Here is a 57,671-nt window from a genome sequence, read left to right on the forward strand (position 1 = left end):
ATAGGCTTAGCGCGGTCCGGGCCGGCAGCGCGGGAAAAGTTCTGTAAAAAAATCACATCGCGCGGCGATTATCTGCCGCCGCGAATCAACCCGCCCATGCCGCGTCGCTCCATAAACGCCGCCACCAAATGGCGCACTTCCGTGGTCATTTGGGTGTTCAACACTCGGTGCGCCAACACTTCGGCGTCGGCAAGATCGATATGCCGCAGCAGGTATTTGATGCGCGCCACGCTGCGTCCGTTCATGCTCAGATTGCGATAGCCCATGCCTACCAGCAACAGCGCGCCCATCGGATCGCCGGCCAGTTCACCGCACAGGCTAAGCTGCAGCCCGGCCGCTTTCCCCTGTTCGGCGATCAGCTTCAGCACCTGCAGCATCGCGGGATGCAGGCTGTCGTACAGCGAGGCTACCCGCGTGTTGTTGCGATCCACCGCCAGCAGGTACTGGGTCAAATCGTTGGTGCCTACCGAGATGAAGTCGACGCGCCCGGCCAAATGCGGGATCAGGAAAATCATCGACGGCACTTCCAGCATCACGCCGATTTTCGGTTTCGGGATCGCGTAGCCAAGCACCTCTTCCACCTCGCGCCCGGCGCGGTCAATCAAGCGCTTGGCCTCATCGACCTCTTCCAGGCTGGTGACCATCGGCAGCAAAATGCCCAGGTTGCCGGTGCCGGCATTGGCGCGCAGCATGGCGCGCACCTGTATCAAAAAAATCTCCGGCTGGTCCAGAGTGATGCGAATGCCGCGCCAGCCCAGGCAGGGATTTTCTTCGCTGATCGGCATGTAGGGCAGTTGCTTGTCGGCGCCGATGTCCAGCGTGCGCAGCGTGACCGGTTTGTTGGGGTAAAGCTGCAGCATGCCTTGATACTGCGCGACCTGTTCTTCTTCAGAAGGGAAACCGCTTTGCAACATGAACGGAATTTCAGTGCGGTACAACCCCACGCCGTCCACCCGGCCGCCCAACAGCTGTTCATGTTCCGGGCTGAGGCCAGCGTTCAACATCACCTGAACGCGTTCGCCGCTTTTCAACTGCGCCGGCTGTTCGACGTCGTCTTCCGCCAGCTTGCTCAGTTCCTGTTCTTCGCTGATCAGCCGTTGGTATTCCTGCACCAGCACCGGCTCAGGATCGACCAGCAGTTCGCCGCGATACCCATCAACGATCAGCAGCCGCTGGCTGAGCAGAGAAGGCTGGATGTCGGCGCCCATCACCGTCGGCACCCCCATCGCCCGCACCAAAATCGCCGCATGCGAATTGGCGGCGCCGTCGCGCACGACCACGCCAACCAGGCGATCCTGCGGCACTTCGGCCAGCAATGTCGCGGTCAGTTCATCCGCCACCAGCACAAAACGCGCCGGCCACTGGGTGGCGCCCTGAGTGGTGTCGTCGAGGTGGAACAGCAGGCGCTGACCCAGCGCGCGCAGGTCGCTGCCGCGCTCGCGCATATAGGTGTCCTGCAGTTTGGCGAACTGTTCGGCAAAGGCTTCTATCACCTGCTTCACCGCCCATTCCGCCACCGAGCCGTTGTCAATTTCGGCGAACAATTCGCGCTTGAGGCGGGCGTCGTTTAGCAGGTGAGAATAAAGATCGAAGATCGCCGCGCTCTCTTTTTGCGAGCTGGCGGCAAAACGCTTGCTGAAGCGGCGAAATTCCGCGCCGGCCTCTTCCAACGCCAACGTCAGGCGCTCGCGCTCGCTGGCGGTGTCCAGCGTCGACGCGCGGTAAACCTGATCGAGCGAAGGCTGGCTGCTGTCCTGCCACCCTTCCGCCACCGCTACGCCGGGCGAGGCCGCCAGCGCGCGCACGCGCGTTTGGCGATACTGGCCGAAAATGGCATTAAGCTGCGACTGTGAAAGGATCCCGGCCATCTGCGTGGCCAGGGTGACCATGAACGACTCTTCGCTTTCGTCGAACTGGCGCAGCTCGCGCTGCTGCACCACCAACACCCCCAACAGCTGGCGCCGGTGAATGATCGGTACCCCGAGGAAGGATCGGAAACGATCCTCTTTGACCTGCGGAACGTACTTGAAGCTGGGATGGCTTTGGGCATCGGCCAGGTTGATGGGTTCGGCCCGGCGGCCGACCAACCCGACGACACCTTCGTCAAACGCCAATGCGATAGTGCGCCCGCGCGGCTTTTTCAGCCCGCGCGTGGCCATCAGGTAGTAACAGCGGCGATCGTTGTCCGCCAGGTAAATGGAGCACACTTCGGTGTCCATCGCCAGACAGGTTTCATTGACCAGCAGATCCAGCGCATCCGTCAGACTGGCCGCCGCGGCCACCTTCTCTACAATTTCTCGCAAGCGCGTGAGCATAGTCGGCTTAACTTAACCTCTCTTTCGGCGATAAGCGGGGGCCTGCCGCGGCGCCGCCTGCTCTTGCATCGGCATCACGGTCACGGCGAATTCTTTCATCACCCGGCGGTAGACGTCGCGTTTAAACGACACCACCTGGCGCACCGGATACCAGAAGCTCACCCAGCGCCAACCGTCGAACTCCGGTGTGCTGCTGCGCTGCATGTTGATATCAGCGTCATTGCACAGTAGCTGCAACAAAAACCATTTTTGCTTTTGGCCGATACAAACCGGCTTTGTGTCCCAACGCACCAAACGTTTCGGCAATTTATAGCGCAACCAGTTGCGGGTCGAAGCCAGGATGCGCACATCCTTTTTACTCAGCCCCACTTCTTCGAACAGCTCACGGTACATCGCCTGCTCCGCAGTTTCGCCAGGGTTAATCCCACCTTGGGGAAACTGCCAGGAGTGCTGACCGTAACGGCGGGCCCATAAGACCTGCCCCTGACGATTACAGATTACGATACCAACATTCGGGCGGTAGCCATCATCATCGATCACCGGACTACCTCGATAAGCTTAAATTCGCATAGATGTCCTGATTGTTTCACACAAGCTACAGGCGGTAAACCACTGCTTTACGGCGCTGCGGGCCGGATAACATTGGGATAACTCACAGATATAGGCAAAGTTATAAACATGCATCGGCATTTCAGACCGGTTTTATTCACTTTTTCTGTGGATAGGTGTGTGTAGAACTCGAGGGATAAGCCGGTAAAACTCTCGTCCCCGAAAATCCCTCCTCACACCGAAAAAACAATATTACTCATAAAAACATATAATTAACCAATATCCCACAGTTATGTACAGGGCAAAAATGTGATCTATGCACGGTAAGGATCTTACCCTGGCGAAAGATCCACCAACGCCGTTTTTATCCACAGATTATCCGGGCAAGTTACGCACAAAACGGACAAATTCGTAAAAAACCGCCCGAGTCAAGGCTGTAAATTGAACCAGTGATCGGTAAAAATTTGGGTTATCCCATAAATCTGTGGATAAATAGGTGTAAGATCCTGTTTATTGTCGGTGGCTTCAGGTGAACAAGCCTCGCGGGAGCATTGTCGCCCGCGCAAGGAAAGAAAAAAAGTCATGTAAAATCATGCTACTATTATTCTTTTCCCCAGGCGACTGGGGTTACCGTTTCCCGTGTATCTTTGCAGTACGTTTTTCAACCAAATTCGACAGGCTTGATTTATGGCGTTTTTATCCCCTCTGCCACCCCCGCCGGAAAATGAACGGCAGCTGTTCGAGCGCGCTCAGGCGCTGGCCGGCTTCAGTTTTGGCGAACTGGCCGCCCGCGCGCAGTTGCCGATCCCCAAGGATCTGAAACGCGATAAAGGCTGGGTGGGCATGCTGCTGGAGCTGTACCTCGGTGCCATGGCCGGCAGCAAACCGGAACAGGATTTTCCCGAGCTGGGCATTGAGCTGAAAACCATTCCTGTCGACGCCGCCGGCAAACCGCTGGAGACCACTTTCGTCTGCGTGGCCCCACTCACCGGCAACAGCGGCGTCACCTGGGCCAGCAGCCACGTTCGCCACAAGCTGGCGCGCGTGTTGTGGATACCGGTAGAGGGCGAACGGCAAATCCCGCTGGCGCAGCGCCGCGTCGGTTCGCCGCTGCTGTGGAGCCCGAGCGCTGCAGAAGAAGAGATGCTGCGCCGCGATTGGGAAGAGCTGATGGATCTGATTGTGCTCGGTCACGTAGAACGCATCACCGCACGCCACGGCGAAGTGCTGCAACTGCGCCCCAAAGCGGCCAACAACAAGGCGCTCACCGAAGCCATCGGCGAACAGGGGCAACCTATCATGACGCTGCCGCGCGGTTTCTATCTGAAAAAGGGTTTTACCGGCGCGCTGCTGGCAAGACATTTCTCAATCTAAGCGATTTCGTTTAACTCTGGTTTAGCTAACCCTGTCAGCGCCACGATAAACGCGTATAATTCACGCTTTGCATTTATTAAGTATTAAGGTGTGTCGGGCAATGTTCGAATGGATTATGGATCCCAATGCCTGGTTAGCGTTAGGTACGCTAACCATTCTTGAGATCGTACTGGGTATTGATAACATCATTTTTCTGTCGCTGGTGGTGGCCAAGCTGCCCAAAGCGCAACAGAACAAAGCTCGCCGGCTCGGGCTGGCCGCCGCCATGCTGATGCGTCTGGCGCTGCTGGCCTCCATCGCCTGGGTGATCCGCTTGACGCACCCGCTGTTCACCGTGCTGGATCACGCCATTTCCGCCCGCGATCTGATCCTGCTGCTCGGTGGATTGTTCCTGATCTGGAAAGCCAGCAAAGAGATCCACGAAACCATCGAAGGCACGGAAGAAGAGCACCACACCAAGGTGCACAGCTTCTTCGGCGCGATCGTACAGATCATGCTGTTGGATATCATCTTCAGTCTGGATTCGGTGATTACCGCCGTAGGCCTTTCCGATCACCTGTTCATCATGATGGCGGCGGTGGTGATTGCCGTCGGCGTGATGATGTTCGCCGCACGGCCGATCGGCGAGTTCGTCAATCGCCATCCGTCGGTGAAAATGCTGGCGCTGGCGTTCCTGATCCTGGTGGGCTTCACGCTGATGCTGGAAAGTTTCCAGGTGCACGTGCCGAAAGGCTACATCTACTTCGCCATGTTCTTCTCCATGTCGGTAGAAGCGCTCAATCTGATGCGCAGCAAGAAAAACCGTTCGCCGGAATAACCCTACGCGGAGGCCGCCATCGGCGGCTTCCGCCGTTTCGTTGCCCCCCTCATTTCAGTTTTTCTTATCAGATAAAGACTTATCTGAGACGCTCTCTGCCAAGAGTTTGCTAATCTTGAAAGAACATTGTTTTCTGCATAATCGAGGATCCGCAGGATGAAAAAGTGGGTAATGGCAGTGTCTGCGCTGGTTATGGCCGCCGGTTTGGCGGGATGTTCCAGCGACTACGTCATGGCGACCAAAGACGGCAACATGATCCTGACGCAAGGCAAACCGGAGATCGACACAGACACCGGGCTCATCAGTTATAAAGATGAGAAAGGCAATCACCGCCAGATCAACGGCGATCAGGTTTCCCAGGTTATCGAACGCTAATCACCGCACGCCGGCTATCGCCCGCTCGAGCGCGGTAGCCCTCATTCGTGTCCGCACGGAATCCGCTTCCCCCATCTTCACCGCTTGGTTATAGTCAGGAAAGGCGACATCGCCGCCCGACGGACTTTGCGCCGTCTTCTGAATTGGGCTCCTGTTTCACCGGGCCGCACGGCCCGTCAGCGCTAACAAGAAAGGAAGGCCGTTAATGCAATACCACCGTATTCCCCACAGTTCTTTAGAAGTGAGCGTGCTGGGACTGGGCACCATGACCTTTGGCGAACAGAACAGCGAAGCCGACGCCCATGCGCAACTGGACTATGCATTGGCCGCAGGCGTGAACCTGATAGATACCGCCGAACTGTACCCGGTGCCGCCCCGCCCGGAAACCCAGGGCCTGACCGAAAGCTATATCGGCAGTTGGATCAAAGCGCGCGGCAATCGCGAAAAAATCGTCCTGGCCAGCAAAGTCTCGGGCCCGGTGCGCGGCACTGACAGCAGCATCCGCCCGCAGCAGGCGCTCGATCGCAAAAACATCCGCGCCGCTCTGGACGCCAGCCTCAAGCGGCTGAACACCGATTATCTCGATCTTTACCAATTGCACTGGCCGCAGCGCGCCACCAACTGCTTTGGCAAACTCAACTATCAATATACCGATGACAAAGCCACGGTCACGCTGCTGGAAACCCTGGAGGCGCTGACCGAGCAGGTGCGCGCCGGTAAAATTCGCTATATCGGGGTCTCCAACGAAACGCCCTGGGGCGTGATGCGCTATCTGCAACTGGCGGAGAAACACGAGCTGCCGCGCATCGTGTCGATTCAAAACCCGTACAGCCTGCTGAACCGCAGCTTTGAGATTGGCCTGGCCGAAATCAGCCAGCACGAAGGGGTAGAACTGCTGGCCTATTCCAGCCTGGCGTTCGGCACGCTGAGCGGTAAATACCTCAACGGCGCTAAACCGGCCGGTGCGCGCAATACGCTGTTCACCCGCTTCAACCGTTATTCAGGGCAGCAAACCCAACGGGCGATCGCCGAATACGTGGCGCTGGCCAAAAAACACGGGCTGGATCCTTCGCAGATGGCGTTGGCCTTCGTGCGTCAGCAGCCGTTCGTCGCCAGCACCCTGCTGGGCGCCACCTCGGTGGAGCAGTTGAAAATCAACCTCGACAGCCTCGACGTGATTCTGGATGAGGACGTGCTACAGGCGCTCGAAGAAATCCACACCCGGTTTACCATTCCGGCGCCTTGATAGCCTGAGGGCGCAGCCTGGCTGCGCCCCGTTTCACCGCCGCTGCGACCACCACAACGCGCTAATCGCCAGCGCAAACACCACGCCAAACCCTACGCCGACGCCCACCACCGGCACGCCCAGCTTCACGACCAAAGAATACAGGCCCAGCATCAGTAACATCGCGGCGTTTTCACCCAGGTTTTGCACTGCGATCGCATTGCCGGCGCCGACCGAATGTTTGCCCCGCTCCTGCAGCAACGCATTGAGCGGCACGACGAAGAAGCCCCCCAGCATGCCGATGAGCGCCAGCAAGACGTAGGCATTGAGCATGGTCGTTTGCAGCGCAAACACCGCGACCGCGACGCCGATCAGGATCCCGGCCGGCATACAGCGTTTCACCGTTTTAAGCGTGACGAAGCGCGCGGCGGCACCCGCGCCCACCACGATGCCGACGGCCACCATGGCGTTCAGCAGCGTTGGCGTGGCGTTATCGGCGATGCCGAGCGCCACCGGTACCCACAGCACCAGCAGAAAACGCAGCGTCACGCCGGCCCCCCAAAACAGGCTGGTGCCAATCAATGAGAAACGCGTCTGTCCATCGCGCCACAGCGTAACGCAGGCAGCAAAGAAGCTGTGCGTCATGGCCTGCGGACGCCACGAAGCGCCAGGACGCGCCGCCGCCAAACGCGGAATATACAGGTTGGCGACCACCGCTCCCGCGTAAACCAACGCGCAGGCCGCCAGCGCCGCCGCCACGTGCCAGTCCGCCAGAATACCGCCGGCCACCGAACCGGTCAGAATGGCCGCAATGGTCGAAGCCTCGATCAGGCCGTTAGCCTTGACCAGTTTCTCACCGCTGGTGATCTCGCCCAGAATGCCGTATTTGGCCGGTGAATACGCGGCGGCTCCCACACCGACCAGGCTGTAACCCAGAAACGGATTACCCCCAAAACAGATCACCAATGCCCCCGCCAATTTCAGGGCGTTGGCGAACATCATCACCCGCCCTTTGGCAAAGCTGTCGGCGATCTGGCCGACGAACGGAGCCAGAATGATATAGGTGGCGACAAAGGCCATCTGCAGGATCGGCTGGCTCCAGTCCGGATACAGCTGCTGCTTGATCAACGCCAGCGTGGCGAACAGCAACGCATTGTCGCCGAACGCCGAAAGGAACTGCGCGCTGATCACCGCGATCATGCCGCGTGACAACAAAGGGGATTCGGTCGAAGGATTCATCAGGCACTCTCCGGCTGTTCGGCCATATGACGCAGGGTGACGAAATCAGGTTTGCCGCTGCCGAGCACCGGCAGCGTTTTCAACAGGCGAATATCGCGCGGCACCGCCAGCTCCGGGCTACCCAGTTCGCGCGCCACCCGCAGCAATGCCTCGCGGGTAATGGCGGGATCGGTGGTGAACAGCACCAACGCCTCGCCTTTGCTGCTGTCGCTTTTGACCGTGGCGGCATGCAGTTTATCCGGCGACAGCCGTTGCGCCAGCAATTCGACGCTTTCCAGCGACACCATCTCGCCCGCCAGCTTGGCGAAGCGCTTCACGCGCCCGCGAATGGTGCAGTAACCCTGCTCATCCAGGCTGACGATATCGCCGGTGTCATACCAGCCCGGCTGCAGCACGCCGTTCGCATCTTCCGCCGCCGGCGGCTCCAGTTCGCCGGGGCGTTCAACCCGCAGATAGCCTTTCATGATATTCGGCCCCTTCAGCTGCAGACGGCCGCCGTTATCAATACCCGGCACCGCGATCAGACGCGCCTCCATCTGCGGCATGATACGGCCGACGGTGCCCACCTTGGTCGCCAGCGGCACGTTGATCGAGACCACCGGCGCGCACTCGGTCACGCCATAGCCTTCCAAAATGCGGATGCCGTATTTGTCCTGGTAGATCTGTTTGGTGCTGTCCGCCAGTTTCTCCGCGCCGGCCACGACATAGCGCAGGCGGGCAAAATCATACGGATGCGCGAAACGCGCATAGTTGTTAAGGAAGGTCGCCGTGCCGAACAGCACCGTGCAGTTACGGTCATATACCAGCTCCGGCACCACGCGATAGTGCAGCGGGCTGGGGTAGAGGAAAATGCGGCTGCCGGTGATCAGCGGCGTAAGCAGCCCCACCGTCAGGCCGAACGAGTGGAACAGCGGCAGCGACGACATGAAGCGGTCGCGCGGCGTGAAATCGGCGATGGTGCGGATTTGTTCTACGTTGGCCAGCAGGCTGGCGTGCGAATGCACCACGCCCTTGGGATGGCCTTCGGATCCGGACGTGAACAGGATCAGCGCCGGATCCTCCGGACGTTGCGGCAACGCCGCGCGCTGCGGCTGCAGCAAGTGACGCAGGATCCACAGCTTATCCGCCAGCGTGACCGTCTCTTTCAGATCTTCCAGATACACCCAGTTAGCCTGCGGCACCTGTTCCGGCAGGTGGGTCAGCTTGCCTTTCTCCAGAAACTGGCGCGAGGTGACGATGGTCTTGATGCCGGCGGCCGTCATCGCGCTGTTCAGGCCGTTGGCGCCTGCGGTGTAGTTGAGCATCGCCGGGATGCGATTGCGCAGCGAAGCGCCGAAGATCGCCGCCGCGGTAATGGTGGCGTTGGGCAACAGCAGCCCAACGTGCTCCCCCTCGGCGGTAAAGCGCTGCAGAATGCGGCTGACGCCCAGCGATTTCTTGACTAGCGTCTGGTAACTGTCTTCTTTGAAAGCGATGTCTTCGATACACGGCTTGCGGCGCCCATAGCGGTGCTGCGCCGCCAGCAAGGCATGGAACAGCGTTTGCGGCTCGCGCGTCTCCATGCGCGCCCGCATCATGATCTGCATCAGCCGATCGCCCGCCAGCGCCCGGCGTTCACGCGCGCGCGGCGCTTCCGGCATCGGCAGCGTGGTCGGCGGCAAGATGCGGATGCTGATTTGCGGGAACCAGCGGATCTTGAACACCCCGGCCATGCGGCCAAACGGGCTGAACTCCGGGCCATCGATCCGCACCGGCACCACGGTCGCGCCCGATTTGGCGGCGATAAACGCCGCTCCGTCGTAAATTTTCATCAGCGCGCCGGTCACGGTGATGCGCCCTTCAGGGAACACCACGATCGGCCGTCCCTGCTCGACCATGCGCACCAGTTGCTTGACGGCCATCGGTTTGGTGGGATCTAGCGAGACAAAATCGATGTAAGGCCGCAGCCAGCGCATAAACCAGCTCTCGCCGATGCTGGCATAGACCGCAAACACCGGTTTTATCGGCAGGAACAGCGCCAGCAGTACGCCGTCGAGGAAAGAGACGTGGTTCGGCGTAATCAGTAATTTTTGCCGTTCGAAGTGCTGGACGTCCCCTTCGACCCGTACCCGAAACAACAGGCGAAACAGCGCGCGCAGCAGTGAAAAGATCATGCCCTTCTCCCTTGGCCATGGAGGCGTAAATCGTTGTAGGGAAAAGAATACTATATGGCAGGCAAAAAAAAACCTACGCATCCGCGTAGGTTGGTGCAATTGAAAATGGCTTCAGCATGCAAGGCACGCTGATTTCTCACCAATCAATACCTCTGGGATCACCTACTCTAGAGAGATGGCGTGCAGGAAACTACCACCGAATCGCAAGAGTTCTGCTCCAAATGCAACCAGCTGTAAATTTCCCGCGATCTGCTGTAATAACTCAATGAAACTTAAATAATCGCCGCAGCGGAAAGATCAATAATGATGCGTCATCCGCAGGAAGCGAGTGGGGGGAGAAAAAAAGCCATGCGCATATGCTGGTAAGTGCAGCACATGAGGGTTCGGCCTAATCAAGACTGAAGCAGATCCTTTAATCCCTCTTGTCTCCTCAACGCTAAAGCAATCAATTAACGAAAACTATTCTCAAACGCAAGAGCCAAGTTAGACGTGATATCCAACGTGTCATTTTCATCAACTTATGCAATTCGTTTTCTTGCTTTTCAAGCACGGCAACAATAAAAAGACAAAGTCAAAAAGCGCCAACTAACAACAGAGCCGCCTCCAGACCTTGCTGTTATCGTGATCTCACGGCAAAAGTGCACGCCGAGGATAATTAATTATTAATAATTAAAAAAACCGCAAGCAATAAAACCTATGCATTAATAACCAAACAGAGTTAACAATTAAAAAAGAATAACAAAAACCAAAAAACCAGAATATAAATCTATTTTTACATAAATTTTTAGCACAATATTGCAAGAAATGAGATTGAAAAATAAAATAGCCATGCATTGAATCGCTAGTAAAACGTTGCGAAACCCTTGCTTTATATTTTCAAGCAATACGATTTTTATTTATTTAGTGGCATATTCTCAGAAGGAAATCTGAATAATGAAGAAATATTTATTTTTAGCCCTACTACCTCTGTCGTGCACGAGCGTACTGGCCGCAAAAACAGCCAGTACGTCTGTAGATTTCTCCGGAGAAATTTATAATAACACCAGCTGCAGTATTGCTGCCAACACCAATAGCATTGATCTTGGCCGCCATTCCAGCGAAGCTTTTGATAAAGTAAATCCTGTCCAGTTGGAAGGCAACGGCATGGGCAGCATCCCGTTCACCGTAAATTGCACGGCACCGACCAACATGGGTATTGAAGTTACCAGCGCCAGCGGCGATGCCGATTATCAATATATGGACAGAAACTTCACCGCATCGCTGGCAAAAGACGCCAGTAATAAAGATATCGCCGTGCTGGGCCTTGCACTGTCAGATATCGCTATGGATGGTGAAACCGTGCGTGCGGCGCTGATTCCTGAAGGCGATGATATTTTCGATTTAACCAATGTAACTAACGGTGCAGATCACGAACAGGCGATGTTCTCTGTTGCCTCAGGTAATCGCTTTGCGGTCACATCAGATGCTAATTACGACAATATGGCGATCGGCCAGAACCTGAGCGGCACATTCAACTACCGTTCATTCCTTACCCCGCTTAGCTACATTGATGATAAAAGCATCCAAATGCAAGACAGCATTGCATTGCAAGCTTCTGTGAATCTTTCGGTTCACTACCTGTAATCACCAGGTGGGGACACTTCGCTGTTCCCACTTATTTCAGCCTCTTTGTTTGGCAAAATATCTTAACGTCCTTTGACTAGAGTTCGTTATTCTCCGCTATTCAGGAAATAAAATGAAAGGTCTCATCCATTATCTTACCGCAATATTTATATTGCTTACTCCATTTCATGGCCAAGCAACCATTAAACTGGAAAAAATAAGCCTCTTGGTCAATCAAGAGAAAGGAGAGACAACGGTAAGAGTCGATAATATCGGTAATTATCCTGTGTTGCTATTCTCATCCGTTGTTAAAAATGCATTAAGCAAGCAAGGAGAAGATCCCTTATTCATTCTTTCTCCGCCAGCCGCGCGTATTGATCCGGGTAAATCTCAGCTGGTACGCGTCATGCTTGCCGATCCCTCGGGACTTGATAAAACCCGTCAGCAAATGCGCCATATCTATTTCCAGGAAATTCCCGATATGGGAGAAAAAAGCAACCAGCTTAAGGTGAATACTCGGCATCGGGTCGTCGCTATCGCCACGCCCTCCGCGCTAGTGGAAAACAAATCTCCCTGGCAAACCTTGCATTGGCAACAAAATGGGCATTCTATACAAGTCAAAAATCTCAGCCCTTACGTTGTCAGGTTAGCCCCTACCATCACCGTACAACCCAGTAACCAGCAGTTTGTTTTAGAACAACCTTATTTGCTGCCTGGGCAAACGATCGGTACACGTAAGAGCGATAGGCTTACCATCCCCCCCTCCCGTTTGCACTTCACGCCAATCAGTAACACGGGGCGCGCCATACCCGATATCACGGTCAACCTTGCCCCAATCCAGTGAGGCAGCCTTTGAAATTGCATATACCGCTACGTCTACTGGCGTTTTGTCTGCCTATTGGCTATGCCTCGACCAGTCTGGCCGATTACGATATTGAAATGATGCGGGCACTTGGACTACCCAGTGAGATTGCTGATTACTTTTCCTCTGGCGCGAAATTTCCCGCAGGAAAACAAGCGCTATTCATCAACGTCAACGGACAAAATCATGGACGGCATGAAGTCAACATAGACAAACAAGGCGAATGGCAATACGACGCTGAACTCGTAGAAAGCCTGGGATTACACCCCTGCAAGCTCAACACTCAGGCAGAAATGCTGATGAGCCAATGTTATCAAGGCAGCCGCATCGACAATGAAACCGGTAATAATCAATTGATTTTGCTGTTGCCCGAGCGCTATATCCGTCGACAACCGGCGGACTATGAATTTGGCGGCCATGCCCTGATGCTGAATTATACCGCGAGCCGATTCGACAGCCAAAATCACAGCAGTGATTACGCGGCGTTGGAAACCGGCTTCAACAGCAACAATTGGCTGTTTCGCCATAATGGCACCTATAACAAGTCAGAACGACATCAGGGGTACACGCCTTATAATAGTTATCTGCAGCGGACATTGACGGATCACGACGCCATGATGCGTTTGGGACGAGCGACGTTATCAGATTCGCTTTACAGCGGCATTACCTTAGATGGCCTGCAATGGCTGCCTGACTCGTCGCTGTCATTGAGTCAACGCAGTGATGTGCCGGTAGTCGAAGGTATCGCCGAGAGCCAAGCCAAGGTTGAGATTTTTCAGAATGGCAGATTAGTTTACGCCACGCAGGTGCAACCGGGCACTTTCCGCCTGACCGATATCCCTGCGCAGTTCGACGCAGTCGATTTGTCCGTCACCGTCACGGAAAGCAACGGTAGCCGCAAACAATTCATCGTCCCTTATCTGACGAGCTCAGGACACTCTACTCCCCGCCAGGGCAGTTACTCCCTTGCTCTCGGGCGCACTCACAGCCTGGCAAAAAGCACAGAAATGCCTTTCATCACTGGCTCATTCTCTTTGCCATGGCTCAACCAGCACCAGGTGAGAGGGGGAAGTTTCCTCAGCCGCGATTATCGCGGCATCGCCGCCGGTTATAGCGTTGCCAATAGCGATTATCGTTTTACAGCCTTGAGCCACGTGGCGCAGTCGTCAAGCGGAAAGGGCACCAAGCTACAGCTGAATAGCGCATTACCCCTGATAAAAAACCTTAAGCTGAACGCCGGTTACAGCATCCAGTCAGAGCGATACCGCTCGCCTACACAGCTCCGTTCTCCGCGTAAAGATGACGGCGAAGGAACTTATTGGCCTGTATCGCACGGTGCATCATCTTCACACCAACGTCAAAGCTACAGCCTGGGCCTAGGCTGGCACCATAAATACATCGGAAATCTTTCTTTAGGCGTTACACGCGCTGAAGGCGGAGATAAGCAACAAAATCAACGAGTCTACGCCTTCTGGAACCGTCAATTTGGCGCAGCCACCGTTGGCGTTAGCCTGGAAAAAGAGCGCAGCCGCGAGGTTCGCGATAACGATACCAGGGTGTTCGCCACCCTTTCATTACCGCTGGGAAAAAACCGACGTTATAGCGCCAATATGATAAGCAACGGAAGAAATCGTAGCATCAGCAATTCGCTTTCCGGCCAAGCGTTGAATGGCGATCTGGCTTATGGATTCAATGCAACACAGGGCACCCAATCCAACAACGGCACCTACTCAGGCAATGTGAACTATTTGAGTCCGTTCACAACGCTTTCCGGCAGCTATAGCCATCTGTCAGAAAATCAGCAGGCATTTTACTACAGTGCCTCTGGCTCCCTGGTGGCAGACAGCAGCGGGCTAACGCTCTCACCACAGAAAATCGGCGATACCTTCGGCGTCTTGTCGATACCGGGCCTCGCCGGAGTCAGCGTGTCTACGCCAGGCGGCAAGGTGAAAACCTATGGCAAGCAAGGTAAGGCGATCATCCCAAGGCTGCGTGAGTATCAACCAAGCCTGATTAACGTAGACACAAGCACCTTACCTCCCGGTGCCGATATCGATAACGGCGTGCGCAAGATCAATCTGGCACGTGGCAGCGTTAAACATATCAATATCGATGCCATTAATACATTGCGGGCCATTGTCCAGATTAGCTATGCAGACGGCACCAAACCCGCTATCGGCAGCATGATTTTGGATGAACAACAACAAGTGGTCGCTTTTACCAATGATCAGGGCGCAGCCTTCATTGAACATCAGAAAGCGCACCGCGCGACGAACGATGCGTCTTCACAACGCTTCAGCATGAAAAACTCTTCGGGACAGGCATGTTATTTCGCAATTGCTGCAGACACCTCTTCCCGCAATCGTGCCGGCATCAGCCACTCCGAAGCAGTGTGTCGCTAAACGTTCATCGATATCAGGAGAACACATGAAAGTGATTTATTATGGGTTGGCAGCCATAGCCATCAGTTTTGGGGCTAACGCTAACTGCACGCTAACGACCACACAAAACAGCATTTATCTGGGGGAGCACAATATTGGGACACTGTCTCAGCAATCCACTCTGCTGCACAGCGCCCCATTGCAGTATCGGTTGACTTGCGATGAACCAGTGCAGTTGCAGGGGTTCACTCTGCGGGAGAATAGAAACCTGGCAGAAGGAAGCGGCGCAACCGATGCTTCTAGCTATCTCAGCCTCACGGTTGATGAATTACGCAACGGTGATGGTGAGCCCCTTTCCTTTTCACTTGCCCCCGGGCAACCACGCCAAAGACATCTACCCAACTATCGTCTATCCGTCGATCGGGAAGCATTACACATCCTTGTACCGGATAACGAGGTTGGGCAACACTTCACACTGTCATTAACAGTCTCCAGTTTCGCCGCGTCCGCGACACAACTGCGTCAACAGCAACGCGATAACATCCCGCTGTCGACCCAATTGCTGGTCAGCGCTAACTATCTTGATCCCGACGTTCGGTGAATGCGCTGACCTCGACCAGGCAGCTCATGGCGTTCGGCCCCTGCGTCAGCGGCGAGGTGCCGATATCCAGCGTCAGCACGTTCGGGTTGCCCGCCTGCTCGACCGGCCGGCGCTGCGCGTCGAAACCCGGCTCGAACCAGGCACCGGTCGCCATCAGCACCACGCCGCGCGTCACGCCATCGGTGAGCGATACCCCCGCCAGACAGCTGCCGCGCGCGTTGCTGACCAGCACTTCGGCGCCGTCCGCCACACCGCGCGGCGCCGCATCGTCCGGATGCATGTACAAGGTTTCTCGCCCGGCGGTCTTGTTGCCCTGCGCCAGCGGCGCCGGATCCATCTGGCTATGCAGGCGATCGCTCGGCTGAATGGAGATCAGGTGCAGCGGCCAGTTTTTGGCCTGCGGCGCGCCCAGCCACTCCACCGGCGGCCGCCACTGCGGATGCGGAGCGAAATCTTCGTAGCGATAGCCGGCGATCCGCTCGCTGAACAGCTCTATCTTGCCGCTGGGCGTTTGCAGCGGGTTAGCCTGCGGATCGGCGCGGAATGCGTCAAAAAATACGAACTCTTTAGCCGGCGCGGGCAGCTCGACATAGCCCCGTTGCCAGAAGGCCTCAAACTCGGGCCAGGCGACGCCGGCGCGCTGCTGCGCTGCGCCGCATTGCCGGTAGATAGCTTCGATCCAGGCCCGCTCGTCGCGATTCTCGGTAAAGCGCTCACGATAGCCGAGACGCTCCGCCAGATCGGCGAAGATATCGAAATCGTTGCGCGCCTGATGCTGCGGCGCAATGGCCTGATGCATCGCCAACACGTAGCGATCGCGCGACGAGCCGCCGATATCGTTACGCTCCAGCGAACTGGTGACCGGCAGCACGATGTCTGCCATTTTGGCCGCCGCCGTCCACCAGATATCTTGAACGATCACCGTGTCCGGCTTCTGCCAGCCCTCCACCAGCCGATTCAACTGCTGATGATGATGGAACGGGTTGCCGCCAGCCCAGTGCACCAAATGGATATCCGGATAATGCCGCGTCTCGCCGCAAAATTGATAGGCCTCACCGGGGTGCAACAGCATGTCGCAGATGCGCGCCACCGGGATCGCCAGCCCGGCCGGATTTTCGCCTACCGGCATGGTCGGCGCAGGCGTGTCCACGCGTGGATTGCCGACGCCGTTCATCGAGCCGTGGCCGAACGAGAAACCGCCGCCCGGCAGCCCCACCTGGCCCAGCATCGCCGACAGCGCGATCATCATCCAATACGGTTGCTCCCCCCGATGCGCGCGTTGCACGGAGTAGGAACAGGTGATGAAACTGCGCACTCCGATCAGTTGCCGCGCCAGCAGCGCAATGCGCGCCGCCGGAATGCCGGTAATAGCGCTAGCCCAAACGGGGGTTTTCGCCACGCCGTCACCGGCGCCGTTCAGGTAATCCGCCAGCTGTTGATAGCCCACGCAGTGGCTGTGCAGGAAGGCTTCATCCTGCGCACCCAGCCGCTGGATTTCGTAAGCCAGCGCCAGCATCAGCGCCACGTCGGTATTCGGCCGGATCGGGATCCATTCCGCGTTGACGAACTCGGGACAATCATCGCGCATCGGGCTGATGTTGACAACCGGCGTGCCCTTGCGCGCCAGCTTTTGCAGCCAGGGCTTGAGCGCATGTTCCGCCGCGCCGCCGGAAGAGACCTGAGCGTTTTTCAGCGCCAACCCGCCAAACGCCACAAACAGCTCGCAATGCTCCACCACGCTCGGCCAACTGGTGACGCGCCCGGTCAAGGGCGAGAAAGTGCCGATCACATACGGCAGAAAGAACTGCGCCGCGCCCCAGCTGTAGTTGCCCTGCTGATCGACTCCGCCGCCGCCGCTGAAGTAGAACCGCCGCACCAGCGAGCGGGCATGGTGCAGCCGCCCGGCCGACGACCAGCCATAAGAGCCGGTAAACAGCCCGGAGGCGCCGTAACGCTCGCGCACCCGGCGATTCTCCTGCGCCACCAAATCGAGCGCTAACTCCCAATCCACCTCGACGAAATCTTCCCTGCCGCGCAGCGTCCGGTCGCTGCCCTCGCGCTTTTGCAGCCACGAGCGGCGCACCGCCGGCTTGCGGATGCGTTTGTCGGAGTAGACCATCGGGACGATGGAATCGAGCAGCGGCGAAGGATCAGGATCGTCGACGAAGGGTTCACAACGGATAAGCCGGCCGTCTTCAACCACGGCGGTATAAGCGCCCCAATGGGCGAGCTGCGGATAGCGTTTAATGGACATGGCGTTCTCGGCGCAAATCGGAATGCACAGACGTTACCTCAGCCCGCCGCCAGTGCCAACGTACAAATTGCGCTATCGTTCGGTAGCAGTCGGTTATGCGTACAGACGCGAAGAGATTCTGCAACCGCCACCACAAGTTGCGCACGAGACCGCTTGCAGCCCCGGTTTTTTTCCGCAAAACTGGGGGATGTAAGCGATTACCCAGGATGTGTTGACTGATATGGCTACGATAAAGGATGTTGCCAGGCTGGCGGGTGTTTCCGTGGCCACGGTATCCCGCGTGATAAACAATTCCCCCAAGGCCAGCGAAGGGTCGCGCACTGCGGTGCAGGCCGCCATGGAACAGCTGCAGTATCACCCTAACGCCAACGCACGAGCGCTGGCGCAGCAATCCACCGAGACGCTGGGGCTGATCGTCTCCGACGTTTCCGATCCCTTCTTCGGCGCGATGGTCAAGGCGGTCGAGCAGGTGGCCTACGCCACCCACAATTTTCTGCTGATTGGCAACGGTTACCACGACGCCGAAAAAGAGCGTCAGGCGATTGAACAGCTGGTGCGGCACCGCTGCGAAGCGCTGGTGGTGCACGCCAAAAGGCTGAGCGATCAGGAACTTTGCGGCTGGATGCAACAGATCCCGGGCATGGTGCTCATCAATCGCACGCTGCCGGGGTTTGAAACGCGCTGCGTGGCGCTCGACGATCGCTACGGCGCCTGGCTGGCGACCCGACATCTGATCCAGCAAGGGCACCAGCGCATCGCTATCATCTGCTCCACCCACCAGATTTCCGACGCCACCGATCGTCTGCAAGGCTATCTCGACGCGCTGCAGGAACACGGCATTGCGGTGGATGAAAAGCTGATCGCCTACGGCGAACCGGACGAGATCGGCGGCGAACAGGCGATGACCGAATTGCTCGGCCGCGGCCGTTCGTTCTCCGCCATTACCTGCTACAACGATCCGATGGCCGCCGGCGCGCTGTCGGTGCTGAGCGATAACAGCGTCGACGTACCGGGAGAAATTTCGCTGATCGGTTTCGACGACGTGTTGATTTCGCGCTACCTGCGCCCACGCCTGACCACCATTCGCTACCCTATCGTGGCGATGGCCACCCAGGCGGCGGAGCTGGCGCTGGCGCTGGCCAACCGGCAACCGCTGCCGGAAATCACCAACATGTTCAGCCCAACGCTGGTGCGCCGCCACTCGGTCGCCACCCTCAACAACGCGCACGAACAGCCGTAATCATGCCGCCGCATGGGTGAGCCGTCACCCATGCGCTCAGATTGCGCAGCCCGCCGCATTTCTCGCTTTTGGATTTTTTCCGCTCCCTGCGTTCGTGCAGATTGTTGGCACAATAACCTTTACACTATATAGCATAAACGCTATATTCTGAGCGCATCATGTGGCAAGTGGTGACCGTCGAACGATTCGACGACTGGTTTTTGGCGCTGAACAACGCCCAGCAAACAAGCATCCTGGCGGCGATCTTCAAATTACAGACGTTCGGCCCGCAGTTGGCGCGGCCGCACGCCGATACGCTGCATTTTTCCGACGCGGCCCGGCAGTTGAGGGAGTTGCGCGTTCAACATCGCGGGCGCCCTTTCAGGGTGTTTTTCGCCTTTGACCCACAGCGGCAAGCAGTATTGCTGTGCGGTGGCGATAAAACCGGCGACAAACGCTTTTACCAGCGCATGTTGCCCATCGCTGCCATGGAATTTTCACATTATCTGGCAACCCGGAGGTAGTGCAGATGGCCAAACCGTTATCCCAACTGATCGACAAGCTCGATCCCGCCGTCGTTGCCACAGCCAGGCAAAAAGCGGACAAGGAAATTTTCGAACTGCGGCTGGCGATGTTGAGGGAAGAGCTGGCGGTCTCTCAGGTTGAATTGGCGAAGCGGCTCGGCATCAGCCAACCCTCCGTCGCCAATTTGGAAAAGCGCGGCAGCGAAATAAAGCTGTCGTCGCTCAAACGCTATATCGAGGCGATGGGCGGCACGCTGTCGCTGGATGTGCAATTGCCCAATGGCCAGCACCGCCGCATGACGCTGTGAAGCGGGCGCAAGGCGCCCGCCCGCTTATCAGATAAGTTCCAGCGCGATCAGTTCTTCGATGGTTTGGCGGCGGCGGATCAAACGCGGCTCGCCGTTTTCGAACAGCACTTCAGGCAACAGCGGACGGCTGTTGTAGTTGGAGGACATCGATGCGCCGTAGGCGCCGGTATCGTGAAACACCAGATAATCGCCGATCTGCACCGGCGGCAGCTCGCGGGTTTCCACGCCGCCGCCCGCCTGCTGGGTGAAGACGTCGCCGGATTCGCACAGCGGCCCGGCGATCACCGTGTCGCGCAGCGGTTGTTCCGAGGTGTCGCGCCCATCGGCCGGCAACAGCGAAATATGGTGATAGCTGCCGTACATCGCCGGGCGCATCAGATCGTTAAAACCGGCATCCACCAGCACAAAGTGGCGGCTGCCCATGTCTTTTACCGCCCGCACCTCGGCCACCAATACGCCCGCCTCCGCCATCAGGAAACGTCCGGGTTCAATCTCCAACTGCACCGGGTGCCCCAGATGCGCGGCGATGCGCTCACGCGCCCGGTTCCACAAACCGAAATAGTGTTCGGTATCGATCGCCTCTTCGCCGTACTGATACGGGATAGACAGACCGCCGCCGGCGGAAATGGCGCTGATGTCATGACCGAGATCGATCACCTGCTGCACCATCGCATCGCAGACGCGCTCCAGATGCTGGTAATCGACGCCGGAGCCGATATGCATATGCACGCCGATCAGCTTCAGGCCGTAGCGGCGGATCTTCTCCACCGCCTGCGGCAGGTCGGCATACCAAATGCCGTGCTTGCTGTTCTCGCCGCCGGTGTTGGTTTTCTGGCTATGGCCATGGCCAAACCCCGGATTAATGCGCAGCCACACCGGATGCCCCGCGGAAGCCTGGCCGAGCTGATCCAGCATATCGATGGAACCGGCGTTGACCGGGATCTTCAATGCGCTGACGCGCGCCAGCGTCGCGTGATCCAATACGTCCGCGGTAAACACGATATCGCTCGGCTCGCCGCCCGGCTGAAAACCGGCCTGCAGCGCCCGCTCGATTTCGCCGAGCGACACCGAATCCACCTTCACGCCCTGCTCGCGCATCAGGCGCAAAATATGAATGTTCGAACAGGCTTTCTGCGCGAAACGGATAGTGTCGAAGTGGCGCAGCTGAGCGATGCGCTGGCTGATGATGTCGGCATCATAAGCCCAGACCGGGCAACCGAAGCGCTGCGGCAAGGCCAGCAGGTTAGCGGCGTTCAACGCGGTGGAGGTGTCGTGCAATGGGCGTGGCATGGCTATATTCCCAATTCGAAAGTAACGGCAGATAAGCCCATAGTGCCGCACGCTGAATCGGGTGGAAAATATCTATTTAGCCGTAGTCTATTCATTTATGATATAGCTTTCTCTACAGTCGAGCAGCCTCGTCATGCACAGCATCTCTTTGCGGCAGATAGAAATCTTTCGGGCGGTGATGACCACCGGCAACCTGACCGAGGCGGCAGCCCTGCTGCAAACCTCGCAACCCACCGTCAGCCGTGAGCTGGCGCGCTTTGAGAAGCTGATTCGGCTGCAGCTGTTCGATCGGGTTCGCGGGCGCTTGTCCCCCACGGTGCAGGGCCTACGGCTGTTCGAAGAGGTGCAACGCTCCTATTATGGCCTCGATCGCATCGTCAACGCCGCCGCCGGCATTCGCCAGTTTCAGCAGGCGCAGCTGTCGATCGTGTGCCTGCCGGTATTTTCCCAATCGCTGCTGCCGGCGGTGTGCCGGCCCTTTATCGAACGTTACCCGGAAGTCAGCTTCAGCGTGATCCCGCAAGAATCGCCGCTGCTGGAAGAGTGGCTGTCGGCCCAGCGCCACGATCTGGGGCTGACGGAAACCACCCTGACGCCGGCGGGCACCGAGCGGGTAACGCTGATGACGTTGAATGAGGTCTGCGTGCTGCCGGCGGGCCATCCTTTGCTGGCGAAAGGCCAACTGACGCCGCAGGATTTCGCCGGGCAAAACTTTATCAGCCTGTCGAGCACCGACAGCTATCGCCACTTGCTCGATGCGCTGTTCGCCGAGCAGGGCGTCGAGCGCCGCATGGTGATGGAAACGCACAGCGCGGCGTCAGTGTGCGCCATGGTGAGAGCCGGCGTGGGGGTCTCGATCGTCAACCCGCTGACGGCGCTCGACTATGCCGGCAGCGGCGTGCACGTGCGGCCATTCAGCATCGACGTGCCGTTCACCGTCAGCCTGATACGGCCGCTGCACCGCCCTTCATCGGCGCTGGTGACGGCCTTTATCGACCATCTGCATCAACAGGCGGCACTGTTCTCCGCCCGCCTGGCCGCCGCCGTCAAACGGTGAAAACGGCGTGGGAATGTTGCCGCGGCCTTAGCGCAGCGTCGCCTGCCACTGCGGATCGCTGGCGAACCATTCCACCAGAAAGTCCAGCATGGTGCGCAAGGTGGCGGGCATTTGTCGGCGTGAGGTGTAGATGCCGTAGATACCCATCGATTGCGGCCGGTAACCCGGCAGCAGCTCCACCAGTTCGCCGCTGGCCAACAGCGGCGCCGCCGAATAGTAGGGCTGCAGGGAAATGCCCGCCCCCTGCACCGTACCGGCCATCAGCACCACCGATTCGTTGGCGCTCAGGTTGCCGCTGACCGCCACCGCCGATTTCACCCCCTGAGCGTCGAAATGCCACAGGCTTTTGCCGAAATAGGAATAAGTCAGGCAGTTGTGTAACGCCAGATCCTGCGGCTGGCGCGGCGTGCCGTGCGCCGCCAGATACGCCGGCGCGGCGCACACCACCGACGCGCAGGTGGACAGCGGCCGGGCGATCAGGTTGGGATCCAGCTCATTGGTGATGCGCAGCGCCAGATCGATGCGCTCTTCCACCAGGTTCACCGCCCGGTTGTTCATCTGCAGATCGACCGCCACCTGAGGGTGACGCTTCAGATACTGGGCGACGGCCCCCACCAGCGCCGTTTGTCCGAGCGATTGCGAACAGGTGATGCGCAGCAGGCCGCGCAGTTCGTCGCTCTGCCCTTCCTCCACCAGATCGATTTCCCCCGCCAGCGCCAACATTTGTCGGCAGCGCTCCAAAGTACGCTCACCGGCGTCGGTCAGACTAAGCTTACGGGTAGTGCGGTGCAGTAAACGCGCCCCGGCCCATTGCTCCATCTGGGCCAGGTAGCGAGTGACCATCGCGCGCGACATCTCCAGCGTTTCCGCAGCGGCGATCATGCTGCCGCGATCGACGATGGTGACAAAAACCTCAGCGGCGGTAATGCGATCCATGATTAGTCCGATTTATGCAACGAATAATTGCTTATTATCCGGTTTTTCTATCGCTTTATGCAACCTAACATCATTACAACATTAACCGATACCTAAGGACCTCTGCCCATGTTTAAGAAATCACTGTTAACTCTGGCCTTCACCGGCGTCGCCACCCTGAGCACCTACGCCACTGCTGCCGATACCCTGACCATGGAAGTGTATAACCCGGGCGAGAAAAGCGTGTTCCCGGTGTCTTCCGAAATCGTCAGCGGCAAACACGAAGTGGCGCTGATCGACGCACAGTTCCAGCGCAACGATGCCGAAGAGCTGGTGAAAAAGATCAAGGCGACCGGCAAGAAACTGACCACCGTCTACATCAGCCACTCAGATCCGGATTTCTATTTCGGTCTGGACGTGATTAAGGCCGCTTTCCCGGAGGCGAAAATCATCGCTTCGCCTGGCACCATCAAGGACATTAACGCCACCAAAGACGGCAAAATCGCCTACTGGGGCCCAATCCTGAAAGACAACGCGCCGAAAACCGTGATCGTGCCGCAGCCGCTGCAGGGCGACAGCTTCACCATCGACGGCCAGAAAGTGGAAGTGAAAGGCCTGAACGGCCCGACCCCGGATCGCACCTTCGTGTGGATCCCGGCGCTGAAAGCGGTCGTGGGCGGCGTGGCGGTCGCCGGTGACAATATCCATCCGTGGATCGCCGATAACCAGAGCGTAGAATCGCGCCAGCACTGGCAGCAGACGCTGAAAAACATCGAAGCGCTGAAGCCGCAGGTCGTCGTGCCGGGCCACTTCCTGCCGGGTGCCGCACAGACACTGGCATCGGTGCACTTTACCCAAAAATACCTGACCACGCTGGAAGCCGAACTGCCGAAAGCCAAGGATTCCGCCGCGCTGATTGAAGCGATGAAAAAGCACTACCCGACGCTGAAAGACGAATCGAGCCTGGAACTGAGCGCGAAAGTGCTGAAAGGCGAGATGAAGTGGCCGCAATAAGCGCCCGTGCGTGATTGAACCAGCCCTGGCGCCGCGGCGGCTTGCCGCGCGCCAAGCGAGGAGTAAAAATGACCGAAACCACTCTGCATTACATTTTCGATCCGCTGTGCGGTTGGTGCTACGGCGCCGCACCGCTGGTGAAAGCGGCTCAGAGCCTCCCCGGGCTGAAGGTCGTGCCGCACGCCGGCGGCATGATGACCGGCAACAACCGCCGTCAGATCACCGACGAATGGCGCAACTACGTCATTCCGCACGACAAGCGCATCGCCGAGATGACGGGCCAGCCTTTCGGCGAAGCCTATTTCAACGGCCTGCTGCGCGACACCACGGCGGTGATGGATTCCGAGCCGCCGATCACGGCTATCCTGGCGGCGGAAAAACTGGCGGGACGCGGGCTGGACATGCTGCACCGCATTCAGCAGGCGCACTATCAGGAAGGGCGACGCATCGCCGACACGCCGGTGCTGGAAGCGTTGGCGAAAGAGCTGGGGTTGCCTTCGGCGGCGTTTATCGCCGAAATGCGCTTCAACAGCGGTGCGCCGACCGCGCAACACATCGCGGAAAGCCGGGCGCTGCTGGCCAAAGTGCAGGGCCAAGGCTTCCCGACCTTTGCGCTGCAGGATAGCGAGGGCCAGCTGCATCTGCTGCCGGCCGGCAATTATCTGGGCAATGTGGAAGCCTGGAAGAATCTGTTGGGCGCCGCCGCGCTGGCGTAACCCTTCTCGCCCCGGCCACCGGGGCGGGTCATTCGACCCGCACGAACCGCCCTTCCGCCCGCACATTGTGGCCGAACCCGCAATCCCCCCGCGTATGCATCTCCAGCGCTTGCTCGCCAAACGCCATCGTCACGTCGCAGACCTGCGCGCTTTCCGAGTCATGTTGATGGTAGACGGCCTTGCCGTGCTCAATGGGCAGCTCGGCGGTGAAGTCGCCCATGTTCGGGCCGTAATACAGCCCCATCTGCGGCATGGCGTAGCCGGAAAAATCGATCAGCCAGCGCTCGCCCTGCGGCTTCACCACCACTTCGCTCCACACCCCGCGCCCGGCGTATTGCCAGTACACGCCGCCCGGCCCCTGCGGCTGCGGCCGCTGCGCCAGGCGTTGGCGCAACAGACTCATGTTGTGCTGCGATTTGTCATCGTGCGGCGCCAGCGCCAGATAGGCCTGCGCCTTGAGCAATTCGCCGGCGTGCATCAGCGACAGCGCCACGTTGTTGTAAGCCGTGGCGACAGCCTGCTCGCTCAGACCGCAAAACTCGCTCCAGGCCGCCTGATCGCGAAAAATGTCGGCGGCTTTGGCGTAATCCTGGCGCTGATAGGCCTTTTTTCCCAGTTCGGCGTAGCTCGCCACCTTTTGGCAGTCGGCGGCGATGTCCGGCTCGTCAATGTGCGCCCAGGCCCGGGCGCTGGCGAAGACACCGCAGGTCAGCAACAGGGGAAACCAAGCCTTCATCGTTTATCCTTTCTGCAAAAATTCGGCGCCAGTATAACCGCCCGGCGCCGGAGTGTATGCCGCAATTGCGCTCACCTGCGCGCCGCCGGCGATTCAGCCGCCTTATTTCAAACGGTTAGCGGAGTCAAAACTGCTTACAGTCGCGGTTTGTTTGTTACCGGCCCGCAGCCCATGCTGAACAAAATACCGCAATTAACGAGCCGTTATGAACGCAACCCCCTTGCAGAGACACGCCATTTGGCAGTTGATCAAACCCTTTTGGGTGTCGGAGGAACGATGGCGCGCCTGGATGATGCTGATCGCCATCGTCGTCCTGTCGCTCGGCCTGGTCTATATCAGCGTGCAGATCAACCAGTGGAACCAGGTGTTCTACGACGCGCTGCAGAACAAAAACTACCCGGTATTCAAGGCGCAGCTGTGGCGCTTTACCTATCTGGCGCTGATCTTCATCGTGCTGGCGGTCTACAAGATCTACCTGACTCAGGGGCTGCAGATGCGCTGGCGGCGCTGGATGACGGAAAGGTTCATGGGAAAATGGCTGGCGCACCAGGCGTATTACCACACCGAGCAGCAGCAGATCGTCGATAACCCCGATCAGCGTATCGCTGAAGATCTCAACGTGCTGACCCAATATACCCTGTCGCTGTCGCTCGGGCTGCTCTCCAGCCTGGTGACGCTGTTTTCCTTTATCGACATTTTATGGCATGTCAGCGGGCCGATGACCTTCGCGCTCGGGCAACACGCCATCACCTTGCCCGGCTATATGGTGTGGTTCGCGCTGCTGTATGCGGTGTTGGGATCGCTGCTGATCTGGTGGGTCGGCAAACCGCTGGTCATGCTGGGCTTTAACCAGGAGCGGTATGAGGCGAACTTCCGTTTCGGCCTGATCCGCATCCGCGAAAACAACGACGCCATTGCGCTGTACCACGGCGAACCGCGCGAGGCGCAGCAGTTGGGTGACCGTTTCGACACCATTCGCAGCAACTGGTGGGCGATCATGCGCATCACCCGGCGGCTCAACATCGCCACCAACTTCTACGGCCAGTTCGCCATCGTGTTTCCCCTGCTGGTGGCGGCGCCGCGCTACTTCTCCGGCGCCATCCAGATGGGCGGCCTGATGCAGATCGCCTCGGCCTTCGGCCAGGTGCAGGGCGCGCTGTCGTGGTTTATCGACGCGTTTAACGATTTGGCGACCTGGAAAGCCTGCGTTAACCGTCTGGCCGGCTTCAACGCCGCCGTCGATCAGGTTCACCATCAGCCGCGCGGCATTCAACTGCGGGAGGAGACCGCCCATCCGTTAACGCTGGACAACCTCAGCCTGCACTTGCCCGACGGCCAGCCGCTGCTGACCGGCGCCGAGATGACGCTGCAACGCGGCGATCGCCTGCTGATCGTCGGGCCTTCCGGCTGCGGCAAGTCAACGCTGCTGCGCGCCATCGCCGGTATCTGGCCTTACGGCGCGGGCGCCATCGGGGTAGCGGGCAACGCCAACATGCTGTTCCTGCCGCAGCGCAGCTACATTCCGATCGGCACGCTGCGCGAAGCGCTGAGCTACCCGAGCCTGGCGTCGGAATACAGCGACGCGCAGCTGATGCGGGTGCTGGAAAACTGCCGCCTGAAGCACCTGCAGCGTTGGCTGGACACCTCCGCCAACTGGAGCCATCGCCTGTCGCCGGGCGAGCAACAGCGGCTAGCCTTCGCCCGCGCCCTGTTGATTCGCCCGAGCATCCTGTTCCTCGACGAGGCCACCAGCGCGCTGGACGACGAAACCGAGCAACTGATGTACTGCCTGCTGGTGGATGAACTGCCGGACGTGACGCTGGTCAGCGTGGCGCACCGCAACAGCGTGGCGAAATACCACCAGACCTGCTGGCGCTTCAGCCGCGGCGAAGACCAACCGGCGCGTCTGGCGCTGAGCCCGTTGCCGGCCTAACTCACGGAGCCGGGCGCGCCCGCGCCCGGTTTTCGTTCAGATGCCGTCGGCCTGCGCGTCTTCGCACTTCACTCGGCGGCGTTCATGCCACAGGCTGGTCAGGCCGCGTTTACCGCACGCCAGCGCCACCTCGCGAAATTCATCCAGGCTCAGTCCGTCACGCTCCAGCATCATTTCCGCCGCCAGCTGCATGTTGACGCCGGTCAGCACTTCGCAATCACCCCGCGCATCCGCCAGTTCACAGGCGCTGCGAAAAGGCGAACCGCCGAGCATGTCGGTCAGGAACACCACGCCGTCCGGCTGCGCCACCGCGACCAGCGCCGAGCGTAAGGCATCCCTGAGCTGCGCGGTGCTCATCTGTTCGGGGAAATCGACCGCCGCGCAATGTCGCTGCGGCCCCACCACCTGTTCCACCGCCTGCAGCAGCCCGGAGGCAAAGCCGCCGTGGCCGGTAATCACAATGCCTGGCATATCCCGCTCCTCATAAAATGCCGATAAATTTGCCCGCCACGCCGATCGCTACCGTGACGCCAATCAGCTTCACCGGCGAGAATCCGCGCTTCATCAGGAAGAAAATGAGCAGCGTGAAGCACAGCGGCAGCAAGTTGGGCATCAACTTGTCCAGCACGTCGGTCTGCAGTGCCACGCTGGCCTTGCCGGCATGCATCACCAGCGGCGTGGACAGGTGCACGTACGAGGCCACCAGCGCGCCGATCACCGTCATGCCGACAATGGAAGCGGCGTGAGAAATGCGCCGCGTATGGGTCTTCAGCAGCGCCAGCGCGCTGGTGCCGGCCTGATAGCCGTAGTGCGCCAGCCCAAAACGCAGGCCGAAGTGGAACAGGTTGAACAGCAGCAGGAAGACGATCGGCCCGAACAGGCTGCCCTCCAATGCCAGCGAAGCGCCTATGCCGGCGCAGATTGGCAACAGCGTCAGCCAAAACAGCGCGTCGCCGATACCGCCGAGCGGCCCCATCAGCGCCACTTTCACCGCGCGAATGGTGGAGATCTTTTCCTTGTTCTGCTCCATCGCCAGCACCAGTCCGGACAGGAAGGTGACGTCGAACGGGTGCACGTTGATAAATTCCATGTGCATCTTCATCGAGTTGGCCAGATCCTGCGGGTTGCGGTGGATCTTGCGCAGCGCGGGGATCAGCTGATACAGCCAGCCGCCCGCCTGCATGCGCTCGTAGTTGAACGACGCCTGCAGCAGCAGCGAACGCCAGGCCATGCGGTTGATGTCGCCGCGCGTCAGCGCTTCGGCGGGCCGGCTGTCCAGATAGTCGTCCTGCTCCACCTGGCTGGTGGCCAGCGCCTGCGCCATACGCTGCTCGGCCTTTTGCGCCAGCAGATCGTCGGAATCGTTAAATGCCATCTTCGGCGTCCTCCTGCGGAGCGGGCCGGGCCGTCGCCTCTGCCGCGCCGCGTTGCGTGTTGAAGAAATCAATCAAAGCGATCGCCAGGGCGCCCAGCGCCACCGCCAGGATCGGCAGCTTGAGAAACGTGACCGAGATGAAACCGAGGATAAAATAGGCTACGTAGGTTTTTTTCATCATCACCTTCATCAGCAGCGAGAAACCGATCGCCGGCATCATGCCGCCCGCCACCGCCAGCCCGTCCAGCAGCCAGCCCGGCGCTTTCTGCACCATGGCGCTGGCTGCATCGGCGCCGAAGTAAATCGGCAGGAATGCCACCACGAAATAGAAGATGAACAGAATGCCGATGCCGAGATAGTTCACCCGTTCAATGCCGCGCCAGTTCAGCGCTTTCACCATGCGATCGCAGCGGTGCATCATCGGTGAGAACAACGTAAACAGCAGCGTGATGCAGCCCTGCACCGCGATCGAGAACGGCACCGCCACGCCGATCGCCACTTTAGGATCGGCTTTGGTCAGAATGGCGAATGCGGTGCCGATCACCCCGCCGATCACCACGTTAGGCGGTTGGGCTCCCGCCAACGGCACCATCCCCATCCACACCAGCTCCAGCGTGCCACCCACCAGCAACCCGGTATAGACATCGCCCAAAATCAGCCCCACCAGCGGCCCCATCACTACCGGCCGGTGGAAGTGGGTCAGACCGTCGAACAGGTCAACCCCCGCCAGCCCGGCCAACAGCGCAATCAATAACGCATCCGTCAACATGCTTTCCCCCTGGCTCAAAAGAGCAGTTTGCCGATCGCCTCACCCGCTTCATCCGGCACCCGTCGCACTTCGCACTCCACGCCCAGTTCCGCCAGCGCGCGGAACGCGGCCACGTCGCCGTCGTCCAGCGACACCGTTTTGTGCACCTGCCGCTTCCCCTCGGCGAAGTGCATATTGCCGACGTTGACGAAACGGATCGGCACCCCGCCGCGCACCAGCGTCAACACGTCCTGCGGCGTTTTGCACACCAGAAAGATCTTCTGCCGATCCGCCGCCTTGTGGATCACGTCAATGGTTTTCTGCAGCGTGAAATAACGGGTCTGCACCCCTTCCGCCACCACCATGTCCATCAGGTTCTGCTGCACCGGATCGGCGGCGGCCTCGTCGTTGGCCACCACCACCAGGTTGGCGCCGAGGGTATTGGTCCAGGTCACGCCCACCTGGCCGTGCACCAGGCGATTGTCGATGCGGGTCATTAAAATGTTCGGCATGCTAGCGGCCCTCCGGGTAACAGGCGGCGTGGTAATCGTCGAGTACCTGCGTCACTTTATGCAGCACCCACTCCTGCGGATCGGCGCTCAATTCGCCGGCGTTCAGCGCCCGCGCCTGATCCGGCAGGTACTGGCTGAGCAGCGCCAACGGCGCCGGGCTGCGGCGCAGGTTGTCCAGCAAACCGTCGACCGCCTGCTGCACCTGCGGCTGCGGCCAGTAGTAACGCACCCGATCGCTCAGGCTGTAGTGGCGATCGAGATACTGCTGGTGCGGCGTACCGTGGTAGTAGCGGCTCCACTGCTGCGGCTGCTCGCGCATCACCTGCTCCAGCGTGGCGCGCAGCTGCGACGACTGGCTTTCCCCCAGCCATTCACGCTCGATGCGATCGAGAGCGAACAGCGCTTCTCGCAGCGCAAAGGTCAGCGCCGGCCCCACCTTTAGGATGGCGAAGTGATCGCGCACCAACTGGCGATAGGCCTGCGGCGGTTGGTAATCCGTAGAGTGCGCTTCATAGATCATGCCCGGCTGCCGTTCGATGAAATGGCTCAATGCGTCGGCGCGCTGCGGCTGATAACGTTCGACGCTGTGGTGATCGAACTCGACGCCCGGCTGCACCACCAGCGCAATGGTTCGCTGCCAGGCATCGTTCAGCTCGGCTTTTTGCCAGGCGATACGGTGCATTTCCAGCGTTTGCGCCACCGCCTGCGGCGTGGTGACCTGCAGGCCCGCCAATGCCTCCTGCGCGCCGCCCGGCACCGGCACCTCGGTGCCGATCACATAGACCGGCGCTTCGCCGCCGCTCTGCGCCCAGGCGCGTTCCGCCACCGCGCACAGGCGTGCCGCACGCTCGGCGACCGCCGCATCCCCCAGGGGCGAGGGATCGCCGGCGCACGACATGGAACAATCGAGATGAATTTTGCGAAATCCGGCGCGAACGTAATCGTCGATCAACGTTTCCGCCAGCGCCATCGCTTCCTGAGCCGGGCGATCCTGCCAGGCGTTCGGCCCCAGATGATCGCCGCCCAGCCACACGCGCTCGCGCGCCAGGCCAACCTCATCCGCCAGACGCCAAAGCGCATCGCGGAACTGGGCCGCCGTTTGGCCGGTATAGCCGCCGAACTGATTGACCTGGTTGGAGGTCGCTTCCACCAACACCGGCGTGCCGCGGCTTTTAGCCTGCCGCAGCGCGGCCTCCAGAACCCAGGGATGGGCGGAACAGACGGAAAAAATCCCGACCGGCATACCGGCCTTGTGCTGCTCGACAAGCTGTAACAACTGCTGCATGAAGCCCCCATGCAGGCGCCGTGCTACCGATCGGCGATGATGACCTCCACGCCCAGCTCGGTTAACGCCCGCTCGTAATCGTCCGGAAGACGGCTGTCAGTGATCAGCCGATGGATTTGTCCGGCTTCGCGAATCATGCAAAAGCTCTTGCGACCGAATTTGCTGGCATCCGCCACCGCGATAATCTCGCGCGCCACCTCGCACATCACGCGATTGAGGTGCGCTTCACCGGGGTGAGGCGTGGTGATGCCGGCGCTCAGATCGAACCCGTCGACGCCCAAAAACAGCTTGTCGAAGCGGTACTGACGCAATTGCTGCTCGGCAGCCGGACCGTAGAGCGAGTAAGAGTTGCGGCGCACGCTGCCCCCCAGCACCATGACTTCCACCCCGTCGTTTCCCGAAAGCTCATAGGCAATGTTCAGCGCGTTGGTCATCACCACCAGATCGCGCCGCCCCTTCAGGAACGGCACAATCTGCGCGGTGGTTGAACCGGAATCGAGGATCAGCGCCTCGCCGTCGCGCACATAGCCGGCCGCCGCGTTGGCGATCAGCGTTTTGACATCGCGATTCAACCGCCCTTTGTCCCGCAGCGGCCGATCGAAAGCGAATTGCTGATTGAGCATTGCGCCGCCGTAAGCGCGCAGCGCACACCCTTTTCGTTCCAGAAAGCGCAGATCGTTGCGGATCGTCACCGTGGATACTGCAAACTGTTTGCTGAGCTGTTCCACACGCACGCTGCCGTGCTCGCATAACAGATCGATGATGTGTTCACGTCGCTTTGCGGTATTCACTGGCATGAGCTGCGGTCCTCAGGTTTCCGGTATCGCCGGGGAGAAGATGGCTTTCGCTCTACTGCGCTGGCATTACAGCAAAGCGAAAGCAATGAAATTGTGATCGGGCTTACAGCCCCGTTTTAGCAAAAAAACCGCCAAAAAACCTTTCGAATCGAAACGAATCGAAAAGCAAAAAAAATGGAATGGGAGAAAAATGAAATGCCATGACGAGCATGAGCGCCGGAGAGCAGCCGCACCGGCGGCGGCAGAAGTGAAAGCGCCGCAGACCCCGTCCTGCCCCATGACTTTTAGTTCGCTAAGTGACCAGGATCACATAATGGTAATTATCCTGCAGCCGGCGGGGGTCAGCCCTCTCCATCCCGCCGGGCCATCCCCTTGTCAGCACGAGCCATCTTCCCTACACTTGCGATCAGATATCGGCTCCTTGTCGGTACGTAAGCGTTAACGTCAATCAACGCATCACGCCATGCAGCGCTGATTGTCTGCATGCCCTGGTGCGAGGAACTCATGCCGCAACCCGCTTCATCTTCATCATCATCCATCGCGACCCCGCGTCGCCGTTTGCATCGCCCTGCTCTGCTGATCGTTGGCATCATGCTGATCGCGGCTAACCTGCGCGCCGCCCTCACCAGCGTCGGCCCGCTGCTGGAACAGATTCAGCAACAGCTGGCGTTGTCCGCCACCGCCGCCGGCCTGATCAACTCGCTGCCGCTGATCCTGTTCGCCGTCCTCTCGCCACTCACCCCGGCGCTGGCGAAACGCTTCGGAATCGAACGCACCCTGGGCTTTGCCCTCGCACTGCTGGTTTGCGGCATCGCGCTGCGTTCCCTGCCGCAAGACGCCATGCTCTGGCTGGGAAGCGTTCTGATCGGCGCCGCCATCGCCTTCGCCAATGTGGTGCTGCCAACGCTGGTGAAAAGAGATTTTCCTCATCGCGCCGCCGCGATGATAGCGGCCTATGCGGCGGTGATGTCACTGGTCGCCGCCATCGCCTCCGGTCTGGCGGTACCGCTGGCTTCCCTGGCCGATCTCGGCTGGCGCTTCTCCTTGCTGTGCTGGGGATTACCTGCGCTGTTGGCGCTGTTGATCTGGTTGCCGCAGCTGCGGCGCACAGCCACACCCGCAGCCAAAGAGCCACAATCGGCAGAGCCGCAACGCTATCGCTCTCCCTGGGGCAGCGCGCTGGGCTGGCAAGTGGCGATGTTCATGGGGCTGCAATCGATCGCCTTCTACACCATTATCGGCTGGTTCAGCGCCTTTGCCGTCAGCCACGGCGCCTCAGCCCAGCAGGCGGGCTTCGAGCTGTTCGTTTATCAGGTGGTGGCGATCGTCGCCAACTTTGTCATGGTGGTGATTTTGCCGCGGGCGCGCGATCAGCGGGCGATAGCGCTGGGCAGTTCTCTGCTGATCTTTATCGGCGTCGGGGGATTATTGGTGCAACCCGCCAGTTCACTGGTGTGGCTGACGTTTGCCGGGTTGGGAGCGGGGAGTTCGCTGGTGCTGGCGCTGTCGTTCTTTGGATTGCGCAGTCAGCATCATCATCAGGCGACGCTGCTGTCGGGCATGGCGCAATCCGTCGGTTATCTGTTGGCCGCGCTGGGACCCACCTTATTCGGCCTGTTGCACGATCTGACGGAAGGCTGGCGCTGGCCGTTGATCGCTCTGCTATGCCTGACCGTCTTGCAAATGCTGTTCGGCGCGCTGGCCGGCCGCAGCCGCGTGATCGGCTAACGTCGCTGAACGATGGGCCGCGCCGCTTCGGGAGCGGTATCCTGCCATAAATCTTCAATAAAGGCGCGCTGCTCATCGCTCAGCCCCCATGAAGGCGGAATTTTTGACTGCGCGCGACGCTGAACGCCCTCACGGTTTTTAGCCTGCTTCTTGTTCACGAATCGTCTTCCTGCTTAACCTGCTAACTCAGTAACCAGTAAATCACGGCAGCGGTTAGCAGCCAGAACAGCCCGCTACCGATAAACACACACAGCCATGCTTTACGTTTGATATTTGATCCATCCTTGCTCACCACAGCGCCCCCAACCAATAGATTAAACCACTCAAAATAAAATTATTGATCTATTTTAACGATCAATAAAGTCGTTTTTTCCTATGGAAATTTAAAAAAATGCTGCTACCCATAGGTCTGCATTGCCGAATCAGCCACAACGGCACCGTGGATATCACTGTTATCGGCAGGCGAGAACGTGTTTTGATAGGCGAACGAATGCGCAGTGTGCCACACCTTTAAAGGTCAAAATTAAACCACCGGTAAATAATTCAAACATCAATTATTTGACTGGTCGTAAGCCAAATCGGCAGCAGACAGCATTGGAGGAGCGAGAGAAAATGAAGCGACGCACTGAAATAATGCGCGGGAGAAGCGCCGGCCCGTTTTGGTCTGGCACGGGCCGGCGTAAGTTAACCGATTCTGCTGACGGAATCCCGGCTGGCGTGTTCACGCTCGCTGCCGGTCAACTCGCGTAAATGGCCTGAGCGCATCTCCAGCAACCGATCGGCGTGTTCGAAATAGTGATCGTCATGGCTGATGGCGAACACCGTTTTGCCTAACGCGCGCAGCGCCGGCAACAGTTCGCGATAGAAAATGCGCCGGAACTGCGGATCCTGATCAGCGGCCCATTCATCCAACAGCAAAATATCGCGTTGTTCCGCCACCGCCAGCAACAGGGCCAGACGTTTGCGCTGCCCCTGCGACAGTTGCGGGTTGGTCACTCTGGCGCCGTCGAACTGCAATTTGCTTTTCATATTCAACCGTTCAAGCCAATGCGCGACCAGCGCCGTATCAGGTTCGCCGCCTTCCGGTCCTTGTAAACGATCGAACTGATGAAAATCGGTGAAAATCGCTGAAAACAGCCGGCGATAGTCCGGCATATCCGCCGCGGTCTGTGCGACACCATCCAGAACGATGTGCCCGCTTACCGGCCGATACAATCCGGTCAACAGCATCGCCAGCGTTGACTTGCCGCTGCCGTTGCCGCCGATAAGAAACACCAGCTCACCGCGCCGCAGCGTCAGATTAAGCGGCCCGACGGTAAAACCGGGCTGTTGTTCCGCATCTGCATAGTGAAAAACCACGTCGCGCAGCTCCAGCGTCTGCCAGGAACGGCCAACGGCGGCTGGAAACCCCGGCTGATACTCGGCCAGACGCAGCGCTTTCAGCTTGTTGAAGGCCACTTCGGCGCCGACCAGCGTCGGAAACGCCCCCACGGCCTGCAGTAAGGGCGTGCGCAAGAACAGCAGCGTCAGCGAGTAGGTCGCGGCCACCGTCGAGTCCGCCCATCCCAAACTGTTGGCCATAAAGAACACCAGCCCGATCACCCCTAACATCATGATGTTTGACCAGTTGAGCGCACTCAAATGGAAGGTATCGGCGCGAATGATATGGTAGCGATAGGCTTGCGCGTCGGGCTGATAGGCCTGCTCGTATAACGCCTGCGCCCGTTTGCGGTTCAACGTCAGTTCCTTACGGCCGTCAATCACCGATTCATAACGATGATAGAGACGCTCTTCTGACTCGCGCAAACTGGCCATATGGCGATAAACCCGTGACACCAGGCAGCCGCTACCCACCACGGTCACCGCCACCCAAACCGCCGTGACCGCCAGCATTTTCGGCGATAACCACCCCAGATAGGCCGCTGCCCCCAGGGTCAAAATCACCCCTTGTACCAATTCGGGCAAGCGCACGAAGGCGATGGTGATATTGCGGATGTCACTGGACAGACTGGCCAGCAATGAGGCGCTGCCTAACTGTTCGAGGCGCTCGATCTCGGTATCCAGAATGCGCTTCACCAGTTGCCCACGCAGCCGATAGACGAAGTAATGGCCCAATGTGGTCAGCGCCAGCTGTGAACCCAACGTGACCGCTATCAACAATGCCAGCAGGGCGAGAAACATCGGCAACACGGCCAATGGGTTGCCGCTGACGTCCATCAGATATTGATTGATAAAAGCAATGATACCGATGCCTAAACCGGCGCTGGCCATGGTCAATGCCATAACCGCCAGAAATGGCCAACGATACTGGCGATAAACCACCCGTAGCAGTTCCATGAACAAACCTCTGAAGTCGCGATCTGGCAGGCATTGTAAGCGGCGTGAGAATGAGATCAAGACGAATTCTCATCATAGTTTATCAAGCACCGGTCGGGGTGAGGCGTTATCGCGGTTGCCGCCTGCCGGCGACCAATTCGCAGCATCGTTCGCTTTAGGCGCTAAATATTCGCCAATTAAATAAGCTGCTCAAGAACATAGATCTATAAAATCAAAATGCATTCACTAAAAAAATAGCAAAAAATAAAAAGATAAAATAAACCCATGAATTCACAAATAAAATTATTTATTTCCTTTGCTGCCTATTATGTTCCAATGCTTTAATAAAACTTCATGATGGAAATCGCCAGTACCAGATACGCAGGAAAGGAAAATGAAAAAAAGGAAATTCCTTAGCCAGATTGAAATTGAACAACTGATTGCCGCCGTGCATGAGGGTAAAAATAGCATTCGAGATCGTTGTTTACTATTAATGTGCTTCATTCACGGCTTGCGGGTGAGCGAACTGCGATCATTACGCCTGCAAGATATTGATCTTACCTCCCATCGGATCCATATATCTCGGCTAAAGAACGGTTTTTCCGTTCAGCACCCCATTCAGCCGCGAGAACGACAGGCGCTGTTAAACTGGCTGGCCCAGCGGGCGAACTATCCTGACGCCAATTCCCCATGGTTATTTCTGTCGCGCCACGGCGGGCAAATTTCACGTCAGCAACTGTATCGCCTAATGAGAATGTACGGTGAAATGGCCGGCATTAGCGTTCAGGTTCATCCTCACATGCTGCGACACTCCTGCGGTTACGCGCTTGCAGATAACGGGGTCGATACGCGCTTGATTCAGGATTATTTAGGGCACAAAAATATCCAGAATACGGTGATCTACACCGCAACCAATGTAGAGCGATTCCGCACGATCAGCATTTAATCTTACGATGGAAATAACGATGCAGGCGCTCATCTTCTTTTAACATGCGCATCGAGTAAGGTAAAAATATCGGATGGGAAAATGCAGCCCGGCACGCCAACAACGGTCTAATTCAGCACTATTCCAACGCCGAGCTGCTTTCATCCACCCGCCCAGGGGAACACTTGTTTGATTGTTTTTTCAACGCCTATGCTACCTGCTTATACCCTGTCATTAACGATTAAGTCCCCTTTGACCACTTCCCGCCAAATTGCCGCGTAATATTGCCGTGCAATGAAAACAGTTCGCTGTCATTCTTCACCTGCAGTTTGCGCATGGCGCTGCATTTATGCGCGCTGATCGTCTTGATGCTGCGGCGTTGCAATTCGGCAATTTGCCGCAGGCTCATGCCGTTGAACAAAAAGGCCAACACATCAGTCTCGCAGCGAGTCAGCTTTCGGGTGAACACCTCATCTGCGCTAACCGAGGGGGCCAGAAAAGTCCCTATCTGTGGGCTCAACACTCGCTCCCCAAGCAAGACCCGATTAAAAAACTCCGCCACCAGCGGTAAAGCGTCATCTCTGGCGACGATGCTGACATTGGGCTGAGGCAACAATCGCCCTAACTCTTCTGCATTACGGCAACGGGTATAGGCAATCACCCGTAATTCGGGCAGTTGCGTGCACAGGGCCAGCAACGCTTCCCTGCCCTTAGCGGGCGTCTCATCTTCACCGTCCAGTTCGGTAATCAGCACGTCAGCCTGCTGATAGACCACGCTATCCACTACCGCACGTACGCTGGTTTCCTTTACGACGACTTTTACCTGGGTTGGCAGCGTTTTTAAAAAACTGGCCAACCCTTCCAGCGTCAATGGACATCTGTCCATTAATGCTATGTTCAGCGGTTGCTGACGCCATAAATGCATAATCTGCTCCTATGCTTGCTTGCCCACGAGACCTCGTGCGCTTGCCTAGCGAACCAAGGATGAACCTTGCGCAGCCATCCATTTCCCCTGAAGATACAGTTCCCCATCGCTGTGAAACCCCAGCTTCAACATCGCATTGCGTTTATGGGTGCTGACGGTGCGGATATCACGGCACATGGTCAGCGCCACGCTGGTCACGCTCTTACCGGAAAACAGTTGGGTCAACACATCCAGTTCCTTCGCCGTCAGCGGTTTATCGGCGCCAGCCTCATGCAATTGACGTTGGCGTACCCGGTGGCTGAAGCTGCAACTGCCTGTCAGGACTTGCTGAACACAGTGGGTCAATGCAATAGCCGGTTCCTGCTTCAGCATCAGGCCGCGAATACCGGAAGCGATGAGCTGCCGCAACAGCCTCGGTTCATCCAATGCCGTACAGATGACAATCGCGGTGTCCGGCGAGTTTTCCCGCACCTCAGCGATCAGCTTGAATCCCTCCAATACCGACTCTGATTGACCACACAGCTCCATCACCAATAAACGATGCGGATGCTCAGTCAATAAGGCTCTCAGTTCCACCAGATTTGCCACCTGCCGAATGTTGCCAGGTTGGAGACCACAGGATTCAATCAACCGGTTTCTCATCCCCAGAGCCGTCATGGCGCAGGGTTCCATGACAGCCACGGCACCCGCCGCTTCATTGCCCGCCGCCAAGGCCATTCCATTGGGATAATTGATTTTCATATCATCACCTTAACTCTGTCGTTAACCTTCCGCCCACGCCGGTCCTTTTGTCCCATTGCCTACTGATAGACAAAAGTGACCTGCAGAGCGCCGTCTATTGAACCTGGCGTCGATCCGCCATGGGTGCTGTATGCCCGCGCACGTAAATCGAATCTGGCATTATTCGTCGCGCGATCCACCAGTTGCGTCATGCTCTTGCCATTGCCCAGGTTGGCCCCTTGGCTATTCTGCAACTCAATTTGCACCCGACGAGAGCCGCCGTTGCTCTTGTACAAGCTGGCGCTTTCCTCGGCGGGCGTCCCGCTGAAGGTCGCGACGACAGAGGTGGTGGTGCTTGGGCAGTTTTTTAACGTCAGAGGAAACTCTATCCAGGGGCTGAAAGCCCCGGACGTCGCCAGGGTAGCAGCGGAAATATCGTCTCCCAAATTGACGGACACAGTGCCGTTCGCACCGTCGATTTCGCAGGGGGCGGCTTTAATGTTGCCGCTAATCACTATTTTCGATACCGCGAGCGCCGCCGGTACGGTCAAAAGCAACGCGCCGGTCAGCGCCAGGTTGCAGCCAAAACGATTACACATTTTCACCATAATCTGCTCCTTGTCGTTAAACGCAGGGGCCCGTCAGCCCGCTGCCGTTGAAATATCCGTTTATTGGATTTCGGCCTGAATGGTTGCCGTGGCATTAAACTGCCCCACTGAAGGGGCTTGCCCGGTGGTATTGATCGGATATACGCTGATCCGCGAACTGCCGCTTTGGTCGGGATAGTTGAAGTCATCGATGGGCAAGCGCCCGCTCTGCGGCCGAATCACATTGCCCTGCATATCCTTAATCATCACGCCGATGTCGCGGTTGCTGGTCTTCAGCGCCTCCGGCATGTTGCCGTCGGCCTCGCCGCGAAATGACAGACTGACTTTGACGCCCTCGGAAATATTGCGACAAGACAGCGTCAGCGTTCTCTCTTCCGGTGTGAAACGAGGTGGCATCGCGCCTTTCGTTTGGAAATGGGTGCTGACGATATCGCCAAAGTCGATCACCACCGTCTGGGGACTGATCTCGCAACTCTGCGGCACGGTGACGGTACCGCTCATAGAGATGGTGGAAACCGGCGTATCGCTTTTCACGCCACTCACTACCGATACATACGTTTCCACCAGTCGGGTATTCGGGATCGCCGTCACGCCAACGAAGGGCCGACGGAAATACAGGTGAATGCGCCCACGCGCGCCGCTGTTGTAGGGCGAACGGGCGCAGGATTCATCATCGCCATCCATGCTGGTCTTACGGTTAGTCTCATTGGTAAAGGGTGCAGCAAGGTATTCATTGCGCTGCCCCGCCACGAAGACCTCGCTGGCGACGCCCAAATATTCGTTCAACGCGTAATACGTCAATCCGCCCTCCTGAAATACCGGGTTGGTCAACAGCATTTTGGCGGTGATGTAAGAAGCCGTGCGAGCGGTACATTCGCATTTCACATAATACGAACCGGGCAAGTTCCATGCGTTCTTATCCGCGTTCTTGATAATCCGCCCCGTCACGTTTTGCGATGGGTCGCTTAAGCTTGGGGAAAAGGCAAATGAAAAGCCGTGCGTTCCTGATATCGGCGTACACTGCCCTGGCGCCGCCTGCGCCTGCTGTACAGCCAGTATTGCGCACGCCAGCAGCCCACCGGCGATCGCCCTGCGTTGAATCGATATTCCTGTCGCCATTGTCTGCACCTTATAAACACAGTCCGTTAACGAGACGTATTCCGCCGCTCTCTGGCTGATTAGCCAATTGATAGTTAGCCTGACACTGCTGAGCCGCGTCATTGCCCCACTTAACCTGCAGCCGGCCACTCTCCGCCATGCCGGCCAAATAAACCTGCCCGCCGTCACCGACAATGCCGGCATTATCAGAGGGGCTATTGAGATTGCTGACGGTGGCGCCGAACGGCACCGGATTGCCACTGCGCGTCAGTAATGTCAGCAACACGCGGGCACCGACATCCGGATTGAAGCTGGCACGCACCACGGCGCCACGGGTTGGGATCACCGTTTGGCTGCTCAAGGTCATATCGACATCCTCGGCGAAAGACTCGCCGTCCAGGCCGACGATATTGCGCCGATAAGGCGTCAGGTAAGGCACAACCGCATAGCCGCGCCAGTCGGTGCTGACCCCGGTCTGGTTCAAAACATCCACCCCTGAAGCGCCGGGCGCCTGCACTAATGCCACCGTATCGCCCAGCGGCTGCGACAGCGTGACGCCGTTTTGGTGCACCAGAACACCGCCCTGCACGCCGTAGCTCACCTGTTGGCGATGGCGATCGTAGCCATACCCCAGGTTCCACTCGGCGAGGGCGCCTTTGTAGTCCGCCTGAATATTACCGTTCGCCCCCACGCCCCTGCCGGTGTAGCCCTGGCTGATGCTGTAGTTCAGGTTGTTGCCCGGCAAAGCGGTGCCGCTCAACCCAAGATTGTTGCTGGTGGCGCCGTTGCGGCTGGCGTTCATGTTGTAGGTGGCGTAGCTGCCAGGCAGCCATTTGCTGAGCGGCACGCTGACGTTGAAGGCCACGATATGGTCGCGAATATTGCTGCGGTTGCCGTTGTTGTCATACCCGTTCTGGCTGAAGGTGTAATTCAGTCCGTAACTGACAGCTTCCCAACTGTTGTTGTAGCTGAGGCTGACCGACTGCGAACGACGATTGTCATTCCAGTAGTCTTCGTTAAACAGGCTGAGCGACAGCGTTCCTCCCAGATCCCACAGGCTCTGGCTCATCGTCAACTCGGCACGGCTCTTTTTGTGATCGTTATAGATCGCGCTGTTGCCGCCGTAACTCTCCAGCGCCTCTTGCAGGCTATAAAAACCACGCGTGGAATAGCGGTAGCTGGCCAAGCTGAAGTTAGTGCCGGTTTCAATGAAGTTTTTGCCGTAACGCAGGCGCCATGATTGCCCTTGCTCTTTCGGCCGAGTTTCCTGCTTGGTCCATGCCTGAGTGACATCAGCGGACAGCGCCCCCACCGCCCCCATGTTCTGCCCCCACCCCAGCGCCAGAGACTGGTACTTACTGGCGGCTTGCACGCCGCCGTACAACGTGGCCCCCCACGGCAAACCGTAGATGCCGGTGGCCTGGCTGAACGGACGTTCATCAACGCCGCCGCTGTATGAACGGTATTTCCCGCTGGTCAGGCTGTATTTGAAACGCCCTTCACGCTGCAATACCGGCACCACGGCATAAGGCACCACGAAATGTTGCTCCTGCCCGTCAGCCTCGCGCACGCTGACGTTCAGATCGCCGCTGCCGCCCGTGGGGTACAGATCGGTAATTTCAAACGCACCCGGCGGCACATAACTTTGATAAATCACGTAGCCGTTTTGCCGGATCACGATTTGCGCGTTAGTGCGCGCAATCCCGCGCACCACCGGCGAGTAGCCCTTCATACTGTCCGGCAGAATGTCATCTTCAGAAGCCAATTGCCCGCCGCGGAACTGTACGCTGTCGAACACCTCGCTGGACGTTGTGCTGTCGCCCAGAGTCAGGCGGCTTTGCAACGCAACAATATCGCGCTGCAGATAGGTATTGATTGAACGCCAGGATGAAGCGCCGCCGGTGTAGTGATTCCAGATGGAATAGTTACGCAAACGCCAGGCGCCCCAGTTGATGCCCGAGCGTAAATTGAGGTAATAGTTATTGTTGTTCTGCCGTTCGCTGCCGCGTGTTTGGCTATTGGCGCCGCTGAAGTTGTAATTGACCAACAACGCCGGTATGCCGGAGTCCCATTTATCCGGAGAAACATAATCGCGCGCATTTAAGTTCAATGCCGCTTGCGGAATGCTCAGATTCAATCTCAGCTGATTAAACTGGAACACCGTCGAAGCCTGAGGAATGGCCTGCGCCAGATTGACGCAGCGCTCCTCCGCCGCGATCGCCGGGAACATGGAGACTCTCACCCCCAATTCGGCCAATTTTTCCGCGCTGAAACAAGGCTGCAGCGCTTGCTTTCCGCCAGCCGTCGGCATCAGCCGGAACTCGACGTCGAGACTGTCAACCTGTTCGCCGTTAAGGTAAAGATCGACCCGATAAGTGCCGGGCGCCTGGCTGTTGTTTTCCTCAAATACGGAGAGATCGGCGCCACGCAGCGCCGGGTTGTCAATCTCCAACAGCGCCGGGTTGAAGTAATCACGTGCATGCGCTGCACCGATTGGATAAAGCAGCGCCACCTGGCAAGACATCAAACCGGCCAAAATCGATCGTGTCCCTGGTAAACCAATGCTATTCGGGTTATTCATCCTTTTAACTCCCTGTCCCGATTGGCTCAGCCGCCTAAAATTCAGGTAAGCCGAACGCTGGCCCCAGCGTTACTCCGGGGCCAAAAAACACGCATCGCGGCCCGGCTATAACGTGCCGGTATAGGTCTGGCCGGTTCCGCCATAGTCGTTGATGATTTGCCAGCTCAGGCTGCCTCCCCCACCCTTCGCCGTCGGTAACGGAAAACTGGCGGTAGCTTGCGGCGCAACCATGGTGTTGCCGGTAATGGCACTGCCGTTCAGCTTCAAATTAAAAAAGGTGAGGTAATAGGGTGAAGGGTTGGTCACCTGCAGCCGATCGCCGCTGCGCCGCCACGTTACTTTGCCGGCCGCTTCTTCCGGATTGCCGGCCAGTCCCTGGGGACGATAAATCAGCTTGATGCGGGTCTTGATCGCAATTTGCAGCGTGTTTTCTTTCTTTTCTACCGAAGGAATAGACTTCACATTCAGCCAATACAGCGATTCTCTGTCCGTCGGCAAATTGCCGCCCGCACGCACTACGCGCAGCAGGTTATTTTGGCCGCCGTCCAAGCGAAACAACGGTGGGGTGATGATAAACGGCGCTTTAGCGCTTTCCCCCTCTTGAGCATCGACCCAGGATTGGATCAAATAAGGCACCGCATCCGGATTATTGATATTCAGAGCGGACTCTTTTTTACCTCCGTCGTATATCAGCCGTGTCCCGCCCACGATCACGCCGGCCTGAGCCGGAGCCCAAAGCGCCATCAATAACGCTGCCGTCAGCGCAAAATATCCCGCTTTCATTTTGTTATCTTCCCCGATGAATAAAGAGCCAGAGACACAGCCTCTGGCCCATTTTTCTAACGCTCACGCCGATATAACGGCGTGAATTTACTGATAGGCGATAGTGAAGTTGGCGGTGGCGTTCGCGCTACCGACGGAAACGGTATCGTAAGCGTAATAACGCGCCACAAAGCCCAGAACGTTGTCTTTGTTCTCTGCCAGCGTATATACGCGGGAATCGTTGCCGATATTGAGCACATTGCTGGCATCATCCAGCAACTGTACGCCAACGCCACCAGCAACATCGGCGGCGTCAGTCAGCTTCAACAACCCGGACTGGCCCTGAACTTGAGTGCCGTCAAAACGCACGGTGGCGCCGGTGACAGTCGCCGGGCAGTTTTTTAACACCAGGTTGAATGCCTTGGCACCTGCAGTATTAGATTGAATAAACGCATCTTTGGCGATCTTACCCAGAGCGACCTGCTTGTTTTGGGAGTCCGGATCAACGGTGCACGACTGATCGGTGATGCTACCGGTGATATTCAGCTTGCCATCAGCGGCAAATACGGAGGTGGTAAATGCAGACGCGGTCAAAACAGCTACAGCCAGCAGATTCTTTTTCATCCTACTTTCCTTAAAATTATGCAAAATATGCATGGTTTTATTTCCGACATATCCTTAATGTCATTCCCTTTTATTTAGTTCCACGAAGAGCAAATACCCTTGACCAAACTTATTGATGGCCTAAGGCTTATTCACCCAAACGATTCATTTTGAACTAAAGTGACTCCTTTGGTTTTTAAAACCAAAAAACAAATAAAAGACAGAATTTAAAGCCAAATAGAAAACAAAATAACCTCAAATCAGACCAAAAAACCAAGGGATTGGCCGATTGATTTAAACTGACTTTTCTTTGATTAGGATTTTGCTTAGATGGCTGGAGTGCGGAAGAAATGAAACATTAACTCAACTATATGTTTTTAAATAAAATTCCCCTTTGTCAGACAAAGTGAGCGTAGGAATATTGACATTGTTTTTACGCGTCCTTACAGTATGTTTCAGTTTAGTTCAAAGTGACTCCTTGCCGTTACTCTATTAAATCGCGCTTACCAAATTTCTTTAAAGCGCTGTGCATTGCTGGCGGTATAAATCACTGTATTCTGAATATTTCGGTGCCCGAGGTAATCCTGAATTAATCGGGTATCGATACCTCGGTCCGCCAACGCAAATCCGCAACCATGCCGCAGCATATGCGGATGGGCGTTAATCTCCAGTTTCGCCACCTTACTGTAATGACGAAGCAGGCCGTAAATACGTTGGCGCGACAAACGCCCGCCCCGATTGGAAAGAAATAACCATTCCTGATCGGCCCAACGGTGTTGCCGGCGTTTATCCAGCCAACGCCGCAAACATTGCCTTTCTCGCAGATAAAGCGGATGCACCGTGGAAAAACCATTCTTCAAGCGATGAACATAAATGTTGCCGCCTTCCAGATCGATGTCCGACAAACGCCATCCCCCAATTTCGCTGGCGCGGCAACCATGAATAAAACACATATAAATCAGACAATAATCGCGTTCTGGATTCTTTCCATGCAGCGTGACCTCAAGCAGTCTCTCCACTTCAGAAGGCGTCAGATGTTTACGATTAGACATACAACCTCTATTACTTTGATCGGAAAAATGTGGCTGTCATTTTCCTTTTACATCACCACAATGGACACTCAGGGTTTCCCCTGGCTATGGATAGGTTCCTGCATCCAGCGCGGAGTATAACGGATTTGCCAAACGCGAACAGTGTACAGGGATTAATCCCCCCTTCAGCGCCCCCCTTGAGGCCCCCTCATTAATGAAAACCGCAGCTCAACTGCCACCATCAGAAATAATAAGGACGTCATACTTCCCGATTCACTTTAGTTTGCGTTAATACTTCCATTTCACACATGCGCTAAAATTGGCAAACAAACCGACAAAACAAAGAAAAATCCTAATAAAATCGCGAGGCGCCATGGGTTTCAAAGCGTTATACGGCTCGTAAAAAAACGAAATAAATCCGCCGGCGCGAACGTATCTTAACCAAACCGATAAGTATTAATCTTTATGTGAATCGATAAGAGGAAAGGTCAGGGCAGGAGGAAATAAAAGTCACGATGGGGAATAACCCAGGTCTGACCGCCGCACACGGCCGCCTGGGGGGGGAGAATTATTGACTGGTCATAACGTGACACAGCTCGCCAAGGGTCAGATCAGGCCGTTCGATAAACATTTCCGCATTGAGCGTAATGCCGAACTCACGCCTAACCAGCAGCATCAACTCCATATAATCTAGGCTGTCCAACCCCAACTGTTGCAGCGGCATATCGGCCGATAGCAGCGTTCTGTCCAATCCTTTGGCTTCATACAACAGGCCGCAAATCGCCTCATACAATCGATGATACTTTTCCATATGCCCTACCATTATCCATTGTGATTGCCGAATACCAGCGCTGCATTGGCGCCGCCGAAACCGAAGTTGAGACTCATGACATTGCGCAAACGACCGCGACGATGCCCCTCGCGGATATAATCGAGATCGCATTCGGGATCGCTCTCGTGCAAATGGCAGGTTGCCGGCATCATTTGCTGCTGCAACGCCTGTAGGCAGACGATCGCCTCAAAGCTGCCGGATGCGGCGAGCAAGTGCCCGGTATAGGATTTCGTGCTGGAAATGGGTGTGCGGTAAGCATCGCGCCCCAAAGCCGCCTTGATCGCAGCGGTTTCGTTCACATCGCTTTGCGCCGTCGACGTGCCATGCGCATTGATATAGTCGATTTCATGATTGCCTAGCCCCGCCTGTTCCAGAGCCCATCGAATGGTTTTCACCTTGGCCTGCGGATCCTCCGCCGGTGCGGTGAGGTCAAAAGCGTCTGAAAAGTTGCCGTATCCCTTGACCTCCCCCAGTATTGTCGCGCCGCGCGCTAAAGCCGCCTCTCGCTCCTCAAGACACAACACGGCGGCCCCTTCCGCCAACACGAAGCCACTGCGCTCCCGGCTGAACGGGCAACTGGCCTTGGTGATATCCTTTTGCTCCCGACTCAGCAAACGCAACGCGTCGATGTTCCATATCGCGCCATTGCCGCTCAGTGATTCCGACGCGCCGGCCAACATCATTGAAGCGCGGCCGCTGCGGATCACCTCAAACGCATCGCCAATCGCGATGCCGCCGGTCGCACAGGCCGCCGCCGGCGAACTTTGATAACCCCGTAACTGCCAATGTTGGCCGCATATGGCGGTCGCAATATTGGGCATTGCGTGAAAACAGCCAAACAGCTGCCCCATGCCGGATTGCAGATAGTCCGCATTGTTTTGCATGATCTCATCCTGGCCGCCCCAGCCGCTGCCGATAATCACCCCGCAGTCCAACGACGAATAAAAATGCCCTGGCCTCACGTGGCCAGATGAAAACGCCATGTCGATCGCCTCCGAGGCGGCGGCCAGCGCCAGCCTGGCGAATCTGGGCAGCCGGCGGCTTACCCGCGCGGCAACGTCTTCCAACGCCGGTTCGGCCTCCAGCAAAGCAAAAAAGCGCGCGTGGATCCCCGCCGCCGATTTATCGTGATAGCGATAGGCCAAACGGTTGGCCATGATCGCCTGCCAGTTTTGCTGCGCGTTGCCACCCAGCGCGGTGACGGCGCCGTAACCGGTGACCACCACGCGTCTTGTATTCCGTTCTTTGTCCATGCTTACTCCCCTTGCCCGGATGCGAAAGCCTCGTTGCCGCCCAGCGCCAGCCAGAGCTGCATCGTGGCGTTCAGGTAGCGATATTGCAGTGCCGACAGTGAATTCTCGCTGGCTAACACCGCCTCTTGCGCGTCCAACAACGTTTGCAGCGCGACGGAACCGGCCTGATATTGATGGCGGGCCAATGCCACGGCTTGTCGCCCCATCGCCAGATGCCGCTGCTGATTGCCGATTTGCCGCTGCGCTTCCAGACGTTCCCGCATGGCGCTGTCTACCTCAGACAGCGCGCGGTAAACCGTATCGCGAAATTGAATCTCCGCGCGCTGCGCCTGCAACGCCGCTTTGTCGCTGGACAAGCGCATCTTGCGCCACTCGATGAACGGCAGCGTCAACGTCGCGCCCAGCGAGCGCGAAGGTTCACTGAACCATTGGCGGAAAAGCCCGCTGCCGGCATCCAGTGCGGCATCCAGACTCAGCGTCGGATAAAAACGCAATGTAGCGGCCTCCGCACCGGCCAGCGCCGCCCGCAGGCGCCGCTCCGCCGCCTGCACATCCGGCCGTCGCGCCATCACCGCCGCCGGCAGACGTGGCGCAATGGGCACCTCGTTGATCGGTAGCGCTCGCCTTTCGCTGTATCGCAGCAAGGGTGAACGGCCGAACAACAGCGCCAGCGAGTTGCGAGCGTCTTCCCGCTGCCGTGCCAGTTCATCCCGTTGATTCTCACGCGCCAATAGGTTTTGCTCCGCCTGCAACAACTCGAATCGGCCGACGTCGCCGGCGGTGTGACGTGCCGCCACCAGCCGTACAGTCTCACGCGCGAACGCCACCGCCTGTTGCTGATGGGTGACTTGCTGATTCAAATCGGCGATCTGCCAATACCCGCGAGCGGTAGCGCCGATCAAAGTCAACGCGGTATTGCGCCGATCCAACTCCGAAGCGACGGCCAGCCACTGAGCCTGCTCGCGAATGCGCGCCAGCTTGCCCCATAAATCCAGTTCATAACTCAGTGACAGCCCTGCGCGGTAACTTTCTTGCGGCCGCGCCGCGCCGCGCAATGCCTTGGTATTGCGGCCACTCAGGCTGGCGGCCAGGTCGGGGGTCGCATTGCCGGCTACCAACCCGGCCTCCAACATCGCCTCACGCCACTGCAATCCAGCCAGCGCCAGATCCTGATTCGCGATGAGCACGCCATCGATCAGCGAGGAAAGCTGCGGATCATTGAAGTTTTCCCACCAGGCGACGCCTGCCCGCAATGAACCGGAACGTTCATCGACCACGCGCCACTGCTGCGGCAACGACGGTGGCGCCGTGGCGTCGATCGGCCGCCCTCCGCAAGCGCTCAAAGACAGCATGACCAGTCCATAAATCAAAAGTCGGTTCATTCTCGCGCCAACGCCTCCACCGGCTGCAGGCGCGCGGCGGCACGGGCTGGAAAGAAGCCGAACCCGACGCCGATCAACGCCGAGAACCCGCAGGCCAGCAGCAATGGCGGCCAGGTAAAGATCATCGTCACCTGCGGCGCCAAGCTGCTCAGAATCCCTTTAACCAGCGCGGCGCAGGCGATCCCCAACACGCCCCCCAGGCTGCAGATCACCACCGCCTCAATCAAAAATTGCCGCATAATGTCTTTCTCAGCGGCGCCCACCGCCAATCGAATACCGATCTCATGGGTTCGTTCCGTCACCGAAACCAACATGATGTTCATCACCCCCACCCCGCCGACCAGCAGCGAGATGGCGGCAATCGCGGTAATCAGCAATCGCATGGAGTCGGAGGCACGCTGAATGGATTGCGTCAGCTGATCGTCGGTCAGCGTGAAAAAATCCCGCCGGCCATGTTCTACGGTCAAACGCCGGGTCACATCCCGCCTTGCCGCTTCCAACGTCAATTTTTCATTCACTCGCATCACAATCGATTCCAGCGGCATATCGCCGGCGATGCGGCCAGTCAGGGAGGTATGGGGCAGCCAGGCAAGCGGTTGAGAACCGGCGTATTGGGCGCCGCGGCGCTGCGCGACGCCGATCACCCGATAAGGCACCCCCGCGATCAGCAAAACCGCGCCCACCGGATCTTGCCGGGAAGAAAACAGGGCCTGTTGCAGCAAGGGATCGATCACCGCCACCGGTGCGCGGTCACTCAGATCCTGCGCAGTAAACAGGCCACCGGAAAGCAGCCGAATGCCCTGCGTGCGGAAATACCCTTCGCCGACGCCCATCACGGCGAGCGGCACCTGCTTGCCTTCGCGCACGGCCGACAGTTGAGTGCTGATGACCGGCGAAACGCTGTCGACATAAGGCAAGGCCGCCAGCAGCGCTGCATCCCGCGCACTCAGCGAACGCGCAAAATCGGGACGCGTTTTTTCCCATCCCAATCCGGGACGAATGTCCAACGTGCTGGAGCCGAGCTGGCTGATTTCCCTGAGGATGCTTTGGCGTGTGCCTTCACCGATGGCGATGGCGGAAACGACCGCCGCAATGCCGATGATGATGCCGAGCATCGATAATAATGCCCGGACCCGATGCCCTAATAATGCCCGCCAAGCCATGCCGAGCGCCTCTCGCAGCGCCGCCCAAGGGCTCATGCGTTTCAGCGGCGCAGCCAACGCCAGCGGCCTCTCGAACGCAAAACGCTGTCGGGCGGCATCGTGGCGACGATCCGCCACGATCTCGCCGTCGCCGATCTCAATGATCCGCTGCGCCTGCTCGGCGATCCGCCGATCGTGCGTCACGATGACCACGGTGTGTCCGACAGCGTTCAGCTCATGCAAAATGGCCATCAGCGCCTGACCGCTGACGCTATCCAACGCGCCGGTAGGTTCATCGGCCAAAATGATTTCCGCGCCGTTCATAAGAGCTCGGGCAATACTGACCCGCTGCTGCTGCCCACCGGAAAGCTGCGCCGGACGATGGCCACCGCGCTGCGCCAACCCGAGGCGAGCCAACAAATGCGCGGCCCGCAGGCGGCGCTCGGCGGCCGGCATGGCGGTATACAATGCAGGGATCGCCACGTTCTCACTGGCCGTCAGATAGGGCATCAGATGATAGCGCTGGAAAATAAAGCCGATATGCCGACTGCGGAGCCGCGCCAGGCGATTGCCGTCGGCTTGCCCAATCGCCACCCCGTTGATGTACACATCCCCCTGAGAAGGCTTGTCCAGACAACCAATAATATTCATCAACGTCGATTTTCCGGAGCCGGAGGCGCCGACGATAGCGACCATTTCTCCCCGCTGAATGCTCAGGGAAACGCGTTTGAGGACCGTGATTTTCTGCTCTCCGGCTTGAAACTCGCGCGAAACGTTCTCCAAAACGATAATGGGATCCGTGCTAGCTGACATGCTCACCCTCCGTATCTGGCTGGTGTTCCAGCAGCACTTGCTCACCCACTCTCACGCCTTCCAACACTTCCGCATAGCGGCGATCGCGCTTCCCGATGCGCACGCTGCGCGCGACAACCCGCTGGCCTTCCAACACTCTGATCTGATAGCGCTCGCCATCCAGAGCCTCTCCCAATGCCGCCATCGGCAGCCGCACCACCCCCGTGGCGCGTTCGGTAATGATGAATACCTGCGCCGTCATCGCGGTGCGTAATCGACGTTCGCCGTTGGCGACGGCAAATACGCCGTTGTAATACACCGCCGCCGTTTGCTGGCTTGAATTTCTGCCCAGCGGATCGGCTTCCAGCGCTTCTGCCGGCGCTTGCTGTATCGCACCCATGACCCCCTCATATCGGCGGCGGGGATCGGCGGCGACATAAAACCACAGCGGCTGCCCCGCCCTCACCTGCAAGATGTCATTTTCCGATATGCGGGTATGCACCATCATCGTATCCACGTCTGCCATCACCAAAATGGTCGGTGCGCTTTGCGATGAGACGATGGTTTGCCCTTCCTGAGTGACGATACCCAGCACTTCGCCGTCGATAGGCGCGGTAATACGGGTAAAAGCCAGGTTGGCTCTCGCCGTTTCCTGCGCGACTTCGGCCTGAACGATCTGCGACTCGTTCACTTTCAACTGCGCCAGTTGCGCGTCGTGCTGCGCCTGCGCTTTTTCCAAATCGCTGGCCACGCCGGCACGATCTCGCGCCAACGCCCTTTGCCGCGTCAACTCCAGTTGGTACTGCTTGAGCTGCGCCTGACTCGCCAATTTCTGCGCCTGCGCGCTGCGTAATTCGGCCTGCGACTTGCGCAGTTCGTTAAGTTGCAACGTCGGATCTATCTCGGCCAACAGCTGGCCCTGAGCCACTCTGTCCCCCGGTTTGACATACAGTTTTTTCAGTTGGCCGTTGACCTGCGCGCCAACGTTCACCTGCCGGGCCGGTTTCAAAATGCCGGTAGCCAACACGCTTTTTTCGATGTCGCCGCGATCGACGCGCGCCGTCTGCGGCGGTGATACGTCAGGCGCCCGATTCAACCCTAACAGCCCGCCGGCCAGCCCCCCCAACACGATCGCCACCAGCGCCACACGCCGCCAGCGTTTCTTTCCGGGCACGTCACTCCACCTCAGCACAGTCATTCATCCTGGTGTCGACGGCGGCCAACAACCGGCCCTGCGACAAGTGCAGCACCCGATCAAACAACGGCAGCAGCCGCGGGTTATGCGTCACGGTCACCAGGGTTTTACCCTTCTCGCGGCAATGCGCTACCAGAGCCGACATCACCGCCGCAGCGGTTTTTTCATCCAGATTCGCCGTCGGTTCATCCAGCACCAACACCGGACAACGGCTGTACATGGCACGCGCCAGCAACAGACGCTGCCGTTGCCCCAGCGACAGCCCGGCATGGCTCTCTCGCACCAGAGCGTTCACGCCTCCGGGCAGCTGCGCCACCGCATCCGCCAGCCCCAAACTGCATAGCGCCTGTTCCACTTGTCTCTGCTGGCCCGGCGCCGACGGGGCGAACAGCGTGACGTTTTGCAACACCGAGGCATTGAACAGAATGTCCTCCTGGCTTTGCAGGAAGAACAGCCGCTGCGCGGCGGCGTTAGCCAGCACGCGGCCATCCAGCGTCAGTTCCCCCCGCTGCGGCGTCAACAGACAGGCGAGCACCTTCAGCAAGGTGCTCTTGCCCGCGCCGGAACCGCCGCAGATGGCGATACACTCGCCCCGTTCCAGCGTCAGCGACAGGTCGCGCAAAACCGGTTGGCCGGCGTCGTACGCGAAGCTCACCCCCCGATACGCCAACTGCACATCAAAATGGTTCACGCTTTCGTCGCCAGACCCGGTACGCAGAGATACGGAAGGAAACAGATCCCGCGCGCGCTCATCGATCACGTGCAGTTGGTTTTTCTGCAGGACGGCAAAAAAGATCTTGCTGGTGTAAGAGGTAAAAATTTCGCGCAGAAAGCTGTAGGCGAAGAATGCCCCCAGACTGAGTTCGCCCCCCTTTAGCAGCGGCAGCGCCAGCAGCATGAACACCACCATTTCCAGGCTGCCAATCAGTTGATAAATGCTGCCCTTGACCTGCTCATAGACTTTTTGCCGCTGCAGGCAGTTGAACAGCGAACGGGCATGCTCGGCAAAGCCCTCTTGCCGCTGGCCGGCGAGCCCGGCGGACTTGATGGTCGAAAACCCCTGAATGGTTTCCAGAATAAAATCATTCTGCGCCGCCCCTCTCACCTGCAGCTGCTGGGTGAAGTGGCGATCGCGATAAATGGCCCAAACGCTGATCGCCCCCATCAGCAGTACGCCGGCAATCGGCACCAGCGCCAACATCGGGCTCAAATAGCCCATCACCGCCAGCGCGATAGCAGCGATGATCCAGTCGGTGCGCAGGCCGTTATCCAGCTCGATTTTCTGGCCGGCGGCCATCTGCCAGCTGGTGAAACGACTGAAAATCTCGCCGGGCGCGCGCTTGCTGAAGAAATTCAGCGAATTTTCCAGCAGGCGGGAAAACCCGGCGGCGCCGTGCAGCAACACGAAGTTTTTGATAAAACGCTCGGTGATGATGCGCGCCATCAAGGCCAGCGCCGTGGATGCCACAAACGCCAGCAGATAGTAGGCGTAAGGGAACGCGACCTCACCGGCCATGGCGAACACCTGATTGATCGCGCTGGCGACCATCATCGGCATGATGAACAGCGTCAGCGAGATAAGAAACGTCATCGCCGCCAGGCGATAAATGCCGGCGATGCCGGCGGTATCCTTCAGGCTTAAACTGGCGAAAGCACCGCGTCGGCGGCTCCGCACGGCGGGGGCGGTGGACGGTAAATCATCGCGATCGAGCACCAATGCGTAGCCGCTGATTTCCGCCTTCAGGGCGGCGTACGGCAGCAGCTGTTGCCCCAACGCCGGATTCATTACGCACACGTAACCGCCTTGACGATATGCCAGCAGTACATAGTGGCCCGCGCCGTAATGCAGAATCGCCGGTAAAGGCAGCGCCGCCAGATCCCGGTGCTCGAACGCCACCGGATAAGCCGGCAACGCCAACTCCCCTAAAATGGCGCACAGCGTCGCCAGCGAAGTGCCGTGTTGCGAAGCGGGGTAACGCTCACGCAGTTCCGCCAATGGCGCGCGAACGCCCTGCGTTTCCGCCAGCATGGCGATGCAGGCCAGCCCGCATTCATTGATTTCGCTCTGCAAGACCGGCGTAGGGAGGGTGTTTTCCATGCGTAGTGATATCCCTGACTTATTCGTTGATAAAAAATAAAGAGTGCGAATGCCACAGCAGCCAATCATCCGCATGTCGCCGCAGGGTGCGCTCGACGATCGCCGGCACGGCGCGGCCGACCTGTTCTGTGGCAATCGGTTCTTCTATGTGAATGCGAACGCCGCGCTCGTAATAAAGCGAATAGCACACCACTCGAGCCCGCATCGCTCGAGATAACCGAACGATGCCGCTATGCAAATGCGCTGGCCGGTTGAACAAACGGCAAGCCAGTTTGGCCGAGGCGTCCCGGGTGCTGTTCAAGGTGTAATCCGGCGTGATGTCCGGGAAGAGGATGATGTTGCGCCGATGCTCCGTCGCCTCCAGCAGCGCCTGCGACAAGGTGCCGGCAATATGCCGGGGATCGTCGTGAATCGAGCAATAGTCGAGCCGCTGCCGCCATTCCCCCTCAGGCGCTCGCCGCGCTAACGTCTGTGCGTCGCCGGAAACGATCACCGTTGCCCGCCCTGGATAAACGCCCGCGCCGACCAGCGTCGCCAGCACATCGGAAACCGTGTGCATCGGCGCCAACAACACCGGCACCCCGGCGCGATGCAGCGGCTCCACCACCTGATTGAGCTGTGAGGTGCACTGCGCCAAATGCTCCATCAACGCGGCGTTGCGGGCCTGGATCGCCGCCAAATCCAGCCATTGTCGCCGCTGCATCAGCCAGGCGAAGTCCAGCCTGCCGTCGCCCAACAGGCTTTGGCGATTCGCCTCAGCGACCGCTTGCCGGTGGCGAAAACGGCGTTGCTGCAGACCCCACCTCAACCGCCTCTGCATCTTTAGCCACAGGCGATAATCCACGCGCCGCAGCAGAGCGCACGTCAGACTCCGGCTCACCCCGGTGCGGACAGCCGAGAGACGCGCCACGGCGTCCAGGCCGTTACGCCAGGCCAGAAAGCCCCGAACCGCGAGCAGGCGCATCAGGGGGCCAGCGGCTTATCGTGCTGCAACAGCGACAGCAGTTGCTGGCTGAAAGCGGAAAACTCACGGTCTTGCAACGCCAGCCATTTGCGATTGACGATAAAGCTGGGGGTCGCGTTGACCTGGTAATAGCGGCTTACCGCCGTCATATACGCCAACAGTTCCTTGACCCGCTCTGAATCTCTGGTCCGCTGATAGGCGGCCTCGTCGATGCCGTTGGCCACCAACCAGGCGCTGAGCTGCTTTTCATCCGCCAGATTGAGGTTTTCTTTGATAATGGCGCGGTAAGCGGCGGGACGATGCTGCGCCTCGATCCCCATGACCGTCAGGGTGGCGAAGAGGGGCGCAAAGGCCGCCATGCCGGCGTGATCGTCGTCGCTGAGATGCAGGCGCACCAATTTGGCTCCCGCCGGTAAGCGTTTTTCCAGCTCGGCCACGCCGCTTTCGTTAACTTCACAATAGTGGCAGGCGTAAGAGAAGACTTCGACAATGGCGTTATCATCTTGCAATGGGCTTTGCTCTATTTTTTCCGGAGAGATAAAACTCAGGCTTTCCGCCGCCGGCGAGGCCATAACGTAATGCTGGAAATAAAGCGCAGTCAAAAAAGAAGAGGCGAAAATAATGACGAGCGTGTAACTAAAAAACAGCAAAGGACGTTTATACATAGCAGACGCATCCTGCGAATAAATAAATACTCACTTGAGCATGAGCGTTATAAATCAGAAAGGGAGATTGACGGTTCAGCGATAAAAAAGGAATTCATCTCCGTTATCAGGCGGTGCGCGCAAGCGCCCCGCCTGTCCATCACTAACCTAACTGCAAGCGTTCAGCTCGCATCAGCTCGGGATTGTCGGCGTGGAAGGGCAGCTCGCCACCGGCGCCGGACGATAGTTTTTGGTCACGCCGCCAAACTTATCGGAACAGGTGGTCACCAGTTGGCAAGTGCGGTTATTGCCACCGCCCACCCAGGCAAATTCCTTGGTACACACAAAAGTACCGCCGACGATGTTTGCCGCTTCAGACAGATTGATTTTCTTCATTACAATATCCTTATATATATTAAAATATAAACACACTACCCATCACTCTGCCTGCAAGACAGAGTAATTCTTCAATACATTGAAAAACATTTAATTGATAACAATGAGAGCGCTGCGGGAAAAAGAATAGCCCTCTCACACAAGCAGATCAATACAATTATTTACACTGCACCGCAGGCTTAGTGGAATAAGTAACGTTTGATATAAGGATTATTCTAATTTAATTACTTATAAAAACATGGAAGTTAATTTCACCCCCGGAATAGCCACGATTTATTTGAAGGATAATTCTCAGTTTAAGAGGTAATTAACCAAGAAAATTTCAGATCCGACCAGTTAACCGGCGCTGGAAACAGGCTGAAAAGATTGCTTCCTGCCGCGCCGGACTTACACTGAGCAACAGGACTCTCACTCTTAGGATGCCCATGCTCGCGACTCACGAATACGCCAACGACCTGATTCTGTTTGCCCTGATTGTCGACTGCGGCTCGTTCAGCAAGGCGGCGGAGAGCGCCGGCATTACCAGTTCGGTGGTCAGCAAACGCATCGGGCGGTTGGAAAAATCGCTCGGCGCCCGGCTGATGTACCGCACCACCCGCAGCCTGACGCTGACCGAAAGCGGCCAGGCGCTCTACCAGCAGGCCAAGGAGATCGGCGCCAAAGTGCAGGAAGCGCTGTACGCCGTCAGCGAAAAGAGCGAAGAGCTGACCGGCACCATTCGTATGTCGGTGCCGACCATTTCGGGTGAGCTGCTGCTGAGTGAAAGCGTGGCGGAGTTTTGCGCCCAGCACCCCAGCCTGAAGGTCGAGATGCGGCTGGAAAACCGCTTCGTCGATCTGGTGGAAGAAGGCATCGATCTGGCGATCCGTACCGGCACCATGCCGGACTCCAGCCTGATTGCGCGGCCGATCTTCGATTCCCGCTGGGTGATCGTCTGCTCGCCGGGCTATCTGGAGAACCACCCCGAGCCGCGCAATCCCGACGATCTGCTTAGCCACAACTGCCTGACCTATACCTATCAAGAGAGCGGCACCGCCAACTGGCTGATGAAGCGGCCAGGGCGCAACGAAATCTACGAGCTGCAGGTTGACGGCAACCTGTCGGCCAACAATGCGCGGGCGATCCGCAAAGCGGTGATCGGCGGCCACGGCATCGCCATGGTGCCGCGCTGCATGGTGTACGAAGATTTGCAGGACGGCAAACTGACGGAGATCCTGGCCGGCCACTGCGGCAAGGTATTGGGCATTTACGCCGTCTACCCTTATACCCGCAATCTGCCGTTAAAAACTCGCCTGCTGATCGAACATATCATCGGTTCCTATCAAAATATCAGTCACTACTTTTAAGTTTCCACTCCTGATTATTTCCACGCGTCGTAAAGTACCGCGTGGATTACCGCATTTTTGGACATGAACTCGTGAACATTAACGCCTAATTAATGTGATCCAGCGCATTCATTACACAACATAAAAACCCATCCAATTGATTTTAAATCAATTT

At 57.9% G+C, this 57,671-nt stretch carries 52 protein-coding genes; 18 read left to right on the plus strand and 34 right to left on the minus strand.

Annotation, left to right across the window (positions count from 1 at the left end; genetic code table 11):
- Positions 1–68: 68 nt before the first annotated feature.
- Positions 69–2,315, minus strand: coding sequence for a phosphoenolpyruvate--protein phosphotransferase (gene ptsP, locus CPH57_RS16270; protein ID WP_033644849.1), 2,247 nt, complete (start codon positions 2,313–2,315; stop codon positions 69–71).
- Positions 2,316–2,327: 12 nt separating this feature from the next.
- Positions 2,328–2,855 (minus strand): RNA pyrophosphohydrolase, encoded by a 528-nt coding sequence (gene rppH, locus CPH57_RS16275; RefSeq protein ID WP_004931849.1) that lies wholly within the window; start codon positions 2,853–2,855, stop codon positions 2,328–2,330.
- A 696-nt stretch (positions 2,856–3,551) separates the two neighbouring features.
- Between rppH and mutH the strand changes: the two genes are divergently transcribed.
- The 4 genes from mutH (at position 3,552) to CPH57_RS16295 (ending at position 6,676) form a co-directional block, all read left to right on the plus strand.
- Complete coding sequence (gene mutH / locus CPH57_RS16280) at positions 3,552–4,238, plus strand: DNA mismatch repair endonuclease MutH (RefSeq protein ID WP_033644848.1); 687 nt, start codon at positions 3,552–3,554, stop codon at positions 4,236–4,238.
- Between the two features lie 100 nt (positions 4,239–4,338).
- Complete coding sequence (locus tag CPH57_RS16285) at positions 4,339–5,055, plus strand: TerC family protein (RefSeq protein WP_096242559.1); 717 nt, start codon at positions 4,339–4,341, stop codon at positions 5,053–5,055.
- 156 nt (positions 5,056–5,211) lie between these two features.
- Positions 5,212–5,430 (plus strand): YgdI/YgdR family lipoprotein, encoded by a 219-nt coding sequence (locus CPH57_RS16290; protein ID WP_016929923.1) that lies wholly within the window; start codon positions 5,212–5,214, stop codon positions 5,428–5,430.
- Positions 5,431–5,635: 205 nt separating this feature from the next.
- The gene (locus tag CPH57_RS16295) at positions 5,636–6,676 is read left to right on the plus strand and encodes an NADP(H)-dependent aldo-keto reductase (protein WP_033644844.1); all 1,041 of its coding nucleotides are present in this window, start codon (positions 5,636–5,638) and stop codon (positions 6,674–6,676) included.
- Between the two features lie 33 nt (positions 6,677–6,709).
- On the opposite strand, the gene lplT is transcribed toward CPH57_RS16295, so the two are convergent.
- Together lplT and aas are read right to left on the minus strand one after the other, a co-directional pair.
- Positions 6,710–7,894, minus strand: coding sequence for a lysophospholipid transporter LplT (lplT, locus tag CPH57_RS16300; RefSeq protein WP_033644843.1), 1,185 nt, complete (start codon positions 7,892–7,894; stop codon positions 6,710–6,712).
- Positions 7,894–10,047 (minus strand): bifunctional acyl-ACP--phospholipid O-acyltransferase/long-chain-fatty-acid--ACP ligase, encoded by a 2,154-nt coding sequence (gene aas, locus CPH57_RS16305; RefSeq protein WP_046687728.1) that lies wholly within the window; start codon positions 10,045–10,047, stop codon positions 7,894–7,896. Before aas ends, lplT begins: the two co-directional genes overlap by 1 nt.
- A gap of 933 nt (positions 10,048–10,980) precedes the next feature.
- Between aas and CPH57_RS16310 the strand changes: the two genes are divergently transcribed.
- The 4 genes from CPH57_RS16310 to CPH57_RS16325 all read left to right on the plus strand — a co-directional run bounded on the left by CPH57_RS16310 (position 10,981) and on the right by CPH57_RS16325 (position 15,493).
- Positions 10,981–11,670 (plus strand): hypothetical protein, encoded by a 690-nt coding sequence (locus CPH57_RS16310; protein WP_127897171.1) that lies wholly within the window; start codon positions 10,981–10,983, stop codon positions 11,668–11,670.
- A 112-nt stretch (positions 11,671–11,782) separates the two neighbouring features.
- Entirely contained in the window at positions 11,783–12,493 is a 711-nt protein-coding gene (locus CPH57_RS16315; protein ID WP_046687730.1) for a fimbria/pilus periplasmic chaperone, read from the plus strand.
- A gap of 8 nt (positions 12,494–12,501) precedes the next feature.
- Entirely contained in the window at positions 12,502–14,913 is a 2,412-nt protein-coding gene (locus CPH57_RS16320; protein WP_046687731.1) for a fimbria/pilus outer membrane usher protein, read from the plus strand.
- 25 nt (positions 14,914–14,938) lie between these two features.
- Positions 14,939–15,493, plus strand: coding sequence for a hypothetical protein (locus CPH57_RS16325; RefSeq protein ID WP_046687732.1), 555 nt, complete (start codon positions 14,939–14,941; stop codon positions 15,491–15,493).
- On the opposite strand, the gene CPH57_RS16330 is transcribed toward CPH57_RS16325, so the two are convergent.
- Complete coding sequence (locus tag CPH57_RS16330) at positions 15,465–17,747, minus strand: molybdopterin guanine dinucleotide-containing S/N-oxide reductase (RefSeq protein ID WP_046687733.1); 2,283 nt, start codon at positions 17,745–17,747, stop codon at positions 15,465–15,467. The genes CPH57_RS16325 and CPH57_RS16330 overlap by 29 nt on opposite strands.
- A gap of 220 nt (positions 17,748–17,967) precedes the next feature.
- On the opposite strand from CPH57_RS16330, the gene galR reads away from it, so the two are divergent.
- The 3 genes from galR (at position 17,968) to CPH57_RS16345 (ending at position 19,798) form a co-directional block, all read left to right on the plus strand.
- Positions 17,968–18,987, plus strand: coding sequence for an HTH-type transcriptional regulator GalR (gene galR, locus CPH57_RS16335; protein ID WP_033652132.1), 1,020 nt, complete (start codon positions 17,968–17,970; stop codon positions 18,985–18,987).
- Positions 18,988–19,145: 158 nt separating this feature from the next.
- Positions 19,146–19,490, plus strand: coding sequence for a type II toxin-antitoxin system RelE/ParE family toxin (locus CPH57_RS16340; protein ID WP_089195112.1), 345 nt, complete (start codon positions 19,146–19,148; stop codon positions 19,488–19,490).
- A gap of 5 nt (positions 19,491–19,495) precedes the next feature.
- A complete protein-coding gene (locus tag CPH57_RS16345) occupies positions 19,496–19,798 on the plus strand; it encodes a helix-turn-helix domain-containing protein (protein WP_038878665.1) in 303 nt (100 codons plus the stop codon).
- A 27-nt stretch (positions 19,799–19,825) separates the two neighbouring features.
- Here CPH57_RS16345 and lysA read toward each other — a convergent pair whose 3' ends face one another.
- Entirely contained in the window at positions 19,826–21,088 is a 1,263-nt protein-coding gene (gene lysA / locus CPH57_RS16350) for a diaminopimelate decarboxylase (protein ID WP_033644838.1), read from the minus strand.
- Between the two features lie 133 nt (positions 21,089–21,221).
- On the opposite strand from lysA, the gene CPH57_RS16355 reads away from it, so the two are divergent.
- Positions 21,222–22,145 carry a LysR family transcriptional regulator gene (locus CPH57_RS16355; RefSeq protein ID WP_047026615.1) on the plus strand — a complete coding sequence of 308 codons (924 nt, stop codon included), beginning with the start codon at positions 21,222–21,224 and terminating at the stop codon, positions 22,143–22,145.
- A gap of 27 nt (positions 22,146–22,172) precedes the next feature.
- On the opposite strand, the gene CPH57_RS16360 is transcribed toward CPH57_RS16355, so the two are convergent.
- Positions 22,173–23,081 carry a LysR family transcriptional regulator gene (locus CPH57_RS16360; RefSeq protein ID WP_033644836.1) on the minus strand — a complete coding sequence of 303 codons (909 nt, stop codon included), beginning with the start codon at positions 23,079–23,081 and terminating at the stop codon, positions 22,173–22,175.
- Between the two features lie 108 nt (positions 23,082–23,189).
- Here CPH57_RS16360 and CPH57_RS16365 point away from each other — a divergent pair, with 108 nt between their 5' ends.
- Positions 23,190–24,074, plus strand: a complete 885-nt coding sequence (locus CPH57_RS16365; protein ID WP_047026616.1) for an MBL fold metallo-hydrolase — start codon at positions 23,190–23,192, stop codon at positions 24,072–24,074.
- 68 nt (positions 24,075–24,142) lie between these two features.
- The gene (locus CPH57_RS16370) at positions 24,143–24,790 is read left to right on the plus strand and encodes a DsbA family protein (RefSeq protein WP_033644834.1); all 648 of its coding nucleotides are present in this window, start codon (positions 24,143–24,145) and stop codon (positions 24,788–24,790) included.
- 28 nt (positions 24,791–24,818) lie between these two features.
- Here the strand turns inward: CPH57_RS16370 and CPH57_RS16375 are convergent, their stop codons facing one another.
- Positions 24,819–25,526 (minus strand): hypothetical protein, encoded by a 708-nt coding sequence (locus CPH57_RS16375; protein WP_033644832.1) that lies wholly within the window; start codon positions 25,524–25,526, stop codon positions 24,819–24,821.
- Positions 25,527–25,731: 205 nt separating this feature from the next.
- Here CPH57_RS16375 and CPH57_RS16380 point away from each other — a divergent pair, with 205 nt between their 5' ends.
- The gene (locus tag CPH57_RS16380) at positions 25,732–27,459 is read left to right on the plus strand and encodes an ABC transporter ATP-binding protein/permease (RefSeq protein WP_096242561.1); all 1,728 of its coding nucleotides are present in this window, start codon (positions 25,732–25,734) and stop codon (positions 27,457–27,459) included.
- Between the two features lie 36 nt (positions 27,460–27,495).
- Here the strand turns inward: CPH57_RS16380 and agaF are convergent, their stop codons facing one another.
- The 6 genes from agaF to agaR are packed head-to-tail and all read right to left on the minus strand — an operon-like array spanning position 27,496 to position 32,176.
- Positions 27,496–27,930 carry a PTS galactosamine/N-acetylgalactosamine transporter subunit IIA gene (agaF, locus tag CPH57_RS16385; protein ID WP_033644830.1) on the minus strand — a complete coding sequence of 145 codons (435 nt, stop codon included), beginning with the start codon at positions 27,928–27,930 and terminating at the stop codon, positions 27,496–27,498.
- 10 nt (positions 27,931–27,940) lie between these two features.
- Positions 27,941–28,834: a PTS system mannose/fructose/sorbose family transporter subunit IID gene (locus tag CPH57_RS16390; RefSeq protein ID WP_033644827.1), complete on the minus strand. Its 894-nt coding sequence runs from the start codon at positions 28,832–28,834 to the stop codon at positions 27,941–27,943.
- The gene (agaW, locus tag CPH57_RS16395; RefSeq protein ID WP_033644826.1) at positions 28,824–29,603 is read right to left on the minus strand and encodes a PTS N-acetylgalactosamine transporter subunit IIC; all 780 of its coding nucleotides are present in this window, start codon (positions 29,601–29,603) and stop codon (positions 28,824–28,826) included. Before agaW ends, CPH57_RS16390 begins: the two co-directional genes overlap by 11 nt.
- 14 nt (positions 29,604–29,617) lie before the next feature.
- On the minus strand, positions 29,618–30,094 hold the full coding sequence (gene agaV, locus CPH57_RS16400; protein ID WP_004931808.1) for a PTS N-acetylgalactosamine transporter subunit IIB: 477 nt from the start codon (positions 30,092–30,094) through the stop codon (positions 29,618–29,620).
- A gap of 1 nt (position 30,095) precedes the next feature.
- Positions 30,096–31,379: a D-tagatose-bisphosphate aldolase, class II, non-catalytic subunit gene (locus CPH57_RS16405; protein WP_096242562.1), complete on the minus strand. Its 1,284-nt coding sequence runs from the start codon at positions 31,377–31,379 to the stop codon at positions 30,096–30,098.
- Positions 31,380–31,402: 23 nt separating this feature from the next.
- Positions 31,403–32,176, minus strand: coding sequence for a transcriptional repressor AgaR (gene agaR, locus CPH57_RS16410; protein ID WP_033644822.1), 774 nt, complete (start codon positions 32,174–32,176; stop codon positions 31,403–31,405).
- A 504-nt stretch (positions 32,177–32,680) separates the two neighbouring features.
- Here agaR and CPH57_RS16415 point away from each other — a divergent pair.
- Positions 32,681–33,904, plus strand: a complete 1,224-nt coding sequence (locus CPH57_RS16415; RefSeq protein WP_047573842.1) for an MFS transporter — start codon at positions 32,681–32,683, stop codon at positions 33,902–33,904.
- Here the strand turns inward: CPH57_RS16415 and CPH57_RS24600 are convergent.
- From CPH57_RS24600 to CPH57_RS16425, 3 genes are all read right to left on the minus strand, one after another.
- Positions 33,901–34,062 carry a hypothetical protein gene (locus tag CPH57_RS24600; RefSeq protein WP_162997249.1) on the minus strand — a complete coding sequence of 54 codons (162 nt, stop codon included), beginning with the start codon at positions 34,060–34,062 and terminating at the stop codon, positions 33,901–33,903. The two genes, CPH57_RS16415 and CPH57_RS24600, sit on opposite strands and share 4 nt — an antisense overlap.
- 23 nt (positions 34,063–34,085) lie before the next feature.
- On the minus strand, positions 34,086–34,199 hold the full coding sequence (locus CPH57_RS16420; protein ID WP_071845171.1) for a YmiA family putative membrane protein: 114 nt from the start codon (positions 34,197–34,199) through the stop codon (positions 34,086–34,088).
- Positions 34,200–34,588: 389 nt separating this feature from the next.
- Positions 34,589–36,241 (minus strand): multidrug ABC transporter permease/ATP-binding protein, encoded by a 1,653-nt coding sequence (locus CPH57_RS16425; protein ID WP_096242563.1) that lies wholly within the window; start codon positions 36,239–36,241, stop codon positions 34,589–34,591.
- Between the two features lie 373 nt (positions 36,242–36,614).
- Here CPH57_RS16425 and CPH57_RS16430 point away from each other — a divergent pair, with 373 nt between their 5' ends.
- A complete protein-coding gene (locus tag CPH57_RS16430) occupies positions 36,615–37,166 on the plus strand; it encodes a tyrosine-type DNA invertase (RefSeq protein WP_033644817.1) in 552 nt (183 codons plus the stop codon).
- A 220-nt stretch (positions 37,167–37,386) separates the two neighbouring features.
- Here CPH57_RS16430 and CPH57_RS16435 read toward each other — a convergent pair whose 3' ends face one another.
- The 17 genes from CPH57_RS16435 to CPH57_RS16515 form a co-directional block, all read right to left on the minus strand.
- Positions 37,387–38,070 (minus strand): response regulator transcription factor, encoded by a 684-nt coding sequence (locus tag CPH57_RS16435; RefSeq protein ID WP_096242564.1) that lies wholly within the window; start codon positions 38,068–38,070, stop codon positions 37,387–37,389.
- Positions 38,071–38,115: 45 nt separating this feature from the next.
- Positions 38,116–38,811, minus strand: a complete 696-nt coding sequence (locus CPH57_RS16440) for a response regulator transcription factor (RefSeq protein WP_042785287.1) — start codon at positions 38,809–38,811, stop codon at positions 38,116–38,118.
- Positions 38,812–38,870: 59 nt separating this feature from the next.
- On the minus strand, positions 38,871–39,398 hold the full coding sequence (locus CPH57_RS16445) for a fimbrial protein (protein ID WP_089197388.1): 528 nt from the start codon (positions 39,396–39,398) through the stop codon (positions 38,871–38,873).
- Between the two features lie 60 nt (positions 39,399–39,458).
- Positions 39,459–40,517 carry a fimbrial protein gene (locus CPH57_RS16450; protein WP_046687740.1) on the minus strand — a complete coding sequence of 353 codons (1,059 nt, stop codon included), beginning with the start codon at positions 40,515–40,517 and terminating at the stop codon, positions 39,459–39,461.
- 10 nt (positions 40,518–40,527) lie between these two features.
- A complete protein-coding gene (locus tag CPH57_RS16455; protein WP_096242565.1) occupies positions 40,528–43,077 on the minus strand; it encodes a fimbria/pilus outer membrane usher protein in 2,550 nt (849 codons plus the stop codon).
- 105 nt (positions 43,078–43,182) lie between these two features.
- Positions 43,183–43,860: a molecular chaperone gene (locus CPH57_RS16460; RefSeq protein ID WP_046687742.1), complete on the minus strand. Its 678-nt coding sequence runs from the start codon at positions 43,858–43,860 to the stop codon at positions 43,183–43,185.
- A gap of 87 nt (positions 43,861–43,947) precedes the next feature.
- Positions 43,948–44,463 carry a fimbrial protein gene (locus tag CPH57_RS16465; protein ID WP_033652146.1) on the minus strand — a complete coding sequence of 172 codons (516 nt, stop codon included), beginning with the start codon at positions 44,461–44,463 and terminating at the stop codon, positions 43,948–43,950.
- A 482-nt stretch (positions 44,464–44,945) separates the two neighbouring features.
- Complete coding sequence (locus CPH57_RS16470; protein WP_033644811.1) at positions 44,946–45,494, minus strand: tyrosine-type DNA invertase; 549 nt, start codon at positions 45,492–45,494, stop codon at positions 44,946–44,948.
- 547 nt (positions 45,495–46,041) lie between these two features.
- Complete coding sequence (locus tag CPH57_RS16475) at positions 46,042–46,284, minus strand: acyl carrier protein (RefSeq protein WP_033644937.1); 243 nt, start codon at positions 46,282–46,284, stop codon at positions 46,042–46,044.
- A gap of 11 nt (positions 46,285–46,295) precedes the next feature.
- Positions 46,296–47,558: a beta-ketoacyl-[acyl-carrier-protein] synthase family protein gene (locus CPH57_RS16480; protein ID WP_103101280.1), complete on the minus strand. Its 1,263-nt coding sequence runs from the start codon at positions 47,556–47,558 to the stop codon at positions 46,296–46,298.
- Positions 47,559–47,560: 2 nt separating this feature from the next.
- Entirely contained in the window at positions 47,561–48,910 is a 1,350-nt protein-coding gene (locus CPH57_RS16485) for an efflux transporter outer membrane subunit (protein WP_145957737.1), read from the minus strand.
- A gap of 26 nt (positions 48,911–48,936) precedes the next feature.
- Positions 48,937–50,895 (minus strand): ABC transporter permease, encoded by a 1,959-nt coding sequence (locus CPH57_RS16490; RefSeq protein ID WP_096242567.1) that lies wholly within the window; start codon positions 50,893–50,895, stop codon positions 48,937–48,939.
- The gene (locus tag CPH57_RS16495; protein ID WP_227711503.1) at positions 50,885–51,979 is read right to left on the minus strand and encodes an efflux RND transporter periplasmic adaptor subunit; all 1,095 of its coding nucleotides are present in this window, start codon (positions 51,977–51,979) and stop codon (positions 50,885–50,887) included. Before CPH57_RS16495 ends, CPH57_RS16490 begins: the two co-directional genes overlap by 11 nt.
- A 70-nt stretch (positions 51,980–52,049) precedes the next feature.
- Complete coding sequence (locus tag CPH57_RS16500) at positions 52,050–54,167, minus strand: peptidase domain-containing ABC transporter (protein ID WP_096242568.1); 2,118 nt, start codon at positions 54,165–54,167, stop codon at positions 52,050–52,052.
- A 19-nt stretch (positions 54,168–54,186) separates the two neighbouring features.
- A complete protein-coding gene (locus CPH57_RS16505; protein ID WP_089195122.1) occupies positions 54,187–55,131 on the minus strand; it encodes an ABC transporter in 945 nt (314 codons plus the stop codon).
- A complete protein-coding gene (locus tag CPH57_RS16510; RefSeq protein WP_047026629.1) occupies positions 55,131–55,796 on the minus strand; it encodes a DsbA family protein in 666 nt (221 codons plus the stop codon). Before CPH57_RS16510 ends, CPH57_RS16505 begins: the two co-directional genes overlap by 1 nt.
- A 171-nt stretch (positions 55,797–55,967) precedes the next feature.
- Positions 55,968–56,171, minus strand: a complete 204-nt coding sequence (locus CPH57_RS16515; protein WP_033652154.1) for a DUF4762 family protein — start codon at positions 56,169–56,171, stop codon at positions 55,968–55,970.
- A 425-nt stretch (positions 56,172–56,596) separates the two neighbouring features.
- Here CPH57_RS16515 and CPH57_RS16520 point away from each other — a divergent pair, with 425 nt between their 5' ends.
- Positions 56,597–57,517 carry a LysR family transcriptional regulator gene (locus CPH57_RS16520; RefSeq protein WP_033652155.1) on the plus strand — a complete coding sequence of 307 codons (921 nt, stop codon included), beginning with the start codon at positions 56,597–56,599 and terminating at the stop codon, positions 57,515–57,517.
- The last annotated feature ends 154 nt before the right edge of the window (positions 57,518–57,671 follow it).

This window comes from Serratia sp. JKS000199 (assembly GCF_900215455.1).
Classification (GTDB): domain Bacteria; phylum Pseudomonadota; class Gammaproteobacteria; order Enterobacterales; family Enterobacteriaceae; genus Serratia; species Serratia ureilytica.

What these genes read in the sequence shown, in the direction of transcription:
- ptsP (WP_033644849.1), bottom strand. Translation starts at nt 2,315, where the DNA reads ATGCTCACGCGCTTGCGAGAAATTGTAGAGAAGGTGGCCGCGGCGGCC.
- mutH (WP_033644848.1), top strand. Translation starts at nt 3,552, where the DNA reads ATGGCGTTTTTATCCCCTCTGCCACCCCCGCCGGAAAATGAACGGCAG.
- CPH57_RS16285 (WP_096242559.1), top strand. Translation starts at nt 4,339, where the DNA reads ATGTTCGAATGGATTATGGATCCCAATGCCTGGTTAGCGTTAGGTACG.
- CPH57_RS16290 (WP_016929923.1), top strand. Translation starts at nt 5,212, where the DNA reads ATGAAAAAGTGGGTAATGGCAGTGTCTGCGCTGGTTATGGCCGCCGGT.
- CPH57_RS16295 (WP_033644844.1), top strand. Translation starts at nt 5,636, where the DNA reads ATGCAATACCACCGTATTCCCCACAGTTCTTTAGAAGTGAGCGTGCTG.
- lplT (WP_033644843.1), bottom strand. Translation starts at nt 7,894, where the DNA reads ATGAATCCTTCGACCGAATCCCCTTTGTTGTCACGCGGCATGATCGCG.
- aas (WP_046687728.1), bottom strand. Translation starts at nt 10,047, where the DNA reads ATGATCTTTTCACTGCTGCGCGCGCTGTTTCGCCTGTTGTTTCGGGTA.
- CPH57_RS16310 (WP_127897171.1), top strand. Translation starts at nt 10,981, where the DNA reads ATGAAGAAATATTTATTTTTAGCCCTACTACCTCTGTCGTGCACGAGC.
- CPH57_RS16315 (WP_046687730.1), top strand. Translation starts at nt 11,783, where the DNA reads ATGAAAGGTCTCATCCATTATCTTACCGCAATATTTATATTGCTTACT.
- CPH57_RS16325 (WP_046687732.1), top strand. Translation starts at nt 14,939, where the DNA reads ATGAAAGTGATTTATTATGGGTTGGCAGCCATAGCCATCAGTTTTGGG.
- CPH57_RS16330 (WP_046687733.1), bottom strand. Translation starts at nt 17,747, where the DNA reads ATGTCCATTAAACGCTATCCGCAGCTCGCCCATTGGGGCGCTTATACC.
- galR (WP_033652132.1), top strand. Translation starts at nt 17,968, where the DNA reads ATGGCTACGATAAAGGATGTTGCCAGGCTGGCGGGTGTTTCCGTGGCC.
- CPH57_RS16340 (WP_089195112.1), top strand. Translation starts at nt 19,146, where the DNA reads ATGTGGCAAGTGGTGACCGTCGAACGATTCGACGACTGGTTTTTGGCG.
- CPH57_RS16345 (WP_038878665.1), top strand. Translation starts at nt 19,496, where the DNA reads ATGGCCAAACCGTTATCCCAACTGATCGACAAGCTCGATCCCGCCGTC.
- lysA (WP_033644838.1), bottom strand. Translation starts at nt 21,088, where the DNA reads ATGCCACGCCCATTGCACGACACCTCCACCGCGTTGAACGCCGCTAAC.
- CPH57_RS16355 (WP_047026615.1), top strand. Translation starts at nt 21,222, where the DNA reads ATGCACAGCATCTCTTTGCGGCAGATAGAAATCTTTCGGGCGGTGATG.
- CPH57_RS16360 (WP_033644836.1), bottom strand. Translation starts at nt 23,081, where the DNA reads ATGGATCGCATTACCGCCGCTGAGGTTTTTGTCACCATCGTCGATCGC.
- CPH57_RS16365 (WP_047026616.1), top strand. Translation starts at nt 23,190, where the DNA reads ATGTTTAAGAAATCACTGTTAACTCTGGCCTTCACCGGCGTCGCCACC.
- CPH57_RS16370 (WP_033644834.1), top strand. Translation starts at nt 24,143, where the DNA reads ATGACCGAAACCACTCTGCATTACATTTTCGATCCGCTGTGCGGTTGG.
- CPH57_RS16375 (WP_033644832.1), bottom strand. Translation starts at nt 25,526, where the DNA reads ATGAAGGCTTGGTTTCCCCTGTTGCTGACCTGCGGTGTCTTCGCCAGC.
- CPH57_RS16380 (WP_096242561.1), top strand. Translation starts at nt 25,732, where the DNA reads ATGAACGCAACCCCCTTGCAGAGACACGCCATTTGGCAGTTGATCAAA.
- agaF (WP_033644830.1), bottom strand. Translation starts at nt 27,930, where the DNA reads ATGCCAGGCATTGTGATTACCGGCCACGGCGGCTTTGCCTCCGGGCTG.
- CPH57_RS16390 (WP_033644827.1), bottom strand. Translation starts at nt 28,834, where the DNA reads ATGGCATTTAACGATTCCGACGATCTGCTGGCGCAAAAGGCCGAGCAG.
- agaW (WP_033644826.1), bottom strand. Translation starts at nt 29,603, where the DNA reads ATGTTGACGGATGCGTTATTGATTGCGCTGTTGGCCGGGCTGGCGGGG.
- agaV (WP_004931808.1), bottom strand. Translation starts at nt 30,094, where the DNA reads ATGCCGAACATTTTAATGACCCGCATCGACAATCGCCTGGTGCACGGC.
- CPH57_RS16405 (WP_096242562.1), bottom strand. Translation starts at nt 31,379, where the DNA reads ATGCAGCAGTTGTTACAGCTTGTCGAGCAGCACAAGGCCGGTATGCCG.
- agaR (WP_033644822.1), bottom strand. Translation starts at nt 32,176, where the DNA reads ATGCCAGTGAATACCGCAAAGCGACGTGAACACATCATCGATCTGTTA.
- CPH57_RS16415 (WP_047573842.1), top strand. Translation starts at nt 32,681, where the DNA reads ATGCCGCAACCCGCTTCATCTTCATCATCATCCATCGCGACCCCGCGT.
- CPH57_RS16425 (WP_096242563.1), bottom strand. Translation starts at nt 36,241, where the DNA reads ATGGAACTGCTACGGGTGGTTTATCGCCAGTATCGTTGGCCATTTCTG.
- CPH57_RS16430 (WP_033644817.1), top strand. Translation starts at nt 36,615, where the DNA reads ATGAAAAAAAGGAAATTCCTTAGCCAGATTGAAATTGAACAACTGATT.
- CPH57_RS16435 (WP_096242564.1), bottom strand. Translation starts at nt 38,070, where the DNA reads ATGCATTTATGGCGTCAGCAACCGCTGAACATAGCATTAATGGACAGA.
- CPH57_RS16440 (WP_042785287.1), bottom strand. Translation starts at nt 38,811, where the DNA reads ATGAAAATCAATTATCCCAATGGAATGGCCTTGGCGGCGGGCAATGAA.
- CPH57_RS16445 (WP_089197388.1), bottom strand. Translation starts at nt 39,398, where the DNA reads ATGGTGAAAATGTGTAATCGTTTTGGCTGCAACCTGGCGCTGACCGGC.
- CPH57_RS16450 (WP_046687740.1), bottom strand. Translation starts at nt 40,517, where the DNA reads ATGGCGACAGGAATATCGATTCAACGCAGGGCGATCGCCGGTGGGCTG.
- CPH57_RS16455 (WP_096242565.1), bottom strand. Translation starts at nt 43,077, where the DNA reads ATGAATAACCCGAATAGCATTGGTTTACCAGGGACACGATCGATTTTG.
- CPH57_RS16460 (WP_046687742.1), bottom strand. Translation starts at nt 43,860, where the DNA reads ATGAAAGCGGGATATTTTGCGCTGACGGCAGCGTTATTGATGGCGCTT.
- CPH57_RS16465 (WP_033652146.1), bottom strand. Translation starts at nt 44,463, where the DNA reads ATGAAAAAGAATCTGCTGGCTGTAGCTGTTTTGACCGCGTCTGCATTT.
- CPH57_RS16470 (WP_033644811.1), bottom strand. Translation starts at nt 45,494, where the DNA reads ATGTCTAATCGTAAACATCTGACGCCTTCTGAAGTGGAGAGACTGCTT.
- CPH57_RS16475 (WP_033644937.1), bottom strand. Translation starts at nt 46,284, where the DNA reads ATGGAAAAGTATCATCGATTGTATGAGGCGATTTGCGGCCTGTTGTAT.
- CPH57_RS16480 (WP_103101280.1), bottom strand. Translation starts at nt 47,558, where the DNA reads ATGGACAAAGAACGGAATACAAGACGCGTGGTGGTCACCGGTTACGGC.
- CPH57_RS16485 (WP_145957737.1), bottom strand. Translation starts at nt 48,910, where the DNA reads ATGCTGTCTTTGAGCGCTTGCGGAGGGCGGCCGATCGACGCCACGGCG.
- CPH57_RS16490 (WP_096242567.1), bottom strand. Translation starts at nt 50,895, where the DNA reads ATGTCAGCTAGCACGGATCCCATTATCGTTTTGGAGAACGTTTCGCGC.
- CPH57_RS16500 (WP_096242568.1), bottom strand. Translation starts at nt 54,167, where the DNA reads ATGGAAAACACCCTCCCTACGCCGGTCTTGCAGAGCGAAATCAATGAA.
- CPH57_RS16505 (WP_089195122.1), bottom strand. Translation starts at nt 55,131, where the DNA reads ATGCGCCTGCTCGCGGTTCGGGGCTTTCTGGCCTGGCGTAACGGCCTG.
- CPH57_RS16510 (WP_047026629.1), bottom strand. Translation starts at nt 55,796, where the DNA reads ATGTATAAACGTCCTTTGCTGTTTTTTAGTTACACGCTCGTCATTATT.
- CPH57_RS16515 (WP_033652154.1), bottom strand. Translation starts at nt 56,171, where the DNA reads ATGAAGAAAATCAATCTGTCTGAAGCGGCAAACATCGTCGGCGGTACT.
- CPH57_RS16520 (WP_033652155.1), top strand. Translation starts at nt 56,597, where the DNA reads ATGCTCGCGACTCACGAATACGCCAACGACCTGATTCTGTTTGCCCTG.